A 53639-nucleotide genomic window follows, 5' to 3' on the forward strand; every position below is an offset into this window, starting at 1 on the left:
TGTTCCAAGAGGTAAATCTTGGGCTACGCTTTCTAACTTAGTAATTTCTTTTAACTGTTCTGACGTTAATCCACTCATATCCTTATCAGTTGTTTGAGCACGCGTGTAACTGATTGTGTTTCCTGCTAAAGTTGCGGCTGATAACTGGTATCCAGCATTAGTAATAACAATTTTATTCCATTTTGCCATTTCATACCTCCTCACTTTCAATTTCATAAATGGTCGAAATAGTCTGTGCTGACCGTAAATAATTAGTATTAGTCAATTCGTGTTCAATAACTTCGGTATCGACGTCACTTTCTAGTTCTATAATATTCATTGTCACTAGTGCCGTTCCTACATAAATATCGCTCGGCAAGCTAGTTCGAAAAGTTACTCTAGATAAGGTAACTCCAAGCGCTAAAGCATTTTGGATTTCATCGATAAAAAGTTGAACGATTTCTGGATGTTCAATATTATCTAGCGGTAAATCTTCTACCGAAACATGGAATGGATTACCTTTGGTAGAGCCATCTTCTTGAATTTGATAATCATTTCTAACTTGAACATCGGTTTTATCAATATCAAAGGTAGCGGCTACTAGTCGAATCAAGTCATTGAAGGTGGATTTAGAACTTCGATTAACTGATTTCATTTTTAACAGAAATCGATATAAATCATCTGGCTTTCCCAGCCTAGGCAAGTCAAAATCATCACCAATGTCATCTAATTGACCACCGACCGCATTATTTAAATCGCTTAATTTGGCGATGTTTTCAGCATCTTGCATATCGTCATAAATGAATTTATCAAAGACCCTCATAAGTCTTTCTGTAGGACTTCCTGGAGTTGTGTTAATTCGGTTAGTCGGTATCGATAAAACCTCATCTTCGTGATACAGTTCAAAATCAGATTTAGTCACTAGCTACCACCTCGATTGCATCATCATTAGTAATCGCAGTTGCAAAATCGGTTAGCTCAATATTTGTACGACCTAAGCTTGATTGATCAGTTCCCCAGGTTAAATCAACCACATCATTTACACCTTCAACATCATAAATAATGCCAAAAAGTTGGGTATACTTAAGAGTTTCACCCATAGAAAATGAATCAAGCCAAACCTGTATATTGTCACGAATATCAGCGATTATTTCGTCTTGAGTAGTATCGTCAACCTGTGAAAATTCAACAGCGATATGCATGTAGATGGTTTGACTTGAGCCCACAGAAAAAGCGACGTGATTAACGTCGCCATTGTCTAATGGAATATCAATTTTTTCTGTACCTGTTAAAGTAATTCCCAATGCCACATTATCTGAAATGGTTTGGGCAATCGTTTGCCGTTCTCCGCCTAAAACATAAATATGAGTAGTATAAGGCGGATCTCCAGCACTATTGGTTGTTGCTTCATCATTAACCACATATCGGACACTTTTAACGCCAGTAACGCCAAATAATGCTGATGCTACCCCATTAGGAGTTGAAGAGCTAACACTCTTTTGAGCTAACTTAATTCTGGCCCGCAAATCGTAATCAGTTTCCATGTCTGCGCCACCAGATGCTGCTTCAAGATTGGTTACTTCTTCAATTTCTTCAACATACATCACTTGGTTAATTATGGTATTAGCATCACAGTTGTATTCTTCACCGGTATCTTCTGCGTAAACTCTAACTTTTGCCGTTCCGTCCAAACCTATGGTAACTTCAGAGTCAGTTAAGTAGATCATATCCTGATTATTGCTGAACATAGACTCAGCATCAATAACATATCCTGGAGTACCTTTAATTGTTAAAGTTGTAGTTGCATAATTGGCCACATTACGTGAGATACCGTAGTTACTAGCGAGTCGATCCAAAGAAATGTTTTCAGCTAGGGAAACAAATCTTGAATCGTATACATCTAGTTTAGTTAAATCTGATTGTGCCAGTTGCCTAGCCAATGATTCGGCCATATTTTCATAAAAAGAACCCGTAGATAGGTCAATATCATTACCTATTTCCGGGTCAGCTCTTAAACTAGTTTGTAAAGAATCGAGCCACTGGTAGTAGTCCCATGGTTCAAATCCTGTTTCTAATAATGGCAAACATTCTCACCTCCTCAAATGGTAATCGCCGTATTAAAATCTAAATTTGGATCACCATTGTCAGCTATCAAATCAGCATCAGCTAATTGCATGGTTACCTTAATCATTGCTTTTCTGGTTTTATAGTCTGGATCTACGGTCACATCAGTAACAACAGCCACACGATCATCTTCTTCAAGCGCTTCAGCTATTTTATTAGCAGCTAAGTCAGCATCCTGAAACTCACCGAAGAAATCCAACCACTCAACACCGAAATCAACATCATCTATGGCCCATCCCACCTGAGAAAGTAACCGCATTTCTAGTGATTGCCGTAGCTCATCGACCCCAGTAACGTAATCTTTGCCATTACTCAAGTTAGGGTTACCATTTTCATCGAGCCTTACATCCGTACTCACTTGATCACCCCCACAATAATGCTAGAATCAACACTATTTTTTCTAAGTGGATCTTCGCGGAAATCTTTACCTTTAGAATAATTTTCCATGCTGTCAGTAAAGACTAGTACTAATACTTCATCACCCACCTTTAATTCTCGTGTGTGTCCGGTATCGTCTGAGCCTTTAATATAGAAGCTAAAATCAAGTTGTTCACACTCAACTATTGGCATTTTTTTACTACCATCGAAATCTAAATTAGAGGGCTGAACCGTTAACGGTGATGTAGAGATGATTCTACCCCGGTATATGTGAGGGCCAGAATCATGTTCTTCAATTAGTAAATTAATTAATGGTACTAATGAATTTTCTCCTGCTTTCACTTCTTACCGTCTCCTTTCTTCTTTGTTTTTCGTTTCTTACGTTTTTTTCTAGTAGCATCCTTTTTAACTTTGTCTTTCGCACGGTCGTTTTTTTCTTTAAGTTTAGCTTTGGCCTTATCTTTAGCAGCATTGGCTTTAGCCTTTTTAAGACTGGCCGCCTTAGCCTTTTTATAAGCATTGTACGGAACAAATTGAAAAGTAACGGTACTAGTTGAAGTCGTGTATTCTCGTTGACCGCTAAGGACCACGCATTTACCGTAATTTTTAACTCCATCATCAATATAAACTAACGCTCCAACCCTAACTTCTTTCCGCATAAGAGCTTGAGCTTCAAATTTTTGACCATCATACGCACCGTCGTCTGAAGGCGTTGGATGACTAATTAATCCCGTTTCCGGGTTCAATTTCAATGTGGCTTTCTGACCAGTAGTAATCTCACGAATGTACAGTTTGCTGCCTTCGATCACCACGTCAGTATTAGCACCATCAGCGACCTTTTTAATAGCACTCAAAGGCTTACCACTAACGGTAAAACCATTGGCGTATTTATGATCATAATTGAGTTTTACAGCGCCCAATGGGATATGAGCCCGCTTAGCAATATCTTTAATGATTGTTGAAGCTTTAGTGCCTTTTTTGTACGAAAGATTAGCGTAATGAACTTGCTTAGCATAATGAGCCTGTGCCTTTTTTGCTTTTGTTTTTTTAGAGTGCTTTTTTCTAATTGCTGAATTATATTTTTTACGTGCTTTAGTGAATTCTTTTTGCTTTCTTCCTCGTTCGTGTGGTGTAGCTTCAGGATGGGCAGCCAACCATTTTTTATACTCAACAGTTTTAGCCTTACTATATGCACTTATTAAATCCGAAACACTAACAGTGCCGGCTTTTTTTCTAGCGCTAGCTTTAACCGCTACTCTAACTTTAGTCACCTTTTTAACTTTAATAACATCTTCTGATATATCCGGGAAATGATTAAAGTTAATTTGAATTGATCGATCTACACCGTCTAAGGACATTGGTGTCATGGATTTAATTGTTCCAGTGGTGATAAGACCACCATTTTTGGCACTAGCATCAGCATTATAAAAACCGGCAGTTATCGCAACTTGCCGGCCTTTTTGAAAGTAATTAAATTCATCCTTAGTAAGGTTATATAAGGTCAAAGAATTCATGTCAGGATTAACGCCGGTAGTAAATGGTGATGTCATTTCGATAGATCGATTATTAGGCGCTTTGTCCCATGATAAAAAGTGTTTTTGGTGACCAGACCATTTAACATAAACACGCAAATAGCGGTGCACAAAGTTCATTAAGCATCACCTCGATCCTCAATGAAATCATCTAGTCCATCGAATTCATCATCATCCATAGAGTCGTCTGAATCATCATCCATCCCCATGCTGGTATCATCTCCGTCTGGGTTGTAAACACCATCATTAGTGTTATCCGGATCCATTTCGCCAGTAAAAGTATCATCGATAGTAATGAAAATATCCTCATTGACGTTGGAGAAATTAACACAGGTGGACTTTCCGGTTTCATCAATCATGACTAAGTCTTCGCTAGGCAAACTAGCATCATGAATATCAGCAAATAGTGGTTCTCCTGCTACTAGCCTCTCATTAGTTACCAACGGTTCACCGTTTTCGTCAGCCAAAGTCAAGTAAAGCCGGTCATTTACCTCGTTATAACTAACCGTAATTGCATAGTCATTACCACTGAGAGTTACTAGAAACGTTTCCGGCAGTTGAAATTTATTGAATTGGATTGTGTCCCTGTACATAGTAACCACCTACTTAACTCTTACTTTTTTACCAATCGGCAAGTATCTATCCGGGTAGCCATTCCAACTTCTTAGCTTGGCAATCGAAGTGCCGAATTTCATGTGGTATCCCCAATAGGTATCACCTTTTTTAATTGTGAGATATTTACCTGCTTTAGGTTTAGTTTTCTTTCTATCGCCTTTAGTTGGGCTTTTAGTACCAGTATTATTAGTCTTACTAGTATTGGTTTTCTTTGTAGATTTCTTCTTGTTGGTGCTGGTTGCCCATTTAACATCTTGAATGGCCACCGAAACCGCCAGCGCATTATCTCTAGGCTGATCAAAGTTAGCTGCTACTGATGTTAAAACCGCACTTGAACTGTATTTTTGACCATGAAATTCAATTTCTGTACCGTTAGTAGCCCATCGTCTCAACATGTTAAATTGTTTTTTCAAGTATGAAACTTTAGAAACTGACGAGCCACCCAACTTACCTTCTATTTGACGTTGGATCGGTTGAGTCTGCGTGTAATGATTAACGTATTGTCCCGGTGAAATAGTATTAGTAGTCATTTCGGTAGAAGTAGTTTCATTTTCAGAAGTATTATCAATGAAGACATAACTATTTTCAGAACCTGGGTACTTAGGAATAACGTATGGGCGTTTAGACTTCCAATACCCAGGCTTATCTTTCTTCATTTTGGCGATAACTTTTTTCTTAGTTTTTAAAGCTACCTTACGTTTGTTAGCAGCAGAGTTCTTTTTAAAGGTGGCCAGATTGTTTTTAGCGCTAGTATATTTTCTTTTTGCTGTAGCTACGGTAGTTTTAGCACGTTCCGTTGATGACTTAGCCTTAGCAATTTGCTCTTTAAGCTTAGCTTTTTCACTACTATTGGCTTTCTTGTATTTAGTTTCTAGTTCTTTAACCTTATTGCTATTAGTGGATTGAATTTGTTTGGCTTTGTTGTAATTAGATTTAGCTTTAGAGTATGCACTCTCGTATGTTTTTAACGTTTTCTTTTTAGCCATGGTTTTACCTCCTCAATTATTTTTATATGTATAGAAAAAGAGCTTCCCGTTAAGGAAACTCTTTTAATTTTGTGCAGCGAGAATTTTACCGAAGAAGTCATTAGCCATTGCTTCAAACTTTCTACGATCTTCCGTGAGTCGTTTAGCTACAACATCACCGGTCCGTTCTGGATCACTAGTACCTTCAATGTGAATTTCTGGGTGGTAATTCATATTTGGCTTAATTGATACTGCTTTTTGGCCAACAGAACTAGATTTCACTGATTCATTAAAATCATCACGAGATAGTTTCATCTTCCTGAATTCATTTTGAATCTTCGCAAATTCTTTGAGCTGACCAAAAACACCATTTGGTTGCTTAGAAGCACGATCGCTCATCGCTTCCATAATCAATTTATCCGCCGAAGGACGGCTAGTATTGATGGCAACCTCATTTTGACCAGGAACTTCGCCAAAGACATTAACCTTACCGTTTTCAGCCCAGCCACCATTAGCATGCAGTGCTTTAGCGATACTATTGGCACCTGCAACGTGTTGGGCTGTATATCCGCCACGCTCCCATTGATTTGAGAAAGCAGCAGCTAACGATGAAACGGACCCATGACTGCTCAATATTCTTTTTAGGACGCCACTATCTGTACTATCTCCCTTAAGAGCAAATTCTAACTGTGTAGCCGCACTCTTCCAATTTCCGCCAGTTTTTCTAGCGAATTTGATTAAGTTATCTTTACGTCCACCTAACCATTGCCCTAAACCAGACGCTCCTCCTCCTGGATTAATTGCGCCAGGATCTAAGTGAGATTCAAAGCTCCAGTTCCCAAGAACTGCAGCTATACCAGAGTTGGTTGCTGATGGATACATTTTCTTAATTGCAGCAGCGAGAATTCGTGCTCTAGAACCCATATCACCTACTAAGTTCATATTACCAACGTCACCAATTTCGTCTTCTCCCAAATTATCCTTAATCCAGTTAATTGCTTTTTTACCAAGCTGTTTCTTAGCTAGATTTTTAAGTCGTTTGCTTGAATTGTTTTTCTCTTTTTTGTCTACGGCATTATGCAAGCCCTTGATTCGATAATATCCATATCCCATAGACTTATCAGAAGCAATAGAAGTAACTCGCGCTCTTGGGGGAGTTTCATTAAACATAGAACCAGTCTTAGGATTCTTGATAATCCCAACGTGACCAGCGGCCCCAGTTCCATGACCAAACACAACTATATCTCCAGGGAGAGTGTTAGATAAGTTTTGGCCAAGATGCTGAACACCTGAACTTGTTTGCATTGCAACAGTGGTTCGACCGATATTGATACCAAAATGAGCTAACGCTGAAGCAACCATCCCTGAACAGTCATAAACATCAGGTCCCATGCCACCCATGACATATGGTTTTCCGGCATAGTGTTCTTCTGCGTACTTAAGAAAGGCTTCTCGTGTACCACCAGATCCTGAAGCTGAACCTATAGCATCCGCAACAACATTCCACATTGCTTTCATCCATGGGTTTCCCAGTGATTTACTTGCTCTTTTACCTAAACTAGTAGTTTTTTCCTGAATTGGAGTACCCAAAACATTTACTTTTTTAGAAAAACTGTTGTTAAAAGATTCATTAGGATTCTTTTCACCTGCGGCAGCTATTTTCTTCAGTTGACTCTTTGATACTCCGGATCCCTTTGCAAAATGAGTAATATTTTGACTTTTAGCCCATTCAACAGATTGCGAACCATTAAGAACTTGGTCTCCTTTTTTCAAGGGCAGTATTACGTCATTTCCTTTAGGAGCATACACATTATTATCTCGAACAATAAGCTCTTGCCTAGGACCGGTTTTAGCATCATTAACCATGGCGATCTGATCATTAGCTAATTTACCGTCTGATCCAGATGCATAATGAATAGGCTTCAAAACAGAATCATTACCACCGAATTGGCTTAAAACTGTATTGATTCCACTAATACCACGGTTTAATTGCTTGATAGTATTAGCCATTGCCTTATATGCATAGTTGTCTAGTTTTCCAAAAATACTGTTAAAGTCGGATACTATTGCAGTAGCAACTGCATTCATTCCTTTATGCATTTGGTTCATCTGAACAATAGAACTCTTCTGCATTTGGTCGAAATCTTTAACGGTATTCTTATGGAGTTTACCCACATTACGGTCGCTATCCTTGACCATATCAGCTGTAATGGAATTCATACCTTTGTTAAGTTGCTTAGCTTGGGTAATGGATCCTTTTTGCATATCGTTAAAATCACGAATAGTATTCCGTTGAATCTGTTGTGTTTGCTTCTTGGTACCAACTTTTAAGGATCCGAAAATCTTGGTGGACTTAGAATTCAACTGATTAAGTTCTTTCGATCCATTCTTGTTAGATTTTTTATATCCATTAGTAATGGTACTAGTAATTAAACGCATAGATTTTTTGGCCGAACGAGCACTGCCATCTAATCCTGACCCTTTCAAACTAACCGAGCTTTGTGCAGCAGCTACTTTTAGCTTACCAGTACCTTTAGCATATCCGGGTAAAGTCCTACCCTTACCAAGACCGCCAGACAGCACTTTAGCAGTATCCTTGGCATTTAAGATATGTTCTCCAGCGTGAACCTTAGCTAAAGTGGGGCCGTTGCCTAGCAAGCGGAAACGTCCTTTTCGAGGATCGTAAGCCATTTCGGTTCCAGCTTCATTAACCATCGCAACATGCGTACGATTAATTGGGCCACCATCAGCGTGACCAATACCAGTTGGAACATTGATCTTATTCTTAGCAGGAATTTTGTTAGATCCTTTTTTAGAATCTAATTTGCCCGGCTTAAGTACTCCATCGGTGAAATATCCATGAGAATTATTTTTAGAGCTGGAGTCGTTAGCATGAGTCAGGCTTTTCACCATGTCACTAATTCCATCAACAACAGTTCCAACGAGTTTAGCGATACCGCCTAAAACATCTTTAGCAATATCCCATATCCCTGACCATACTGATTGCCAAATATCGAAGAACCCATTAACAACTTTCCCAGCGCTATTAAATGCACCTTTAAAATCGCCTCGAAGTAAACTACCGACAACTCCAACAGTACCTTTAACTATCTTAGATAAACCTTTAAATACCCCACCTATACTTTTAATGATATGGGCGGCAACTTTAAATACCGTTCCAATAACTACACCCAACATCTTGATAGTTGTTCTTAATTTTGAACCGATATATGCCAGCGCAATTTTACCGACGTATTTAAATACATCACCAATCGCTTTTATATTTTTTTGATCAGTTTTCGACAATTTAAACGACTTAGTAACGCTCTTCCAAGACTTGCTTACTGTTTTTCCAAGCAGATTTACTGGTCCTTTGATACTTCTATTGGCTGTTTTAAAAGCACCACTTAATGAGGAGCCTATTTTCTTACCCAACTTAGTTTTGCTAAACTTGCGAGTTAAATCTCCTACCCAACCACCAGCTACATGACCGATAGTTGCGCCAAGAGCAGCACCAGCAGGGCCACCAAAGAAAAAGCCAATTCCGCCACCAATAGCAGTTCCTAAACCTTGACCCAACTTCTTAAACTTGGTTACCGGATTCTTGGACTTAATAGCTGAATAAATATCAAATCCGGCAGTAGCCACAATGCCAACGCCAACGGCTGCGGTACCAGCTTTAGATAACATGCCGGGAGCATTTTTAGCTACTCCGGTAGTTGGATTTTTACCTTTGATAAGCCCTGAAATACCACCCATTCCAGGAATTTTGATATTTTTAAGAGCCTTTAAAGGTGCAATCAACTTAAGGACAGTTCCAGCTAAAATAGCCATAGGACCAATAGCAGCCGTTACAACTGCAGCTAATCCTACAAACTTCTTAGCCGGTTCTGGTAATCTTTGAAATTTTTCCAAAACATCAGCAACGCCCTTAGCCAGCTTAGTTAACGTTGGCATCCACGCATTTGCGATTTCAACACCGGAGTTTAATAACCCTTGTTTGATCCGATCCCACTGCTTAGATAAAGTGTTCATATTCTTTTGTGAAAGTTGGGCCACGTATCCTTGACCCTTATTCATGTTTTGGGATTGCTGAACTTTCTTGTCCAGTTTTGCAACATCTTTGTAGCTTTCACCTAAAGCCTGAGCCGCACTAGATGCATTAACACCAAATAAAGCTGCGTAAATAGCACCTTTATCGGTCCGACTCATCTTCATCTTGTCCATTCGAGTTGCTAACTTCTCAAACACTTGTTGAATAGGGATTAAATTATGATGAGCATCACGGAAATCATCATAGTCCATTCCCAACTCTTTCATGGCACTAGGTGCCTTACCTTTAGTTGGTGGGCTAGTCAAACGTTGATAAATTTGACGCATCGAGGTACCGGCTTGCGAACCATCTCAAATTGTTATCGTAAGGGCTCTTTATCCCCTACTTCTATATGTTTCCATATAGTTCAGACTATCTTTTCACCTACAGCCAAACTGTTTAGGTGTTCCGCCTTCATGGATATTTCACCATACAAAAAAGGCACTCATTAGAGTGTCTTTGCTTAGGTTATTTTATCTAGTCGTTACGCCTTCCCAGAGTTTCCTTCTGGTCTTGGTTCGGGATCAACATGCAATTTATCATTTATAAATACTTCGACGGTGACCTATATTAATTGCTAACACAATCAACTGATCATCATCAATTTCACAAATAACACGATAATTACCAATACGATATCTCCACTGACCACTTTTATCGGCCGTCAGTCCTTTACCAATTCGATATGGGTCATCGATACCATCAACATTGACATACAACCAACGTGTGATTAGTTTTGCTTGATGTTTATCCATTTTACGCAGCTCTTTCTGCGCTTCTTTGGTAAATCTTAATTGATACCCATCATCACTCATCAATACCACCGAATTCTTTCATGATGTCATCCATGGATACCGACTGTTTTCCACTATCTATCCATTGCTTGTGAGCAACTTCAGCAGTTTGACGATCGTATTCATCTTCCAAATCTGACATTGAATAATCTTTAATGAGATCAGATAACGTAACTCCATAAAAGTCAGCCATATACTGTAGCCATTCTTTTTCGTCATTGCTGACACGTACGGTAATTGTTGCCATATTACTCATCTCCTTATCTGTATTACATTGTAACACAAACGAAGAATAAATGAATCTATATTGTTTAGTCTTCCCCGAGTTAACGGAATTTATTACGCAGCCATTTCTGATTGCGAGGACAGTTTCCAAATCCCAAAGTTCGACAAGCCACCAATCGCTGCCACAGTTTCATGCAACGTTTGGTTAGCCGCATGGGCGTCAGGCCCAGCATACTTAAGAGCTTCACCCAAGTCACCGAATGAAGTAGCAGTTAAATCGGCTGAATAAGCCATTTGGTTAATAGCTTTCTTACTAGCGTTAGCCATTCCAACAACTGTATCTTTTTTCATGCCAAATTGTTCAATAGCAGAAGCAGCGTTATTGACCACGTCAGTATAACTATCACCAGACGCAATCGCACCTTGTAAGTAAGATTTTTGAGATCCTAATGCTTGATCAGTTGTATAACCACGACGAACCAAGGTTTCGTAACCTTCACCAATCTTTTTAGTTGAAACACCATACTCGTTAGAGTACTTTGTCCCATCTTTTTGCATTTGGCTAACATTACGCTGAGCTTCAGTCTGTTTTTCACCGCCGGTTACCGCCAAGTTGGTGATAACTTTGTAGCGATTTTGTAACTCTGTAGCAGTCTTTAATGCTATAGCAGCGCCCGCTGTAATTCCCGCTGTAACTGCCGTAGCTTTAGTCCCGAAACTTTGCATCTGACTGCCCAACTTGCCCAAATCACGAGTGTGCCTATTAAAAAAGGACTTCCCAAAGGATTTATCCATTGAGTTACCCAGTTTTTCGGTTCTTGATTTAGTTTTGTCAGCTTCTTGCCCAGTCTTCTTTAGATTTTCATTAGTAATATTGATTATCTTGTTGTCTTTTTCCAGTCCCTTTGTACTGGATTTATTCAAAGTATTATTAAATTTATCTATATTTCGACTGGCTTCTTTAACTTGCTTATCTAGCTTAGGCATGAGCTTATCAAGCTGCTTGATAACTCTTTGCATGCCATCTAGTTTGGAAAGACCATCAATATCAATTTTGTAACTGATACGATCTCCAGCTATTTCAGCCATTAGGATCCCTCCTTACCGCCAAATGCGAGTGCGATTGCCATTGCTTGGTTGTAGCGACTAGTTTTCAACCTCTCTTGGGTTGCGTACTGTAAGATGCTTAGTTCGTTGCCGTTCATATTACGGATCTCTTCACGAGTAACGTTTACAGATCCGTTAATATAAGCGGACCATTCCATCGCTAGACCGGGATTTTTGTCGAAAAGTTTTTCAATTTGCCGTTTATTGAAAAAAATATTACTCCTCGAGGTAAAACGTGGCGATGATGCCCATATAATCATCTAGTTCGCCTTTGGTCATCCCAATTTCTGATAAACTCTTAAAAGTTACAGTGTGAAGTGGTGCTTCATTAACAAGAATTACTCGGATGAGTTTTTCCATAATTAATTTATAAACGCCAAAGTTGTTAACCATCATTTCTTGATTACCATCATTGGTTTGATTAAAGCGAATTGTAGTGTCAGATAGTTCGGTACTGACCGCCAAGTCAGGTTTAGCAACTGACGTTTTAAGTTTCTTACCGTTTTTCAAAACGTAAACAAAATTAAAATTATCATCAACGGCTAAAACTTCTTGCCGTTTGATCGATGGCATATAGTCCAATACTTCTGGATGAGTTTCTTCGGTCTTGGTTACTTCTTGTTTTCGATCTGAATAGTCTTCTAATGGGGTTGCTTTAGGTTCTACTGAACTTGTTGGAACTCCCTCATTAGCTGATTGATCTTGAATGAATGCGTCATCTAAATTTTCGTTTTCCATAGTACAATTACCTCACTTTTTATTTGTTTTTGTTACCTTCAAGAGAAATGTTGATACATGAGAATGCTGCATCAACCGTTTGTGCTTGACCACCGACATTAATATCTGGGTTCTTAGTAAGCAAAGCTTTGCCTGCGTAAACACTTTCGTATGGTGTAGAGATATTAATTTTGTGGTATCCAGTCGAAACCCCATAACCCATAATGTCTTGCCAAGTGTCGGAAGCACGGTTCAAATGCAAAGTAATAGTTCCTCGCCCATCATGGTTTCGAACAGCAGTACCAGATCCTTGAGCATCAATATCTAAAGTAACGTTATCGGTTGTCCATGAAATGGATACCATGTCATTACCGTTAAAGTATTTAACCAGCTTTTCATCTAAATAAATTGCCACATCAGCAGCATCAAACAATGGTTCGTCGTCTTCAAGAACTTGATTTGATAAATTATCAGCCATTTTTAATCCTCCTCTACATTACGATCGTGTTTTCAATATAGGCATCTTCCAGCATGCCCATTGGGTAGTATTTAGTTTCGATACCACGCATTTCACGCTTGGTTTCGTATGATTTTGGTAATAGTCCTGGTTTTACATGGTGAATTTCGTATTTAGGCTTACCGGTCTCAGAACCGTTAGCGTCCAGTTCAGGTGCAATAATGTCTAAATCTCCTGCATCTATGAAGACCCCACTAATGGTATTAATGACTGAATCAAAACCAACCTCTGAATATGGAATCCCTTGCTTAGCATTTTGGACAAATAGATTAGCCACTCGACTAGTGATTGTGTTTTGAATCCAATCCCATCCTAAAATGATATCGATATGCATATTTTCCGCAGCAGTTCTTGAACTAGTAATACGTGGTGAATCAAGCACGTATGCATAAGTCACAATGTTGTACTTATCTAGTTCAGCTTGATCATCTGGAGTAAATTCATATCGATCTTGTGGTTGGGTATATGGCAAATCACCCAAAGCGTATTTGGTAGCTGAGTGAGGTTTGCGGCCGTACATCGCACCTACATAAGCAGCATCGAATACATTGTTGTATTGGTCTTGCATTTCAACTGTTGAATCATCAACGACAGGCAAGGTCAATAGCTGTGTTTTTTTATTGTCAGCATAGGTTTGCAATTTAGTTGCGTCATTGGAGTAAGCAACGTAAACGCCAGTATTTTGGACTTCAACAAAATTTGAAATAGCATGAGAAACTTCATCGTCAAATTCTGCCAAAATCCAAAATTGTGGTCCGGCAAAGTAATATTTCTTAAGTGCCATTACCGCGCCAATCGCGTCAGCTGATAACTCTGAGCCATCACTATTAGCATCAGCAGCTTTAATAACTGCCCCGTCCTTAGTAGGAGTCGCGGTAACGCTGCTTGGAGTTGGCGCTGGTTCTAAAGTTCCCGGAGCAAAAGTCACAGCCAAGAGACTTGAAGCTTCATTGTTCGCTGCAAAATATGCCCGAGCTTTCTTCCAGAATGGTGAGTAAAGTTCAAAATCATCAGCAACAGCATCTAAATCGCTGTATACCTTAATACCTTGGGTAGTTCCCTTAACTAGCATGCCCATAAATGGGGCAACTGTTTCGGTAACGTATTTGTTTGAAATGTGTACCGGTGAAATTCGACTTACGGTACTGAATAATGCATTTGCCATTAAAATTCCTCCTTAAAATTCGTTGTAATATCCGCATTCGATATTTGATCAATGGGACTTTGAAAATGGCGAGTGTAACGAATGGTTACATCAAATCCGTGGTGATGCACCGAGTTGAACGGTAGGTCATTAACTGCTCTGCCTTTTGGAGATTCAGCACTAGCAATGACGATTCCGTTATTCCGCAATTCCTGTCTTACATATGGGTCACGTAAAAAGACGTGCAATGCGCCGGCCTTTTGCATTACTTCTGATAAGGTCTTGCAAAACACGTCTATGGAAATGATTGCTTCAAATTGCCCGCTGTTAATGTTCGGATCTGAATAAACCGGATCGTCATACATCAACGGGTAATAACTGATAAATGGGAATTCTTTAGCTTTAGCGATTTGTTCGTTTGGAATTACTGGGCAATCAGCGATTTTTTCAATTTCCGTAACTAAAGAGCCAATCACGGAATCATAATCGGTTGGTTGCTTATCAAACGGTCGGTTCAAGCGAATCATCCCCTTTCAATTTGTATACAAAAATACCGGCTACATGGTTGTAGTCGGTAACGGTATCGATTTGTAAAATACGATTGTCATATTCAACGATAGTGCCAATAGGAAATTCGTGTTGTGAGTACCAACTATACCGGCGAGGTAACGTATTACCTCCGCCGCTTAGGCTTTGAGCCATGGCTAGAGTAGTCACTGAATTAGATGATTCTGGTACCACTGGTTCAGATAAGCTCACTTTATCTGAATCATTTACAACATCATTTTTACTAATCGGTACCAACTCATTTAATGCATTAGTTTTACCGCCACTCAAAACATTGAGTTTCAGGTGAACGGTAACTGGTACATAAAACTCTTCTAACGCTTCAAAGAAATCATTAATGATCACGGTGTGTCACCTTCTCATCAATCGACCGATATAAACCGCCAGTATCTATTAACGGTTGATTTCGCCCTTTCATTTTGACAGTCGCTGGAGCATTAGGTGGACCGATAATATCGATTTGATGCCTAACATCATCAGCCATTTGGCCACCTAATAATTTATAAGCTTGATTACCCGTTAAACGTCCTTTTAAAACGCCTTTAACAGCTACTCCAGCTGTATATTTCCAACTGTGTTTACGATTACGAGCGCTTGCCCCACGTAAAAAGGAACGAGCTGGTATTTTATCCGTACCAAATTCGTTCCACCTCACAATTTTTTGCAATTCTTCAGGAGAATGTTCAGGAACGTTTTTAAACGCCCCTACATTAGCCTGATTGGTATTTAGTTGCTTTAACCGTCTCTTTTGCAGCTGCAGTTTTTGAATAACTTTGTCTGCTCCAGAACTCATTTTAAAGTACCAACGGAATCTTTAATGTTTTTACACCCGCTAAATCGTTGCCTTGTAAGCTATTAGCTGTTTTGATGGCCCCAACGGTGCTCTTGTCACGAAACTTAATCCAAATACTGTAAAGAGTTTCGCCTTCCGACACTTTATAGGTGGCAAAATCTGCAGTGCGTCCATTCACTTTAATTTGTCCCGCAATCTTTAGTTCTTCAGTTTTAACATTTTTCTTAGCCATTCATATCACCTTTCTAACAAAATCCGGTTACAGTGTTGGTGTAACCAAATTCGTTTAATAAATCTAAAAAATCGTCCCAGTAATGGTTTTTATCCGCATCGTCAGATCTGGAATAGCTTGCATCCTCAATTTTTACTGTTTTGAATTTATTCTTTGGTTGAATAAGATCCTTGAAGAGTAAATTACAAGCGTATAGGTACAACGCTCGATTGATTGAAGTCCCCGGCCATTCATATTTGCTGACGATATTCTTTGCATCCGCTACGGCATCGATGATGTCGGCTGGATCAACAAACTTAAATTGTGGGTTGCGGGTTATTCGGTCGATAACGTTTTGTTCGTCCACTATCTACGCCCCCGAATCAGCATCTAAAACTGTAAATCCTTCAACAGCAACACGTGAAGACTCAGATAGATTATCACCGGTGTGGGTTACTTCATAGTCACCAGTTACTACAACAGTTCCGGCAGCTAACCCTGTAATTGCAACACCAGTATCATCACCATTAAATGAGGGTGTAGACTCGCCCTTTTTATAAACATTGAGTTGCATTGGATTACCCCCCTAACTACTTCTTGGTAGATTTAGTAGCGGTCTTCTTTTCTACTGAAGCCTTTTGTCCTTCAGTTTCAGTAGGTGGAGTTTCTGGTTCTTCCGGTTTAGTGATCGTCAAACGGAATACACTTTGTGATCCTTCAAATGATGGTAAGCAGTTCATGGAAACTAAATCTTCAGTTTGAACTAATGAATCATTGAAGTATTCATGATAAGCAACACCGGTATCAAAGAATTGAACAGTGTTAGAAGCGATCTTACCATTACGTAAGCCTAATTCTTCTGGAGTTGGAGCAAATGCCATATGTCCAATTACTGAAGCTGATTGAACTAAACCAGTAGAAGATGATCCAGTTTTAGCAAATTGTTGTGGAATTGGTGCATTCATAAGAACAACTTTACCTGGAGTTAAGAATGGTGTGAACTTGTCAGTACCAGTTGCTTCTTCATCAACAAATCCTTGGTCATACACTACTGGGATAACGTGTAGATTGCGAACAATAAAGTCAACCGCTTGGTCTTCGGTCATCATCATTTTAGAAGTATCAAAATTAGCTGGCCAAAGTGTGGTCTTGATCCGTTCATTGTTTAACAGCATCCGGAAGGTGTCATCATTCATTAATACTTGATTAGGAGTAATACCTTTATGTTTCATAGCTGTAATTGCTTTTCGCATATCTTCGATCGGATTAGCGTTAGCAGTATCAGACCAGGCTACATCTACATCGGCATTTAAATCTTCATCAGTAGCATATTCAATTAGAGTATTAACACCGTTAGAACTTAGGTTGATTTTGCCAGTCATTAAGGCTTGCATTGCCATCCATTCACGACGAGTCCGCATGCCAAGTAGCATCTTAGTTTTATCATCAAATAAACCTAAGATTAATGATTTAACTAAGGTATCATCGCCATTGAATAGCGCACGGTTGATTTCTTCTAAGTCAGTTTCATTCAATGCTGAAGCTGACCGGAAAAAGTTAGTTTGGAAATATTCTTTATTGAATTTTTCACGATTCATAGGAATTGCTTGGGCATCATAAGTTGATGCTTTAGCCATAACTGGAGCACCTTGTTTTTGAGTAAGGTAAGAGAGCATATCAGTAGCAATCTTAGTTGCAGGGAAATAAGATTCACTTAAATATGGTGGTAAAGTTAGCAACTTTCGTTCGTAATAAACGGACATTGCTTTCAAGTTGGTTAGTTCGTCAATATTAGCCATTAAAAAAATCCTCCTAAACTAAAATAATGTGGGTAAGAGCTTTTTGAATTTCGTCAGTAAAAAGCGCTTGGACATCTTCAGCCATGTTGTCATAAGCAATGTCCCCACGTTTAATAACAGTTGCTGCCTTGGGGCCGTCAGTAATATCAACATTATGCATAGCGATCGCTTGAACCTTGGTAGCGTCGGTGACAGGGGTCAAAATAACTCCTGCGTTACGACGAAAGTCTTTATCTGCCCCTAGTGGAGTCCCCGCTTTGATAACTTTGCGTCCCTCTTCATTTGCTGTTGCCGCTTCATCATTCATTGTTGCTGGCAAGGTTAAGGCTTGAGCGAAATTCATTAAAATTTCTGGTTGAGTTTCGTAACTTCCGTGATACATAGATATTTCCTCCTCTATTTTTGTGATCCAAATTGTTCATCCAGCATGTTGCCTAAGAAATCTTGTGGATTACCAATCTTGTCGCTTCTCGTGGTATTAAAGCCCGTATCAGTGCTTTTAGTTAGCGACTTCTTCAACGCTTCATCATGTGCCTGCATATAGTCCACAAAGGACTTAACATTGGCTTTAGTCACATCGTCGTTGTCTCCCACAAAGAAGCTTTCAAGACCATCAATTTCCAGATCGGATTCCTTGGCAATAGCTCTAGCCAAGCCTAACGATTCTTTGCGTTGCTGCTTAGCTAGTTGCTGTTTAACAACTTCTAGTTCGCTAGGCTCATCAGGTTCAGTTCCATCCGGTTTGTTAAATTGTTCAAACAACTTGTCCATTTTTTCGCCTAAATCATCTAGTTGAGCTAACTTTTCACGTAATTCTTTTTGATCTACGTTCTTTGGTTCTGGGTTTCCACCCGCTAGTGGTTGTGGATCTGTTACTTCTGGTTCAGTAATAGTTGGATCTTCTGCCATTGTTTGGCCTCCTTTTAGTAATAAATAACAAAGCAGCGACACCCTATATGTGGCTTACTAGGAATATCACTAGCTGCATATGGGTTCGCTCCTTGAGGTGACTTGCATGCCTGGCAAACATGAGAATCCTCAACTGTGTACCAGTCAGCGCGTTTCAGTTTCCAATGGGTAGCTAAAAAGGCACCGATAGCCGCAACTATCAATGCCTTTTCGTTTAGTAACAAAGCATGTACATAATATTTAATTGTCGAATCGCTAACCGACTTGACTGAATCTTCATTTAACCGACTCGTTTCATAAAATAGCTGATCATCTATCGAATCAACATCGATACCAGCCACCAATGCCTTATGAATGGCTTGATTAATCTTAGCTGCTAACGCGTCAGCCTTTAGCCATATCCGGCTGGATAACGTTAAGTCTTGAGTTTCTCGATTGATAAAATTTTCAACAATATCATTAATCTGCTTGTCTAAGTCGCCATCGGGAATCCCATTGATTTTAATAACATTCCCCTGAAATGTGACCTCTTTACCAGCTTCAGCTTGAATTGCTTGTTTAATGAATGTCTCGGCGTCGATAGCCACTTTAGAGGTAATTACCTTGATGATTGAACTAAGCAACGTCTCGCGGTCAAATCCAGCCATTTTTTGGGCTGATTTAATTCGATACTGTGCTTCGCTATTACCAGACAATAACTGCTTGTATTTTTTAATGAATTTCTTCCAAGTAGTTAAGTCATCAGTATTTGGAGCAGTTCGCATGGCGTTAATCGCTAGCGTTCCGTCTTCGTTGTAATTATCAACAAAATAACTCACGTATTGCCTAATATCAGCACTGGCACTGGTCAATAAGTTTGCTAGTGTATCAGCGTCACTAGAGTCATCAGCTCTGATTTCTCTTTCACGCTTCTTAGCTAATGATTTACTCGGTTTCACTAAGCATCACCGCCTTTTGGTGGCTCATCTTGACCATTACTTGAAGGTTCTTCCTCGGAATCTGGTTCATCAAACATTGTCATACGTTTTTCAGCCTCTTCTTCCTCTGCCTTAAGCTCATCATCAATGTTTTGAACTCGGCTTAAGTAACTAATCAACGTTCGCTTAGAAACAATACCATTGAGATTTCTAACAATGGTGGATTCATCAACTTCCGAGTGTGGGACGTTAGGCGTAAATTCGACTTTTATATCACGAATAATATCGGCAATTTCTTTATCGTTACCAAGATTATTGTGCTTTAAGATAATCCGTAGTAATCGCTTAATAGTCTTGCGCATTTTTTCGCCCTTGGTAGACGCAGCCATTAGCATGGGTTGCATCTTCTGGGTTAAAGCAAAACCTGAAGCAGCAGTACTGATATTAGGATCGGCAAGGTTAACAACTTGAGCGCCATCATAAATCTTATCGGACAAATGCTTCAAAGTGTTTTCTTGTAGTCCATCACCATCTGGTTTCTGCAAATACTTAACTTCCGGGTTAATCTTTGGATCTGTATTTTGTACCTGCATAACTCGCCAGCGTTTAACCTCTTGCTTTTGCAATGGTGAAAAGTCAGCCACACCCATAGTTAGCAAGATAGCATTTGAGAAGTTGTCGTTATCATCAACCTTTTCGGACATTACTTTATCTTGGGCATCAATTAGCGATACTAAATCATCAAACATCCCTAAGCGTTCATCATTCTCAGGTAACTCTGTGATAAATTCCATGCCCACAGTGTTGTCGATAACATTCTCATTCCATTTGACACTAGCTTCAAATCCACCCGCAGCTGCTAAATCTTCATCACTAAATTTATAAATCTTAGTTGGCGTGTGAAGCATCCCAAATTGACGACCATCAACCTTTTCAAAGGTAAACCCAAATAGCGGTCTGCTATCTTCATTATTGCTATAAACCACAAAGGCATTTTCAGGGGCTTTATGCGTGAACTTGAGTGTCTTTCCATCGTCGTTAGCAATATAAGCTACTAGGTAACTACGCCCATAAATATCAGCCTTTTTAGCCAGTTCATAGAAAACATCGTCAGAATCACTATCAGATAATGATTGGGCAATCAGCTCGTTAATTTCACTGACTTTACTTTCGGCAACGTTTTTATCACTGTTTGGTGCATAGGTGATTTTAGGTGGAATGCCGATAAAGAAACCACTAAACGTATTAACTAAGTTACGGGCCACATTAACTACCACTCGGTTCTTATCTGGGTCAATGGTACTAAACTGAGTCCTATCCCTTATCGCTTCATGGTCACCCTTGTAGTAACGCATTTTTAAATGGTACTGGTTGCGTAACATAGTGTCATAAGTGCTTAGCATTACACTAACTTCATCAAGATTTTGCTCAATATCAAAATCCGGCGAACAACGTGGTACGTCATTATCATCTAGATAAACATGCTCAGATAACCAACGATTGCTTTCGCCAGTTATACCACCACTAATAAATCGACTAGGACCATCACGATCCTTTAAATATCGAGAAATAGAACTTAATTGTGTCATTTAGGCTACCTCCTTTCTAATAAAAAAGCCGGTCATGACTGACGGCTACTTGCGCTGGCTGTGCTGCAACTTCACGACTTAATGCTTGAGTCATCGAATCAACCTCATCGTCGTGTTCCATATTAGGAAAACCGGTCCATTCATCTAACATTTCGAGTACCCAAGGCTGCCATTTCGGATGTGGTAAATAGATATTTCCAGCCTCATAAAAAGGAACCACTACATTAGCCCGAGTGACTTTATCGCCCTCCGGAACTACTGGAATGATTCCTGATACTACATTTCGAATTGTGTTAATAATGGCTGATCCATTCGCCTTATCTTCAATGTAAATGGCTTTGGCTTGTGGTTGCCGTTGATGCATACTCATAATCGCTTTTAACTGATCATTAAATGCCATTCGGTCATGTACTCGATCAAGCAAGTAGAAGTTGGCCCCTTGCTTACCCCATGTTTGACCAGCCACATAATCACTAGTATCCGACATTGTAAAAGTAAGATCCCAACTACTCCAAGACTTATCTAACTTAGGCAAAATAGCTACTGATTCATCATGATCTAACCCCAATCTAGTAGCTGTTGCCCCGTCAGGTAGATAGTAATGCACTTGATTAGCTTTAAAGATATTCCCACCGTCTAGTACTGGTCTTTGCTGGTATAATGCTGCCCATGTTTTAGAGCCAGATACTCGCATAGTTTGTTCTGCCCACTCCTTGCCTTTATTCATAGGCGGGAACGGGCATAATGGTTCGCCAACTTCACGGCCTAGCATATCGTTTTCCTCAGCAATCGCCGGCAACTTGATTTCTTCCCACGGTAACGCCATTTCCTTTAATAGCCGACCAGCTAAATCATCAACGTTCCAGCGAGTCATAATTACTATAACTGATCCAGTGGCTGATAAACGACTATAGAAACTAGCCTGCCACTCATCCCAAATTTTATTGCGAATTGTGGTTGAGTTAGCGTCCTGCATACCTTTAATTGGATCATCAATAATCAATAAATCAGAATGCTTACCAGTAGCTGAACCTAAAATAGTGGTTGAATGCATAGCACCACGGTGGTTAGCGATTTGCCATTCATTGCTCGTATGCTTAGTAGGAGAACTGGTTAATCCGTACATATCTCTACCAAATTCATTAAACTTAGCTAGGTTACGACTACCAAAGCGTTGTGCTAAATCATCAGAATAACTAGCTACCATAACTTCTTTTTCGGGATGTTTCATCAAATAATAACTAGGAAAAGTTTCCGTGATAGTAGTCGACTTGCCATGTTGTGGCGGCATTTCAACAATTAAAAAACGACGCTCACCATCAGCAATAGGCTGCAGAGCGTCGCATAATAATTTTGTATGTGGAAATAACTTCATTTGATAATCTTGGGACATCTGGAAATAATCAGCATAACTGCGTCTAGCTAACTCTAACCGTGACTGCTTAGCAATCGCTGCACGTTCACTCTTCGTTAGGCTCATTAGCTAATCGCCTCAATTCTTCAGTACTCAACTCTTTTAAGTTAGGTATATTTAAGCCGCCTGATACATCAATATCTTGCTTATCACGCCACTTTTCAGGTTTCCTGTTCTTCAGCCAGAATATTTGGGCCGTGGTATCTGGTGGCACTTCTTTTTCTACTTCTTTAAATACCTCAAGTCTTCCTGACTCTTCCGATACAGCCTTAGTAACTTCGATAGTTGTATAGCCTAACGCTCGCCTTAGCAAGGCGTTTTCAACTTGATAGTCAACAACCTCTTTACCCTTTTTTAAGGCGTCGGAAATGTCGGGATACTTTCTTTCCCAGTCATACAAAGTCGTCCTATTAACGCCCATATTTTGCGATATTTGTTCATCAGTGAGGCCATCACGAGCCCAACCTTCAATTTTGATTAATCCTTCCGGTGTTAACCACTCTTGATATTTTCCTTTTGCCATGACGCCCCACCTCCTTAAATATTTTTTTCTGATATGTTTGTTATTCTCTCAAATGTATCTGGCTCGAATTCTAACCATCCTGGAATCCATCCAGGTTTAACTTCCTGATCACTAGATGGATTCCCTGTTCGAATTTCCCAAACATTCGTTGTTTGAAAATGATCGTATTGGTAATATAACCTTTCATACCTCGTTTTAACCCAAAAATTCATTGTTTGAATTTCCCAACCAGATTGATTAATGAAAAAACGAGGAATATAAAAAGCGAAATCATTGGCAGGTATTAACGGGATTTCTATTGTTTCATCTTTGTTTTTATAATCATTTGAAATAGATATAGTAACCTTAACATTCAAAATAGCTCTGTCAGATTGATTAGTAATCTTAATAGCTTTAACATATGTAGGCAATGATTCCTTAAAACCAGACACTGCATTGATGCTCAATAATGTGCCAATACTATGTTTTTTTATGAAATCTTCAGTTTGAATTTCATCATAATTATTAATATAAAGATAATTCCAGTCTTGAATAGCATTTACATTAAAAACATCATATTGAACAATAAAATCCGGCCTGGCACCATATCTCTCTATTCTATGATTTTCATTTAATTGAGTTTTAAACTCTTTTTGGTTTTCTTTTATTTGTTTTTGGAGATTTTTATTGTCATGCTCAAATTGAAGCCTTAATGACCAATAAACACCACCTATTGAAACAATAGCGCCAAGGTATCCACCCCAGAACCCAAGCCAATCACTACCTTTTCCAGTAGCTCCATCGAATAATCCGCTCAACATAAAAGCCTCTACTATCATTGGAATTACAAAAATAAATATAAAAACAAAGACAGCGATATTCCTAATAGTTTTATTTTTATACTTAAAATCCACTTTCAACACTCCTAAAATTTTATTAATTTAAGAGTATCAAAATATAGTAACCATAGCTATTCATCTTTATGTTTATTTTCGTAAGCCATAGCGGCTGCAACTACAACAATGAACGCCACAACGAAAATATTTAGCATTAGTCAAATGCCACTATAAATAATAATTGGTAACCAAGTAATAGTAGACCAACCTAATGCCTTACATAAAATCAATGCTAGTAATATGAACCATGCTAATTTATTAACGAGTCCCATTGAACTTCACCTTATCCCTTTTATTTTTATCCTTTTTCTTACTTGATTTAGCTAACTTCCTCTTCTCATCCAATTCACGTTGCAACTTACGGTCTTCTTGGACTTCTTCCCAGCTAGCAAAGTATCCATCCACTCTAGTCATGCTTGACATGATGAATCACCAACTTGTCCTCGTTGTAGAGAGCAATATCTCCACTTCTAACACGCTTACCTTGGATAAACAGCGGAGCATTCTTCTTACTGTAATCAATATCCAGTTCCACACTGTTCACGGCTTCCTCAGTGCAGACATCTAACAGCTGGTAAAGCAGTGCATGACCGTCATCGTGCAAACTATGTAACTTTAGTTTTCGCATGTTATCCTCCTCTTAATTTTGGGTACAAAAAAACAGCCTACGGGCTGTTTAATTTGCGAAGCATCTAACTGTTATAAATTCGTCAATTTATTATCCGAATCACGTATTTTAATTTCATAGTTTTTATTACTTAACTGTTTATTAAAATTCGACGATAGAACATGTACATCATAGCTTTCACCGACCTGTAAAGTAATCCAAGTTACGTAATTATTATCTTTATCAGCAACAGTATATCCATCGTTTAACTTAGAATTATCACTTTCCGTTTCAGAATTATCACTTTTTTCTTTTTGTATAACTTTCACAAACGGAAGAAATGTTATGGGTGCTGTTCCAGCATTTACTATTGTCATATGCTTCTCATCGCCTTTTGCCCACCTAAATACTTTTAATTTACCTTTTTTATTGGTAGCCAAATATAAGGAAACGATCACAGCCATTAGGGTACCGATGGCACTGGCCCATTCACCCAGATCACCAAATGCGTCTGGGTTGTCATTAATTAAAAACCATGTGGGAATAATTGCCCCAAGTACAAATCCTAAAACAGCGTAAAAGAATTTACTATCCAATAAAAAATCTTTAAACCTTTTCTTCACTACCATTCCTCCAAACTAATACTTCTAATAGAATATCAGAATAATAGTTTGAATAAAATGATAATTAAAAAAGACGCACCATTTAAGTACGTCTTGATAGTTATATATTATAATTATGCCTATTTTTTTAAAAAGAAAACAATTATTAAAAATAATGCTAACATGAAGAAAATCATAGCAGTACCAGTTATTAAAAAATCTGAATTAAAAAAAGTACCAACTATCATTGTCTTATTTCTCCTTACCTAGAAATTTTATTTACATCTTTTTTTATTTCTAAAATACAATTCTTGTATGAGTCCTTATTTTCGTCAAAATCCTTCATTTTAATGCGGATAATATTCAATGGATTAACAACGTATCCAGAAAAGTCTTCTTTAAGACTAACAATTATGCATGCCATGTATGAAGTATACATATTAGATTGAGTTTGACTGGGATTTTGATCTTCCTCTAATATATTTTTATACATATATTGGTCAAATGAACTTAAAATATCTACCGTGTTATCAGAACCATATAAAATAGTCTTATGAACTAAGTCAATAAAATCATCACTGTCTACTGCTTTATCCATATAAGTTATTCTTTTTGTCCAACGATCAAGTAAATCTTGTTGATCGTTATTACTTGTTTGCCTAAAAAAAGATTCTCGTTGCAATTGACTGCTATTCTTATTTTTTAAGTTTTCTAACATTTTATCTTGCCAAACATAAGGTAACCTATATAAAAATATAGCGATAACTGCTAAAAGAATTGTAATTGCCCAACCTAAGACATCATTCATCATAAATCCTCCTAATTTGTTAATTAATATAGTAACAAATTAAGAAGTATCAAAAAAGGACTGTCCCCAGTCCCTTACCTCGCCGTTGCTTATGAGTACGACACGTTATTTTATTTTTATTTTAGCGAGTTTGACCATAGGCTGTTAATTTTTACAATCGTTTTTTAGATACCTATGATCTATACCGTGTATGGGATTTGAACCCATAAGGCTGCTATCGGAGGCAGCCCCTCACCAGAACACGGTTACTTTATAAGTGGTCGTATGACCACCTTATGTTTGGTAATGGCAAAAGTTAACTTACGAGTGTCAGGTCGTTTTTTATAAAATTAATAACCAAATTCCATTACCCAAGGGATCATCGCACGCTACTAGCATTCTAACGCTAGTGTGGCTCCCCCAATGAGGTAGCAAGGATTTGCACCCTGCATAATCTTATTCAGTGGGCTGAAATGGACTCGAACCATCGACCTCACGCTTATCAGGCGTGCGCTCTAACCAGCTGAGCTACCAGTCCCAATCTCCCTAAATGCTGTTGACCAGCTACCAACTCGATCTCAATTTAGGAATGCGTCTACCTATTCCGCCATGCCTCATGTTGCCCCTAGAGTTGTTTCGATTATTTTTGCGGGGCTATAACTTAGAACGGGCTTGAACCGTTAAATTGTCCTATGCACTAAGTCACTTGCTGCTGGATTGTATTTATATATCTAATTTCGGAAAGGAGTGAAAAATTAACTTTAGTCTGGAGGACTCAGTAATGATGCAAAACCTGTAAGTAGTATCACAGCAGCAAAGCCATGTGACGGAGTCGAACCGTCAGACCGTCCGGTCATGGCTAAGTTTTTGCCAATGGCAAATGTTGTCAGTCGGAATCGAACCGGCTTAAAGCTCCTAGCGACAACTTGAGGCGTTCCTAATTATTTCACGGTATCATAATACCGCCCAAGTTCTATCATTGGTCTATCACGTTTCTATCAATTTACTATCATTTCAAAACCAACAGTTCAAAGGTTTCTTCCATGGCATTATCAATGTAAACTGGAGGGCAAACCTCAGCGAAACAAATTAGTGCCTCGTTTTTAATACGGTAGAATTGTGCTTCTTCAATCCGGTTACCACTACTTGCAATATGGTCCATTACACTTCGATTGCCTTGAAAACTTGAAACCAAATATGTATCTTGCAAAATAATCCGGTAAACTTCATTTTCAATGACTTCAATAGCATTTCTAACCGTGCTACAGTACGATTTCGCTTGAACAAATCTGATTGCTTTATCTTCACTCGGATTACTAACATTTTGAGCCTTAGGTTCATCACTTATAACGGGTGATTGAAGCGAAACTAATTCTCTTAATTCGATATTGTGCATATACTCGTATTTTTCTAAAACAGTTCTAGCATTTTCAATAGTTTTTTCTTTGTTAATTCTTCCGAAATACACTAATAGCGCCTCTTTCCTCTATTTCAATTAGTTATTGTGAATGATATAATTAGGTGTTGACTAATTGAAAAGAAGCACTACTAAGTCGCCTGCCGGGGCGGCTTTTTTTGTTTACTCAAGAACAGCTAGCCCTAATTTGGGTTGCTCTTTCCTATAAACATAAAGCTCGTCCACTAGAAAAATAGGATAAGCATTTTTTCCACCTATGACCTCTGCATAATCCAAGACTCTAGTAGATCTTTTTCCAGACGTAATGTTGATCAATTTACCGGCATATACATAACCTTCATTCCATTTTTCGTTAAGTACGTCATGAATCTTTGAAGAATCAGTTACAGTAGCAAGTAGATCCAACTTATTTTCGGCATAAAGTTTTTTGTTATATTCATCAATCGTTCTTCGCCTTAAATCATCTAATTCACTATTTTTTTCTATATAACAAATGCGAGGTTCCTCGTCAGATATTTGCCATTCCTTTTTATGTCCACCGGAGAATAAGTAGTAAACTACCCAAAATCCAACTACACCGATCACTCCACCAATCACGGCGCTAATGATTAAATCTTTCATTCTTCCACCTCGTTAATCATCTTACTGATTTCTGCTACAACATCTTCATTAGTGATGCGACTTATCCTCTGAGTAGCTATCGTGATGGTTTCTAGCGCAAAAGTTTTTTCTTCTAATTCTTTAATACGTTTGCTTTGAAGAGCTAAAGATATGTTGGTGATAATGATGGCCGCTAACATCATTAAAAAGGAAGCCGTCATTCTTCCACCTCCGAAATGGTCGTCTCCAACTTATAAACTTTGCCGCCTACCTTTTCAGCTATAGGAAGAGCTCCAAATTTAACTTTTTTCAGAAACCTAAATCCGTCCTTCAATGAATCATATTTACGAGCGTCATTAATATTCGGAGTAAACCTAAAATTATTGTCCGTTCCTGTTTCCAAATACAATTTATCGTTGAGCATCACTACATACTCGGTTTTAATAACTTCGTCACGACGTACATAAAATACTTTGTTATCCCGTTCTTCCACCTCTACATAGGTTTTCTTGAAGATGTTGTCAGTAATAGCCCAACGCTCACCATTAACGCCAGTAGCGATCCAGTCACCTTTGTAAACTGCCATATCTCCTTCTAAAGTTGGCAAAAGTGAATTAGCAACAAAATGGTCATTTATCGTTTCGTAAACCACATTTTGGTGCATGTCGTATTTATTAGCCATACCTAGTGAACCATCAAACTGTTCAGCCTGAATGGTTGTTATTTTGCGATAAGTTTTAAGCATCTTATACCTCACCCCTATATTCATTTTTTAACGCTGCATATATAAAAATTTGTTTTGCAATGTCATAGATTACTGATTCATCAAATGGCAAACGGTTAATGGCTGCATTGATAATAAAATTCATTGGTTCATCGTCAAAAACATATGCAATATCGGTTCCATCAAACATAATATTTTTGGCCCCCACGATTTGAGTTACATCAAATCCATCATCAAAACGTTTAAGGTATTTTTTTAAAAGTTCAGTTCCCATCGTTATCCTCCAATAAAATTGTTATTTTACCCAGTCCGTTACCTTTCCACATTTCTTACACTTTAGGAAAGGAATTCGCTCAATGCCCGGCGACAACACAATATAATAGTTATGACGACAAAAGAGCTGGCGTAAAATTCGCATTTCCAAACCTCCATAAAATAGATATTTTAATTGCCGTTCTTACGACAGTTGCATTTTTTGCAACTACTCCTCCAATAATTCCGGGTTTTGATGTACGTTGCCGATTACTTCCATTGATCCATCTAGATTACATAGCGGAGTGAACGGGTGGTTGTAATTGGCATCAAATCCGAAACATCCTATCCTAAATATCACTGTATCAATGTAGTTATGAAAAGCTTTTACAATGTCGCCTTCGTAAATATCAACGCCATTCACATCTTTCAAACCGGTGCACTGTTCTAAAATTGCCTCATTTAAATACCATTCCATATAATTGTCTTCTATATGGACAACAACATAATTTTCGCAAAAATCAATAGCATCAACAGGAAGCGTCATTCCCAAACTTTTTTCAAACGCTCTGAACTTAATCTCTCTCATTGCTTTCTCTCTTTCTTGCCTTCGGCCCATTGTTGCAATTTAGCGATTAACAAAGAGGCTGTAAAGGTACTGACTACGTGTTGCCAATCTAACGGGAAGCTAGAAATATTTAAAACCATTGCCATACAAGTAAGAATAAATGCTTCCCCTAATGTTTCCTTATTACTCATCGTCTTCCTCCACATACATAACTCCGCCAATCACCGTTCCATTAGCAACCCATTCTTGAGGCTTCTTAGCAGGAACGACATGGCCCGTAATTGTTTTAGTGCTGTTCCAATCCACCTCGTTTAAGGTGCCTAGGATTTTCCGGTCAGTTTTGGTATTGATTTGACCGTCTGAGTATTTAAATTTCATTAGCTGCTCAACTTTCTACCACATTTAGAACAAAAGCTAATTGGCTCTCCAAATGGTCCTGCATCGGTGAACTCAACAATTAAATTGCGGTCCACTTCAATTTGAATGCTCATCATGTCATCATTGCCTAGCGGTTTGCCTAGATTCAATTTATCTGGATAAAGAGTTTTACCGTCCACATTTATAAAAACATTGTCGCTGCCGAAAGATTCTTCAACTTCATAGCTATGGCAATAAGGACAATTCCTCTGTTCGATAGGCAATTCAATAAATGTGTACTTACTCTCGGTGGTCAAAAGATTTGGATCTACACGACTGAACTCACCGTAATTGGTCGTATACGGTATTTTTCCGGGAATCATTTTGGATCGTCCGCCTTCAAATAACATTGTGTAACCGCCGTCTTGTTCTTGAACTACGCTTCGATAAAGCATAGAAACGATTGGAGCGGTGTTACAGTACTCTACAAAATCACCTACATAAATTTTGCGTCCATTCATATCGGTAGATCCCGTATATGTCCGACCCTTATTTCGCTTATTTTTAGTCATCGTCTTCCTCCACTAGTTTGAAAAAATCCATTGATTAATTTCTTTTTCTGAATCCAGCCACCTTTTAATTCCGGGATCTGAAGCTCCTCTTTTAGTCGTTGATGGAATCTTTCCCGCAACTCTTAGCTTGTGAATGCGATGTTCTATAGCGTTCTTAGATCGTTCCGACCTTTTAACGATCTCTTGAGTGTTGGAAACTATATTATTAGCATCCAGTTCGATATGATCTAACAGCCATCTATCCTCATCGTCAGACCACGGTTGGCAAACGTAATTGATCTTGTTTTGATGAATTAATTTACTGCGTAAAAATGAAATACCTTTAATTGTTCGATTGAAACGCTGAGCAACTTCTTCATTACTACAGCCATATTCGAACATTTGAGAAATTGATTTTAGTTCACTATCAGAATATGGACGGTTATACTCATCGAATTGGTTACGCTTGTCGATCTTAGGAAGTTCTCCAACCTTTCGCAGTTCAATGATCCTCCTACGCATTGTAGTTTTAGCAATATCAAATTCAACTGAGCACTCCGAAAGATTTAGTACTTCGTTGGTATCCGGATCCAGAATTAGTTTTCTTTTAAGCTTTTTGATATGGTTCTGATCCCAAGCATTACGAGCCATTAGCTGCCTCCTCATCTATTTCATCCATTCGTTTTCTGGTCATGATATGTAGCCGGATCAGGTCATCGTCGGACAACCTAACGGGCCGAATATGGTACTTAATTACGAAACTCTTAACTCCCATCTGGTGCTGCTGAAAATGATGATCGTGGCACAAACTCATGAAGCTAAATTTACGGTGATCCGTATGATTTCGTTTCCTGTTTCCAACTGCTGTGTAGTGCGCAATTTCTGCTGGCTTGCCACAAATCACGCATTTTCGATACCTCAGGCATTGAACGGCTAAGTGGTAATCGGTCGGTATGCTATCCCATAGCTTCGTTCTAAAAGGAATATCCCATTCAAAGCAGAAGTCCAATATAAACGTTAGAAACTGATTAGCCGTAGTCATATCACAGTTAGACATTGAGAAGCTGTCAGCGCCCGTCTTAGCGTAGTAGCGATACTTTAATACCATCTCGGTATCTCTTTCGTAATATCCGGTAAACTGGCTCACATCGTGAATCAAAGCGAATATCTTTTTGCGTTGATCCGGGCTAATTAACCGTTCATCTTGAATTATCAGCTCAGCGGTTGGTTGCTTGCCATTAGCGAATCGCTGGAGCTGATCCATATTCAATTCGTCATCTAGCTGCAAGGTCACTTGGTTGCCCTGCAGACTAATTATTTTGGCAAACAACGCTTAACCTCCTATTACACAGGAACACTTAGAAATTTATTGATAAAGTATTGCTGACCTTTACCGGTAACTTTAGGCGTCTTACTAATCGATGTATGTCCATCAGAATGATTAACCACCGTCTCCTTGACTTTAAATAGCCCTAAATCCATAGCTCGCTGAGTTGGCATATTGCGATCGGTTCGATTACCACTGATCAGATAACCGTTCTTTCTCATCCATTCAAACAATCGATTAGCGCCGATATTTACTCCGTTACCACGCAAAATCTTTGCAAGATCACCAATCAAAATTGATGTATGACTAGTTGCTACTGAATCAGCAAATAATACTTTTGGTTTCTGTAACTCAATTTGCTCCGCTTGATCAGCCGCTAATTTCAATGCTTCGGCATAACTACCTGGAATTGAATAACCCGTTTGAATTTGTTTTTCCATTGAATTAAAGGCTTCAATGTATTTCAGTTTGAAAGTTAATGCTTTCTTACCGGTGAAGCCCATGGCTAACAATGTGAATCCATCTCGGTTCATGTAGATAACTCGATATTGTTGTTTGTTTTGGGGGTGAGTGTAAGTATCTTCATAAAATAGGTCTGCCCAATTTTCGGCAACCCCCTTTTTAATTGAGTCGATAGCTTCTAAAACATGCCGATGATCTTTTCTAAATGTTTCCGCTACTTGTAAGCTACTAGTAACTGCTTGCTGGTTTTTCATAATTACTAAGTCTTTCATTCCAAATCCCTCATTTCGTTTATTGTCAAATCTTTTGATAATCTTTTGATTTATTAACTTTTTATCTTCGAAGTAAATCCGTAATGCTTGATGAACGTTGATATATCAGTGTTTCTCTTTCTGCGATATTAACGATTTATGTTTGATTTACTTTTGGAACCATCTTTTTAACTATCACTTCGACACGTGGATCATCAGAATAATATTTCCAAGCATCAATATGACAAATTGCCCTGTCATCATCCCAGATAAGCCCATTTAGGCTGTCCAAAACAATTTTGACGTAATTATCCGTGTCCGGTTTAACTACAGGCATATGCTCTCCTAATAACCGTCTGGTCCGTTCAGCTTTGCTAACTGATTTTTGTATTGGTCGATAAATAGCGATGTATATTTCGATTGGTTGATCCACACTAAAAGGTTTCTGGTGCAACTCAGCAAATTGCTTGCCTGCTTCTAATCGAAACATGTGCTTGTAGCTTCTGCTCTTAGCAGGGTCATAAGCATGTCCTTGACGAGTAAAACGAGGACGTCCCGCTGATACTGGTTCACCGTGAATTGTCAGAAACACACTAGTCATCTTCATAGACCTTTTCGAAAGCATCTTTATTAATTCGAGGAGTTTTAGAAAATGCTGCGTCCCATTCTGCTTGTGTGTGTCTGCTAATGGCTAAGAATGTTCTCACAAAACCTTTATCATCAATAAAAGCTATATCAGAGCTTCCTCGTGTACATAGCGCATATCGTTCTTCTTCCAGCTCAACATTGACACCACGGAGAATTGCGTCAGTGACCTTTAAGATGTCATTTGCACTCATCTCTGTTCCATCGGCAAGATCATTAATTTCACCAGTAAAAGCTTCAAGCAAAACTTGCCATTTGCTGTCCCCGTACTCACACTTAGCACTGTCGTAACACTCGTAAACTGTTGAATCTTTAATTTTAATTGGCATGTGTTGGCCACCCGTCCTTTACTTGAATGATGTACATTGGTTCTGGATAAATTGGATTCATCACTTTGCCGTTTCCATAGCGATTAGGGTCCAGATTGTATCGCTTAGGGTATTTCACCGTCGGAAACATATCCTTAAGCAAGCGGTGAACTGCCTCGTAGGTATTTGCCACGAGATAAGTTTTATGCGTTTTACTACCCACTGCTTTAAACATTGACCTCTTCCTTAGGCGCATATGGCGCCCATTCCTTTCTGATAGCTTCAATTCGTTTGTGTGACTCTTCTTCACTGATTGGGCCACATACTAGGCAAGATTCAGCAGTCATTTCAAACTCTGGACCTGACCATAAAACGTGAGTTCCATTACACATTGGACACTTAGGTTCAACAGATACCAAGTGTCCGTCGTAAGCTCTAACTTTCATACGTTACGTACTCCTTTCATATTTTCGAAAGCTATTTGATGATCCGGATTTCTCGGAAATACTCGATCAACAAATTTGGCTTCGTACATCTTTTTTAATTCTGATTTAGTATTATTCGTTGTGATAATAGTGATTCCCTTAGATCTATTATTTTCAAAATCAACACGAGCATTAGAAACCTGATACATAAGATCTTGCATGTCTTTATGAACCGGCTTAATAGCTCCCGTCATGCCACCTTCAGTACCGAAATCATCAAGAATCAACACATCAACTTCAACCATCGAACGCTTAATGCGATTAATTTTAGTAACCAATGATGCATCATCGTACTTACGGCTGATTAGGTTTAGTAGCTCAGCTGTAGAAACAAACATGCCGCTTTTACCGTTATCCATAAGTTGCTGCATGATAGCTAATGCTAGAGATGTTTTTCCAACCCCACGATCTCCGCTCATTGCGATATTGAAATTGTCATTTTCCAGTTGCTTAGCAAGCCCAAAAGCCTTTTTGCCAATTTCTTTAGCTGCGTGGGGATCAGGTTGTAAATCAACCTTCCAATCACTAAACGAAAAAGTTAATGGTTTATCACCGCTCCATAGCGAGCATTTGTAATAATGCTTTTTCTTAGTGTCGTTCACTTCCGCTACAGCTTTGTTAATGGTTTGCTCCTCTAGTTCCTGCCTACGTCGTTCTCGGTAATCATCATCCATAAGGCGGGCAAATTCATCAGGATCAACGTGCTGTTTAGCTTTTAAAAACATCCTCGCCATTCCTTCTCCTATGGGCGCAAAATCATCTTTTTGTTGCTGTTTTTCGTATTGCTGCCGCATTTTTAAGTTATCGTTAGCAGCTAAAAGTTTTTCTCGGTCTGTAGGCATATACTCACCTCCTAATCACCAAACCAATTCTTATTCGTTTGCTCCTCTTCTTGCTGTTCCGAATCGTAAGTGTCATCAAAGCGTCCGTTAAACCATGTTGACCCGTTCATAGGTCTTAACCAGTCCTTTTTAGCTTCAAGATCAAGTTTGTAAAGCCTTAGACGTTCAAACAAATATTCGTTGGTATGTTTGACACTCTTTTTACGCCAAGCTCGGTAGTGATTAAATGCCGCTTTCTTACCCTTTTTGTTCGGGTACTCTTCCCAAATTTCATCGAAATCAGATTCAAAAGAGGTCGTGCCATCGTCAGATGCACTATTCTTTTTATTATTTGGTTTAGTTTCATTTACTTTACTTTCCTTGCCATCGTTTTTAGGTGGCGTTGCCATAGCATTGCTATCCTCATTAGATGGCATTGCCATAGCATTGCTATTTTCTTCATTTTTCCATCTATTAGTTGCGCCTTTTTTACCGGCTTCGGATCGGCGTCTTTTCTTTTCATCTTTGATCGACATTCTTTTATTAAATCCTTCGGAGTAAAAGTACTTACCGTCATCGGTAAAGACGAATAACCCAAAATCTTCAACAATAGATTTTACTAATGAAGCATCTACACGAAGATCAAAGGCTATTGCATTATAGTCTCTAATACTCATGTAATTATCTTCATCGCGTAGTCGTTCAAGAAGCATCCAAAAAACACCATAGCCCTCAGCTTTGTATTTAGCGCGAACCTTAATTAACTCCATGGAATTTCTAGCATTACTATCGTGGGGAAAGTAACTATTCATGCTTATCCTTCCAATCTGCATATTCTTCGGCTGTTTTATCATGTTTTTGTCTGTTGCAATGTTGACAAGCGGTAACTAAATTATCGAAATCATTTGTCCCACCTCTTGATATTGGTAAAACATGATCGATTTCTAACTTCCCACCAATTTGCCCGCAATATAAGCATGTGTACTTATCGCGTTCCATAATTTTTTTGCTTAATTTTTTCCACAAATTAATGTCCGTATTATATAAACGCTTATTTAAGTACTTTTCAGAATATTCTTGCCACTCTGCTTCTAAGTCATTCTCATAATTTACTCGTTGCTTAGCAGCAAAACGAACGAATGAATCATAATATGGTTTACATTTTTGACTAATAATCGAGTTTCGCTTTATATCATCAATAACATCCGCAGACAATACTTTTTCATACCAGTTATTCGGAGCCAAGCATTATCACCTCCTAATTAGAATGGCAAATTATCATCTGAGATGTCGATTGAATCGTCACCATTGTCAAATGGATTATCACTTGCCTGAGTTTTGTTATCTGGTAAACCAAAGTCAGTTACATTTACATTAAGTTGGGGGTTACCATCGTACTCACTAAGTTCAAATGTCCCTGTTACGGTTACGTGACTACCCTTATGGAAAAAACGTTCGATAGTAGCGGCTCTTTTGCCCCAAACAGAACATCTGAACCAATCGGTACCGTAATTGCCTCCATCGTCTGGGCGACTCTTACGAACTGCAACACTAAAGTTAGCTACTTCCATCCCGTTTTGAGTGGTATTAATTTGTGGATCTTTTCCTAGATTTCCTGAAATTGTTATTTGTCTCATTGAGCTGTCTCCGTTTCTTTAGCATCTTCTGCCATAGTCTTAGCAACTTCTTTATTAATTTGTTTCTTCATCGCTTCAGCTTTCTGTTGAGTTAAGCCATCCCATTTGCCAGCTTTAACTGCACTCATCAACCTGAGAAGATTAGTTTTTTCATCTTGACCATTAGCAAGTGACAACGATTTGATTTCGCTAATTAATTCAGCTTTAATCGATTCACTAGCTAGTTCGGGTTGAAAATCTTGGTCGCTGTTATCACCGTCGGGATCTTCATCTTGATCACTAATATTGAATAACTGCTTGTAAAAATATTTCTGAGCACTAGTAGCAGCTTTAGCCATGGCCTTTTCACCCGTATCCTGTCCACTACCGGGCATCTTACCCACGATAGTTTCTTTTCCATCAGTAATAGTGAACTTTCCTAATACATCGACAAAATGGTTATTTTTGCCTTTGTTGTTTTTAACGTCATATTGTCCAGTAACTTCAAAATCAGGAATGATCATGATGCCCACAGATTCGATAGCTGCTTTAACTGCACTTTTAATTGCAGCTTCACTTTGAAATCTGTAATTTTGAAAACTGTTGTTACCGTCTTTTTTGACGGCTTTAATCATGCTAGAAGCACTACTCAACTTTTGAATTAAGTTTTGGTCAGCCATTATTTAGCAGCCACCTTTCTACTTTCTTTGACTGGTTTAAAATCAGCTTCAATGGGCTTTAATTCACCGTAAACACCGGGGATTAACTCACCGTTATCATCAACGACTTTGCCATTGCTAGCGATGTGTAACGTCCCTTTAGCTAACTGTTGACGGATCGGTTTAGGATCAACCTTAAGTTCTTCTTTGAGAAGCTCAGGATGGTTAACCCGTACCCAGTCAAGCTGTTCTTCTTGTTCATCTTCTGATACTTTGGTAGATACCTTGTAGGCAGTCTGATTAGACGGCTTAGGCATCTTTTTACTAAAGATGAAGTCTGAAGTCTCAACCTTTTCTTCATCTCTCATAGCAACCAATAATGCGTGTTTGAGATCAGCTAATTGCATTTCCTTAGCTTGTTTTTGTTTCTTTAAGTCGCCAATTTCAGACTTAGTATTTTGAATTTCTAAAGCGATGTTGTCTAAGCTACCCATAGCTCATAAACTCCCTTCTGACGGTATTCGTTCATAATTTTTAGAATCACTTCACGATTACGCAGATTCATTAAGCCGGCGATAAAGCCTTCAGAGCTACGCTTCTTTACAGCCTTGCTAATTCGATCATCGAGTTTTTGAATACGTTCATCGTAATTAGTAATCATCGTCCACTTTGCTCCTCCCATTCGTGTTCGTCGTGGTCAACTTCTCGCTCTTCTTCATGACCATCTAGGTCTTGGTCAGCGAGATGCTTTTCTAGCAACTGGTTGTAGTAGTTATCGGAGTTGTACATGCAGAAGACCTCCTAGCCGTTGCCAAATCGTTAATTTTGGCTTAGAATTAACTGTAATAATATTTTTATAAAAGTTATTGACTACACCGATCGGTTGCACCCGGTTGGTGTATTTTTTGTGCTTTTATTTAAAGGTGTCATTGAATAATTCCCTCCAACTACTGTATTGAGATACATACTTATGAAGTCCCCAGCCGATTGCTACCGCAATGAATGCCTTGAACAAGAACAAACATAATTCTCCTAAAAATGTATACATACCTACGCCTCCCAATTAATTAAATTCCAGTTGCGGTCAATGAAGTTCTTCATTTCACTAGCTTTAAACAACCAGCGGCCGCCTTTACCTTTAGCCTCGATGATGAATTTATTTCGCTTCATTTCTTCATAGTCCTTTGATAGTCGAGGATTATATAGAACTCGCTCTTTAATCCAATCGAATGACCGTCCACCTAGCAAATCGCGTAAATCCTCTTTGGTCCATAACTTCCCTTGAACTTCATTAGCTTTTAAATCGTCATATTCTGATTTCTCAATGAGCTTGTAGTCATCTGGTATTTGAACCGGCATAGTTACGTTTAAAACTTGCGGCATTTTTTAACCTCCAATCTTTTCGTTAACTTTTTTAATAAGTTCCATTGGGTCTTCGTGATTGTAAACACACCAGCTAAACCACATTGTTAGCTCTGAGCTAATCTCCTCTGGAAACTCTTTGTTCATACGATTGATGTTTTCCCAATCCTTGGACGTCTTTTGCTTGTCAGGCTTAATCGCACTGGCAAACGCAGCTGCTTGAATTTCGATACGTTCTTTTTCTTGCTGCTGTTGATCGATTGTTGCGGCGAAGAGATCATCTTTTACCTTGCCATCGTCTTTGAAAGATAATGTTTCAAATTCCTGACGAGAAGCTGAGTAAATCAACTTTGGGTTGTGTAAGTATTGTGCAATCAATCTAATAGCATGAGGATCTACGCTACGTTTACCACTTGCCCACTGGCTAAGTGCTGCTTGCGTCGAATGCGCCTTATCCGCTACATCCTTCCTACGGATACCCTCAGGCAATTTTACTTAAAGCTAAAGCTAACTGATCAGCTAATCGTTTCCTTCCGTTTTCCAACGTTAATCACCTCCTTTAGTTCGTTGAAAACTTAATATTCGTTACCCCTTATGAGATAATTAGTCTCAAAGGAGGTGATAACAATGAATACAGATTTTGCAAAACAAGTCGTTGATGACTTCAATCATGATTACAATCTAGCTAAAATTTCTAATTCTGATAAAATACTGGGAATGTTTTTAGCCGACGGATCTCAAGTTATGAGTATTGCCCAAGTTCCAGACTCAAAAGTTCTAATCAGAATCTCTTATGTTAACTCAGAAAAACAAGACGTTAACAAATTCATTCATTACTCATCATTCGACGTATCAGTTATGGTTATCGGTACCAAATAGTCTTCGAAACTTTTCTTGCTTACCGGTGAACTTTCGAATGAAGAACTAACGGTTTCCAAAATTCTTTTAGCTTTCCAAATATCAACATCGTTGTCCGCTAAGATCTCCACAATCTGGCGGGCAATTTTTATGGTTTGTGTTTCTTCCATTTTTTCACCTCCCATCATTTAAAATTCCTTCGCTGCCAAAGAATATCAATCAGGACTAGAACATTTAGAATCAACACGATTACTTGTAATACGCTATCCATTTCCTCACCTCCTAGCCGTATTTCATGATTGTGTCGTAAAGTTCCGAGATGGCTGCAACCATTTCGGGACTCTTTACTTCTTTCGTCAAATCGTAGGTATAATCGATTAAAACTTGACGAAGCTCTAAAACATTTTTCGTAGTCATTAGATCACCTCCTAGCTGGGTTGCATATCCTCTGTATAACTTTTGTCAACAAAACGTTTAAAAAAAATATCGTCGATAGTAACCCCTAATTTCTTAGAAATTTTAAAAGCGGTTCTTCTTCCGACACTCTTTTTACCATTGATTATTGAAGAAATATAGCTAGCCGTAACGCCAGCTGATTTTGCAAGCTCAGTATTTCCTAGCCCTTGTGAAATCATAAGACTTTGAATTTGTTCATTGTCTTTTATGAATAGCTTGGCAGTTACTTTTTTATCCATTAAGCAACTCACCTCCCTTTACTTGATGAATTAAGTATAAATCCCTGTATAACTTTTGTCAACGTTTTTTGTAAAAAAGTTGTACAAAGCGTTTAAATAATTTTAACTTTTGTTATACTTTACATACGGGAAGGGTTGATATATATGGAAAACATAGATCCTAAAAAATTTGGAATAAAAATTAAAGAAATAAGAAATCAAAAAGGCTATTCACTACGTCAAGTATCCAATCAATCTAAGATAGATGATATGCCCGTAATTTCCCCTTCCTACTGGTCTCTAGTGGAGCGAGGAGAGCGAAATATACCTAAAATATCTACATTGAAAAGAATGGCTAAAGGTCTTCGCGTAGATGAATCTACCATTTTAAATTTAGCTGGTTTATCAGAAACTATAGATAACAACGTTCCATCTTGGGCTACCGAGAAAGACATTAACGATTTGCACGATTTCTTAGCAACCAATGGTCAGATGACCTACAAAGGAATGGATTTAAGTAAAGAGCAGCGTGAGCGCGTGGATCAAATTATCACTCAGGTTTTCTGGGAAGAACTTGAAAAGGAAAGAAAGAAGAATGAACGATAAGGATTTGGTCAATTTAGTTAAATTTTTAGGCAAACACTTTAATACATTTGATCCATTCCGAATTGCCGAAAAACTTAACATTGATATTCAATATCGCCCTTTTGATGAAAAGCCATTGGGCGACACTATCGACTTCTTTGGACGCCCTATTATTTTACTGGCTGATAGCTTAAAGTATTCTAACCAGCGCTACTTTGTGTGCGCACATGAATTAGGTCATGCAATCGAACATGCTGACATGCAGGCTTACTATGTGTCAAGCAAATTTGCATCCACTCACTATGAGGTTCAGGCTGATAAATTTGCTGTCAGCTTGTTAGGGCAGTTTTATATGGAAGAACATGGACACGTTCCGGATAACTGGATGGACCTTGTTCATACATATGGATACCCTAGTTTATAAACATGAATAGCCAACCGTTAATTCGGTTTTTTATTTAGTAAAGCATGTGAACAAATATACTATATCCCATTAATTATATTCATGAGCAAAATTATTGAATCTCATTAAAAGCTATAACATCAACCGGTTGAGGGGCCGGAACATTGGAGGTTCGCCATGGCAGGATTTTTAGATTTTGTTTTTGGAATATTTTCGATCGCTTTATTTATTTTTGGAATTTGGTGGCTTATTAAACGTAAAAATCCCGATAAGCCTCAATGGCTTGGGAAAGCAGCTCTTATTTCTTTAATCGGCGCTTTTGTATTTTATAATTTATATTCAATTACACCTGAAGGAAAAAATAAACAATCTGCTGAAGATAGACAAGAAACTCAGAAAAAAGATAAATCAACTTCTAAGAAAAAAGTTAAGCAGGAATCTCAGGCTAAAGCTGAATCTAAGAAGCAGGCTGATAAGAAAAAATTAGACAGTGAAGGAAAAACCGTCATTGAGCTATTTGATGATATGAACGATCAAGAAATTAGTAAATATAACGCTGGATTAGCTAAAGAACTATCGTCTGACCAACAAGATGCCGAAACAGTAGAAGCTTATGCATGGTCTGCATTTGTAGATACTACTGAATACGTTAAAAATAGAGGGTTCCAAGTTGATGTCACAAGCGAATTTTTAACCCTAAATGAAAAAGAACGGAAATCTGTAATTAATAGTGCTCAAAACTTCGGTACATCCGAATTCCTATTTATGGATAAAAACCTTTCTGAAGATCCAGGCTTTACTAATACCAATATTTACTATAATGGTAATAGAATTGGTCACAGCAAATTAACTGATGAATCAGATTTTAAGTGGACTGATTAATTTTGGAGGTATTAAAAATGAAAGTTGGTTATCGTAAACCTAGTTTTAAAAAGTCGTTAGCTGCTAGGACTACTGGTAAATACAAACGTAGACTAAAGCGGGCTATGAACCCCTACTATGGTAAAAAAGGGACTGGCATGATTACTAATCCTAAAAAAGCTATGTATAACAAGGTTTATAACAAAACCACTACTTCCGTTTTTGATACTTTTAAGCAACCCGCTAAGTCCCAACGAATAGAAAATACTGAAAATAATGTTTCTTTCTCTAATCGTCAAATACTTTGGGGATTCGGAGCCATCTTCGTGGTTATTTCTTTCTTCTGGGCTGGTATGGATAACTTTTGGGGATTCCTGATTGTTACCCTATTCTGCTTATACAAAATGTTTAGCTAAACTTCCCCGCTCTGGTGACTGGCAGCAGTTCGATTCTGCTGGCGGGAATTCCCCTATTTTGGGGTTTTATTTTTAACCGCAAAAGAACATATGTACCCCACAAATAGACGTTAATTTCAACAATAAAACTTAACGATTGGAGATGATAGTATGGCTAGTTACCGCAAACGTGGGAAAACATGGCAAGTGAGAGTTTCATATAAAGATATGTATGGAAATCTAAAAAGGATCGAAAAAGGTGGATTTAGAACTAAGAAAGAAGCCGAAGTGTTTTCTAGTGGATTAATTATAGATGACGCTAAAGGTAAAAATGTTGATATTAAGAAATATACTTTTGTAGAGTACTTTGAAAAATGGTACAAAACGTATAAAGCACCATCGCTTTCATATATAACTATCATGCGTTATGAGGTTATCGCTAGACAACTGAATAAATATTTCGGGAATGCACTCCTTAAAGATATTAACAGAGTAATCTACCAAAAATTCATTAATGATTATGGATCTACTCATGCTAAAGATACAGTCCATAAAATTAACTCAATAATAAGAAGTTGTATTAAGAATGCTATTCTGGACGACATAATTTACAAAGATTTTACGGAATCAGTTGTCCTAACGTATAACGAAGATAAAATAAGAAAAGTTGAATATTTAAACCTAAACGAAATTCAGCAATTAGCATCTTATTTAAACGAAAAATCATATCCAAAATATAGCACCAAACAAATAATATTAACTGGGCTTTTAACTGGGGCTAGAATTGGAGAGATACTTGCTCTAACTTGGGACGACATTAATTTTAACTTTAAAACTATATCCATCACTAAAAGTTGGGACTATAAGAAAAAGAAAGATTTTGGTAAGACCAAAACGCCCACATCAGTTAGGAAGATTAGAACTGATCCCCTGCTACTCAATGTTATTAAACAATTAAAACAAAATCATGATGTAAGTGGCAAAAATTTAGTATTTGTAGATGAAAATGGAATTTTACCCAGTCCTGATGGAGTTAATAAAACTCTGAGAGATACTCTTAAAAAACTAGGTATTATCAAGCGAGGATTTCATTTTCATTCATTACGTCATGCTCACGTTGCTTATTTACTTTCTAAACAAGTAGATATTTATGTTATTTCTAAAAGATTGGGTCATGCTTCAATTTCCGAAACTATGGATGATTATGGCTATCTTGTAGAAGAATATAAAAATCAACAAGATGATCTCGTGGAAAAAGCTCTTGATGGATTACTGCAGAAAGATAGTGATAAAAAGGAAGCAATTTAAGATACATTGTTTTTTCACAAACTTTCGAAAAAAATGTCCCAGTAATGTCCAAACTTTTTTTATGTTCTTATGTTTTCTTATGTATTTTAAATAATGGCAAAAATAAAAGAACCCTATCAAATCAACGTTTGATAAGGTTCTTTTGCTTTTCTAAAGTCTTTTAATTCATTCTATAATGCCCCGAGCAGGATTCGAACCTGTACTCGATTACTCAAACAGCGACCTGAACGCTGCGCGTCTGCCAATTCCGCCATCGGGGCAACAATAGAATAATTATACCCCAATTTTAAAGATTTGAAAAGATACTTATCTTTTTAGACTTAAAGACCAACGCACTAATTTTACTTGGATCAATTTTCATAATGATATACCCAATTAACGCCATCAATAAAGATCCGCTTACGTCGGCAATTAAGTCACCCATGGTATCCATCAGTGCCGCTCTTCCCACTAACATGTGTCCTGCTTCCATGTAACGCTGTAGGTTTAAGTTAGCTAAACCATCCATTGTGAATTCATAAAATTCCCAAAAGACTCCCAGTGTAGTGCCGAAAGTAAAGGCAAAAAAGCTCATCAATAGTGGTTCAGTTCGAGCTTTTTGGCGTCCAGCTCCTAAAACATTAAAAATTCCAAACCCTAGCCCAGCAAGCATCACTGCTGAGAATAGATGTTCATACTTGTCCCAGTAGGGCACACTGTAGAACTGCATTCCTGACCCTAAGAAAATGGATAAGTACAGGAAAATATAGAAAAAGACTAACTCGACTTCAGGAAAATAAAATCCGCCCAATTTTTCCATTACAAACGGTAAGGTGGCAATTAAAATACCAGCCCCTACCTCCATTAACAACAACTTTTGATCATGGAACTTCGGCTTTTCTTGACTATAAAACCAACCATAATAGCCAACATACCAGGCCATGGATAAAACCGTAACAATGTAAAACCAAATGCTTACTTTGTGTTCAATTTTTCTCATTCTAAGCTCCCCTTTGGAAGTAAATAATTATCTTATAATTAGTATACAACACTTGGTACTTAGAGAAACGAACGACGCCTTTAGTTAAACAGATTTTGGAAGAAGGAAACGATACTATTCCAAATGTTAGCTAAGAACCCTTCTGCTTTTTTTGCGTCTTCACTGTTGGCGAAATCACTTAAATCCGCCATCTTATCCCCAACCGAGTTAGAGATTTCATCGGCCACTTTAGAAGCATTTTTAACGTAGGACTTAGTGTTAGATACTGGTGCTTTTTGTACGTTAGCTAACGCTACCACAATATTATTAATTACAGTTACAGAAGTATCGCTCTTAATGCCCTGCTTATCTAATTCGTCTTCTAACATTTGCTTAATTTCTTCATTAGTTGCATAGTCACCATTTTTTTGGTGGTCTTCAGCTAATTCAGAAGAAACGTTTCCGACAGCTCCCATCAATTTACCAGGATACTTGTCATCACTACTATTTTGATCGATTGCTGATTGGGTAGCATCTAAAACCCCGTTGGCAGCTTGAGTATTTTGATTATCTAACGAAATGCCATCGGCAGCCAATGCCTCATAAACCCCGGTTAAGGCTGATTCACCAGAAACCGATTTGTTAGCGGTAACGGTAATAATAACATCGTTAACTCCTGCCATTGTTGCTACCATAGCATACTGCTGAGAAGTTACTTCCGTAATATTATCTTGGCCGTTAAATTTTTCAATATTAACCTTAACTCCCGTACCAGGATCAGCTGGTGCCAATGCTACTGAACTGATCATGCTAGCATCGGTAGTTCCAGCGCTGTTAATATACTTAGCATAATCAGAACCAGTCGCAGTTAAAGATTTATAGTTAGAACTTACTCCTAGTGTTTCTTTGATTTGGTCTTTGTCTTCTGATGCTAATCCTGCACCGTAAACTACGTATGGACTGGTCAGTGCTTTGGTTTGAACAGCTTCTGTACTATCCGAACTACTAGAATCAGAAGTGGCAGTAGTACTTTCAGAACTATTAGTGGTCAAAGCCGCATGAACTGGTTTAGCTACTGCAGTACCAATTCCTAGCACTGCCACCATAATTAAAAGTGCATTTGTTTTTTTCATAATTAACCCTCGCTATTACTGAAATTTGTCCTTAAGTTTAGCATTCTAATATAAATTTGTGCTATTCCTTAACGATTCTTAATCCCCGTTAAGAAAAAATGATGAATCTAATGCACGGTTAAAATCATGATTCCCATTGCAAATAAATTATTGAGAGCGTGCACTCCAATAGAAACTTGAATTTTCTGCGTTTTTACATAAGTATAGGATAATAACCACCCTAACGAAGCGTAGATTAAAAAGCTAATTACGTTAAATCCCTGTTGATGACCTAAAGAAAATAGTACCCCACTAGTAAAAATTCCCCACCATTTTGTTTTTTCACTGAAAAAAGCATTAATTAAATATCCTCTAAAAATTAGTTCTTCTAACACTGGGGAGAAAACAACTGCCGAGCATGCCATCAACCACAACGCCCAATGATTACTTTTTAAAATTTGGATAATTGCTTGGTTGTTACTAGTTTGTGTTTGTTGATAGAATAACTGGTTTATCATTCCCAATCCAATTTGAACTACCATAAATAGTAACCAAGTTAATAAAATCGTTTGAAAATCTTTAACAACCATTGGTGATTTAGGAATTTGACGAACCTGGCGAAAAGCCCAATAAGCAAACCAAACAGCTAACCCGAATCCCAAAAGATAGATAATTCCTAAAAATAAATTAGCCATATTATTCATCGATTTTAATGCAATGATTTGTACAGGTAATTGTACCATCGCAACGACGATTAATAATCCGATTAACACCATGAATCGGATACTAAAACTCCAAGACTTAACTTTCATAATTCTCCTTAAATAAAAAAGAGCTTGCGCCCTTATTTTTGTGACTTGAATTTTTGTAATAACTTAGTGAAATCAACAGTCCCTAGTCCCGTAGCCTGATTATATTTTTTACCGGGTTGACCCGTGTAATACAAATTAGAATTATTAGTTCTACTATCTAATACGGTAAAAGGTGATCCACTAGCTTCAGCGAACCGATAAATTTGTGGATTCCAAAAACCTAATCTGGTTTTGGTATTACTACTCATTACGGCACTAGCTGCCGCCACTTGAGGTGCCGCAATACTAGTTCCACCAGCGATATACCATTGACCGTTTTTCCCTGCTTTAGAAGCCGAGCTAATGTAAGTGCTATAACCAGTATTAGGATCAGCATTGACACTCAAATCAGGAACATTTCGTCCTTCTTTATTACCACTAACATTTTTAGCGGCTTTTAGTAGGTAAATGTTACCAGACTTAATTTGCCAAAGTTGCGTAGCAGCAAAAGTTCCGACACCGCTAACTCCACGCTGATATTTAGGAGTTTGATTATAGCGACTAAACCCACCACCGGTTCCGGTGAAATAGCTTGCTAACTTAGCAGACTTAGAGAAAAATTCCTGTTTTTTATAATTAGGGTACAAGAAATCAGATGACCATGCTCGTTCTTTAGTAATTTTGACCGTTTTACCGTCCACCTGATAATAGTTCGGTAACGTCGTTCCTCCGACTGCGGTTACATATGGAGAACTAGCTGGCATATCAACATTTAGAGCGGGAAATTGGCCTTCTTGAATACCATCATAGGCTCCGCTATCACCACTAGCTGTGAAGACACTGATGCCTTGTACTGCGGCTTGTGCGTATAGCATATTCATAATTTGATTATACTGTTTAGGAGTAGTACCTAATTTGATTTCAGAAGCTACCTGTTGTTCACTTTGTCCCCAGCTAATTGAAAGAGTATCAACTTTATTTTCACCAACGGCCGCAGCAACAGAGTTTACCATTCCTGTCACGTCCGAACGACCAACGTAGGCTCTAATATTAGCTTTAGGAGCAATAGCACCAGCTTGCTCTACATCCATAGTGGATTCATCATAACCATACCAGCTGCCTTTATAACCATTTGTCCGGTAAATACTAATTCGATTTTTTTTGGCTGGAATATTTTCACTACGCCAATATTTAGTAGCATCACTAGGATGGAAGTTAGCAAAAGTAATAATCCCCATAGTTCGATTATTGCCTGCATTACCATTGTTATATAGACCATCTAAATTGTATTGGGCAATAAATTTCTGTGGAGAATCTGAGCTAGTAATACTGGTGGCACGTTTATGAATCACTTGTGGTTGATATTGCCCCTTGGTTTTAGCTCTTACGCTATCAGACATTGATCCATAGTTAGATAAACCAAAAATAGCCATCGTACTTTTTTGTAATTTAGCAGGTAATTTAGGTGTCCCCTTAGCCTTTTGATAAGAATTGCCATGTGATTTAACATTATACAGTTTTACCTTAAATGCTCGTTCAATATTTTTAGTGGAACCCTTTACTGTCATTACCAGGTTACCTCTATAAACTCCGGCACTTAAATGATATTTTTTAAGGTATTTTTTTATCGCATTTACTTTAGTAGTAGATTGACCGTACTTATTAGCTACTTGTTGAGAAGTAAGGTATTTATGATAATTTTTACTACTTGGAGTAACCACTTGATAAGCATAACTCCCCATGGCAGACTGGCTCTTAGGTTTTAGTACAATATCTACTAACTGACTTTTAGAAGCACTTACCGCCTTATAGGTGGTTTTAGCGCTAGCAGTCATTTCTGCTCCGGTTAAGGTAATTAGCGTCAAAAAGGCTGTCGCTACTAGTTTAAAGCCTGTCTGTTTTTTCATCCCCGTCATCTCCCTGTTGTTTAGCAACTAATTCTTTTTTTCTATCAATTTTCATAAAAATGTGAATCAAAATTGGGGTGAAGATTACCCGAATAACCCCAATTATTAGTAACCATATCAAAATAAACATCAACATACCAATATCAAAATTGATAGTAACGTAAATCATTATTAATACTAACAATAGTGAAACCACTACTGCTACAGGCAAACCCCATTTTTTCATCTTTTCACTCTCACACATATTATTCATATGTATCTTACCATAGCTGTCTTAAAAAAGACTGTTGTTATAGAGTTATTTTCAGTGTTTAATATATATGACATCAAAAAAATATTTTGTAACATTGGAGGAGTTATTGTGTTAAAAGAATTTAAAGAATTCATTGCCCGCGGCAACGTTATTGATTTAGCAGTCGGGGTTATTATTGGGAGTGCTTTTACTGCCATAGTTACTTCGCTTACTAATAACTTAATTAACCCTTTGATCGGTTTGTTCTTGGGTAAAATTGACCTATCCAACTTAGTATTTAAAGTTGGTGATGCAACATTTAAATACGGATTATTTATTAATGCCATTATTAATTTCTTAATTATTGCCTTCGTTGTTTTTCTCTTAGTTAAAGCCATTAATTCCTTAATGCCTAAAAAAGAAGAACCGGTTTCACCAGAAACTACCGAAAGTATTCTCTCTGACATTAGAGAACTATTAAAAAATCAAGATCAATCCAATAAATAATTTTCAGCCACCTACATTTTAGGTGGCTTTTTTATTTCAAATACTAATTAATTGCGCTTATTTTCACATTGATTTAAGATTGGGACAGAAGACTTAACTTCTTAAATAACAAGGGGGTTAATTGCATGAAAACATTTGCAATCAGGACACGTGATGGAGCTTTAGAGTTAAATTATTCAGAAAATAATAATCAAGCTCCCTTTCGTAAATTTGTCATTGCTTATAACGATCAGCTTTCAATTGGTGATAATTTAGAAAATATCAAATCCGTTTTAACCGGATTACCAATTGACGCTGCCATCATCGAAAATTCACTGAACTATTCTTTTTCCGATACGGTTATAGGAATTAATCATCAAAGAATCGATATTGGTTTAGCGTTAGCTAACATGTTAAACGTCCCTACCGTTAGTTTAACAGCCATTGATAAATATGGTTTAGCCAAAGCCGTTCAGCAAAAAGCTGACTATTTAAAATGGCATTTAGATTACTACGGAGAATATTCTGGTAAGCGCAATTACGGTCAAGAAGCTATGTTAACAATTGGAAATGGTTTCTTTGGTTTACGCGGTGCTTACGTTGAGGCTAATGCAGATGCCGATAATTATCCCGGCATGTACATAGCAGGTATGTTCAACCAATTAACTACCAAGATCAATGGTCGTGACGTTATTAATGAAGACCTAGTTAATCTGCCCAATAGTCAATTTATTAGTTTTGGAGTTGATCATCAAAAGCCGTTTACAATTGCTCCTGCCGACATCTCAGATATTTATCGCAGCCTGGACTTAAAAACGGGAACGCTAACCACTACTATGAATCTTCAACTAAGTACTGGCCAATTATTAGAAATTAGAGCCACCAAGGCTGCTAATATGACCAATTGGCATCGATTTGCCATTAAATACGAAATAAAGCCTCTTAATTTTGCCGGTAGTCTCCAAATTTATTCAGCCATTGATGGTCAAGTAATTAACGGTAACGTGGAACGTTATCAAGATTTTGATCAACATCACCTAGACATTACTGGAATGGCTGCTCATGAAAATGCAATCTCACTAAGTGGCCAAACTAAAACGTCTAAAATTCAGTTTGCCATTAATTCTAAGGTTACGGGTGATGAAATGGTTACAACCGATGCTGTCACTGCCACTACTACCGAGCAAAAAATTACTCAAACCATTGATTTAAATGTGCAACCTGGTCAAACCTACACCGTTACCAAAGATGTCAGCATTTTTACCAGCCTGGAATCTAATGGTAACTTAGAACAATTAGCCACTGATGATCTAAGCCAGGCTTCCTTTGCTGATACCTTAGCTGATAGCACTAAATATTGGCAAAACTTGTGGAATACTTCTGATATCCAAATTGGTAACGATATTACTAGTCAAAAATTAACCCGGGTTAATATCTATCATCTCTTCGTAACGGCCTCGGCTTTACAGTCTGGCCAATTAGATGCCTCAGTTGGTGCTCGGGGGTTACATGGTGAGGCATACCGGGGACATATCTTCTGGGACGAAATGTTTGTCTTGCCCTATTATGATCTTCATTATCCAGAAATCACTAGACAAGCTCTCCTCTATCGATATCGTCGACTAACTGCTGCACGTAAATACGCTCAATCAGAAAATAAAAAGGGAGCGATGTACCCTTGGCAATCCGGAATGTATGGTGATGAACAATCTCAATTTGTTCATTTAAATCCAGTCAATAACGCTTGGGATCCTGATAACAGTCGCTTACAACGTCATGTATCTATCTCTGTTGCTTATAATATTTTGGCCTATTGTAATATTACTGGCGATAAGCAATTTATGAAAGATTATGGTTTAGAAATGTTACTTTCCATTTGTCAATTCTGGGTTAGCATGACTAGCTATGATAAAAAAGCTGACCGTTTTGATATCAAGGAAGTGATGGGACCAGATGAATTTCATGAAGAATATCCTAACAGTGATGAACGTGGTTTAACCAACAATGCCTACACCAACATTATGGTATCGTGGTTATTTACCAAAATGAAGCAGTTACTCCAACAAATTGATCCCGACATTATTCATACTGCAGCTCAAAAGGCAGATATTAGTCCAGAATTAAGGAATCAAATGAACCAAATTAGTCACAAATTACGTTTAGATGTCAATGAAGATGGTATTATTGGCCAATTTCAAGGTTACTTCAAACTGTCCAGGTTAAATTTTGAAGCTTACCGGCAAAAATATGGTGATATCTCCAGAATTGATCGACTTCTTAAAGGTGAAGGTAAAACACCAGATGCTTATCAAGTGGCTAAACAAGCTGATACATTAATGGCTTACTATGAAATTCCCAAATCAGATGTAGAAACCATTATTAGAGATCTGGGTTATGAACTTCCTGCTGACTACTATTCTAAAAACTTACGCTTCTATTTAGACAGAACCACACATGGTTCCACACTGTCTAGAATTGTTTATTCAGTCTTAGACGAAATTGACAATAATATGGATCAGTCTTGGCACCTATTCTCAACGGCCCTGTTCTCAGACTACTATGATATTCAAGGTGGAACTACTGCAGAAGGGATTCATTTAGGTGTTATGGGAGCTACGTTACAAATTGAGACTAGAAATTATGGTGGTGTGAACGTTACCGGCAAAACTATTACAATTACCCCTCACCTGCCACAAAATTGGACCAACATTAAGTTTAAAGAACAGGTACGTGGAATTTGGTATCAATATCAAATTGATCACCATAAAGTTATAGTTACAGCCAATCAAGATAGTCAGGTAATTGTGGGAGGTACCAACTACAACTTAACCAAAAATAAACCAGTGACTATTAAATACAAATAAATATTGGAGGAATAATTATGGCTAAATTCAATGATATTAAGGGATTTATTTTCGATCTAGATGGCGTTATTACGGACACGGCTCGGTTTCACACCCAAGCTTGGCATCAATTAGCCGATAAGGTAGGAGCTCCTTGGTCTCAAGATCTTGAAGACGGCTTAAAGGGTGTTAGCCGAATGGATTCACTAGAAATGATTCTTAATGCAGGTGGCCTAGCAAATAATTACTCCGCTGAAGAAAAAGAAGACTTAGCCACCGAAAAAAATACTAACTACCTAGCCCTTGTTGACCAAATGACTCCGGCTGATATTTTACCAGGAATCAAAGAATTTTTAGATAGTTTAAGAGCTAATCATTATGCAATTGCCTTAGCTTCCGCTTCTAAAAATGGCCCTCGGGTATTAGGTAAGTTGGACTTAACCGATTATTTTCCAACTATCGTGGACCCTGCTACCCTTTCTAAGGGTAAACCCGATCCAGAAATCTACGTTAAAGGGGCTGAAGCATTAAATCTTAATCCCGCACAATGTATTGGTGTGGAGGATGCCGCAGCAGGTGTCGAAGCCATTAATGGTGCTGGTGAAACTTCTGTTGGAATTGGTTCTGCCAAGTTACTCCACGAAGCGGATATCGTTTTTCCAGATACTAAAGAATTAACATTGGCTAACATTCAAAAAGCTATGGACTAAATAATAAGGCCTCCAGGAAAAATCCTGAGGGCCTTTTATTTAATAGTTATTTAATTAAGCCATAATGTCTAAGACCAGTGCTAATTCCATCTTCCATATTGGAATCAGTAATGTAGTCGGCCTTTGCTTTTGCCTCTGGATGGCCATTACCCATGGCAACCGCATAATCAACTTGATCAAACATTTGTAAATCATTTAGTTGATCCCCAAAGGCGTAAGTTGGAACGTTTTCTAGTCCTAAGGTGTTAAGCAGGACTTTAATGCCAGTTTGTTTAGAGACCCCCCACTTCATAGTATCCAAAGCTCTGGGATTGTTTCTAACTAATGACAAACGACCGGCAAATTTTTCTTGATATAACTGATCTTTATCATAATTAAAAACATTGACGAAATTTACTTCGTTAGTTTGGTAAAAACTGGGATCTACTTTAGCATTCAGTCGAAGTAAGCGATAATTTTCCCGAGTCATCTCATTGGCAGCAGTTAATGCAAACTTCCGATTGTTATAAAATGCTAATACATCGCCTTGTTCGGCCGCAAATTGAATTAGTTCTTCTAATAACGGCTTTTTAATTTCTTCAGCCTTTAACTTTTTGCCCTCATATTGGACGTAGCTGCCGTTGGCACTGATAATAGTGTCAATTCCAGCCTGATCCATAACATATTGAATTTCAAAAATATTTCTACCAGTCGAGATCACCGGCAAAATATTGTTGTGCTTTAATTGTTGAACCGCATCAATATTTTCTGCCGGGACGTTCTTATCATTATCTAAAAAAGTTCCATCTAAATCAAAAAAAACAACTGCTTGATACATTCCCTTACCTCCCATATGTTTAATAACTTCATTGTACTACAACTCTTTTTAAGAACGACTCCATATGAATTTGAAAAACTAAAAAAGCCCCTAACCAAGTAAGGTTAAGGACTCAAAATTATATATATTGCAAGTATAAGCGTTGTTCATGACACCTACCTAGCACAAGATGACTTCGCAACAAAAACACAGGTCGCAATCCCGTAGTTACAATAACCATCTTTTTACAGAATATAAATTTGCCTCCAATTTGTCAAATGAAAAATAGTAATTTCTTGATGATTAATTGCTGAAAATTTAATCCTAAATAATCTTAGAATTTAATTTCCAGCAGGAAGTCGGTCTGATAATTGAACTTCATAAACTATTACCAAATAATACATGTGGGGTCACTCAAATTATGCTACACTATATATTGTTAATTTTTACAAAAGAGGGGCTATCATGGTGATAATTACAGCAGGAATGATCGGTGTCGGCAAAACTACTCTAACGGGAAAAATTGCTGAAC

General features: G+C 38.0%; 76 protein-coding genes, 2 tRNA genes and 2 pseudogenes (2 of these 80 only partly in view). 10 read left to right on the top strand and 70 right to left on the bottom strand.

Annotated elements, in window-relative coordinates; genetic code table 11:
- The 61 genes and pseudogenes from OXT66_RS05560 to OXT66_RS05860 all read right to left on the bottom strand — a co-directional run.
- Window positions 1-189: the start of a hypothetical protein gene (locus OXT66_RS05560; protein WP_268596399.1), read on the bottom strand. The gene continues 939 nt to the left of window position 1, outside the view; the window shows 189 of its 1128 coding nt (coding positions 1-189); the start codon lies at window positions 187-189; its stop codon lies beyond the left edge, outside the window.
- Window position 190: 1 nt separating this feature from the next.
- Window positions 191-901: a hypothetical protein gene (locus OXT66_RS05565; RefSeq protein ID WP_268596400.1), complete on the bottom strand. Its 711-nt coding sequence runs from the start codon at window positions 899-901 to the stop codon at window positions 191-193.
- Window positions 894-2063 (bottom strand): baseplate J/gp47 family protein, encoded by a 1170-nt coding sequence (locus tag OXT66_RS05570; protein WP_268596401.1) that lies wholly within the window; start codon window positions 2061-2063, stop codon window positions 894-896. The genes OXT66_RS05565 and OXT66_RS05570 overlap by 8 nt, the downstream gene beginning before the upstream one ends.
- A 14-nt stretch (window positions 2064-2077) precedes the next feature.
- On the bottom strand, window positions 2078-2461 hold the full coding sequence (locus OXT66_RS05575; RefSeq protein ID WP_268596402.1) for a hypothetical protein: 384 nt from the start codon (window positions 2459-2461) through the stop codon (window positions 2078-2080).
- Window positions 2458-2823, bottom strand: coding sequence for a hypothetical protein (locus OXT66_RS05580; RefSeq protein WP_268596403.1), 366 nt, complete (start codon window positions 2821-2823; stop codon window positions 2458-2460). The genes OXT66_RS05575 and OXT66_RS05580 overlap by 4 nt, the downstream gene beginning before the upstream one ends.
- Window positions 2820-4133: a hypothetical protein gene (locus OXT66_RS05585; protein ID WP_268596404.1), complete on the bottom strand. Its 1314-nt coding sequence runs from the start codon at window positions 4131-4133 to the stop codon at window positions 2820-2822. Before OXT66_RS05585 ends, OXT66_RS05580 begins: the two co-directional genes overlap by 4 nt.
- The gene (locus OXT66_RS05590) at window positions 4133-4606 is read right to left on the bottom strand and encodes a phage baseplate plug family protein (RefSeq protein ID WP_268596405.1); all 474 of its coding nucleotides are present in this window, start codon (window positions 4604-4606) and stop codon (window positions 4133-4135) included. Before OXT66_RS05590 ends, OXT66_RS05585 begins: the two co-directional genes overlap by 1 nt.
- Before the next feature lie 9 nt (window positions 4607-4615).
- Window positions 4616-5614 carry a LysM peptidoglycan-binding domain-containing protein gene (locus tag OXT66_RS05595; RefSeq protein WP_268596406.1) on the bottom strand — a complete coding sequence of 333 codons (999 nt, stop codon included), beginning with the start codon at window positions 5612-5614 and terminating at the stop codon, window positions 4616-4618.
- A gap of 63 nt (window positions 5615-5677) precedes the next feature.
- Window positions 5678-9427, bottom strand: coding sequence for a phage tail tip lysozyme (locus OXT66_RS09630; RefSeq protein WP_327059001.1), 3750 nt, complete (start codon window positions 9425-9427; stop codon window positions 5678-5680).
- 9 nt (window positions 9428-9436) lie between these two features.
- Window positions 9437-9982: pseudogene (locus OXT66_RS05605) on the bottom strand (phage tail tape measure protein); the annotation flags it as partial.
- 243 nt (window positions 9983-10225) lie between these two features.
- Window positions 10226-10501, bottom strand: coding sequence for a type II toxin-antitoxin system RelE family toxin (locus OXT66_RS05610; RefSeq protein WP_268596407.1), 276 nt, complete (start codon window positions 10499-10501; stop codon window positions 10226-10228).
- Window positions 10494-10727, bottom strand: a complete 234-nt coding sequence (gene relB, locus OXT66_RS05615) for a type II toxin-antitoxin system RelB family antitoxin (RefSeq protein ID WP_268596408.1) — start codon at window positions 10725-10727, stop codon at window positions 10494-10496. The genes OXT66_RS05610 and relB overlap by 8 nt, the downstream gene beginning before the upstream one ends.
- Before the next feature lie 92 nt (window positions 10728-10819).
- Window positions 10820-11794 (bottom strand): phage tail tape measure protein, encoded by a 975-nt coding sequence (locus OXT66_RS05620; protein ID WP_268596409.1) that lies wholly within the window; start codon window positions 11792-11794, stop codon window positions 10820-10822.
- Window positions 11795-12028: 234 nt separating this feature from the next.
- Window positions 12029-12550, bottom strand: coding sequence for a hypothetical protein (locus tag OXT66_RS05625; protein ID WP_268596410.1), 522 nt, complete (start codon window positions 12548-12550; stop codon window positions 12029-12031).
- A 19-nt stretch (window positions 12551-12569) separates the two neighbouring features.
- On the bottom strand, window positions 12570-13007 hold the full coding sequence (locus tag OXT66_RS05630) for a hypothetical protein (protein WP_268596411.1): 438 nt from the start codon (window positions 13005-13007) through the stop codon (window positions 12570-12572).
- A 13-nt stretch (window positions 13008-13020) separates the two neighbouring features.
- Window positions 13021-14211, bottom strand: a complete 1191-nt coding sequence (locus OXT66_RS05635; protein WP_268596412.1) for a hypothetical protein — start codon at window positions 14209-14211, stop codon at window positions 13021-13023.
- Complete coding sequence (locus OXT66_RS05640) at window positions 14211-14708, bottom strand: LIC_12616 family protein (protein ID WP_268596413.1); 498 nt, start codon at window positions 14706-14708, stop codon at window positions 14211-14213. The genes OXT66_RS05635 and OXT66_RS05640 overlap by 1 nt, the downstream gene beginning before the upstream one ends.
- Complete coding sequence (locus OXT66_RS05645) at window positions 14692-15102, bottom strand: hypothetical protein (RefSeq protein ID WP_268596414.1); 411 nt, start codon at window positions 15100-15102, stop codon at window positions 14692-14694. Before OXT66_RS05645 ends, OXT66_RS05640 begins: the two co-directional genes overlap by 17 nt.
- Window positions 15092-15550: a hypothetical protein gene (locus OXT66_RS05650; RefSeq protein ID WP_268596415.1), complete on the bottom strand. Its 459-nt coding sequence runs from the start codon at window positions 15548-15550 to the stop codon at window positions 15092-15094. Before OXT66_RS05650 ends, OXT66_RS05645 begins: the two co-directional genes overlap by 11 nt.
- Window position 15551: 1 nt before the next feature.
- Window positions 15552-15782, bottom strand: coding sequence for a LysM peptidoglycan-binding domain-containing protein (locus OXT66_RS05655; protein ID WP_268596416.1), 231 nt, complete (start codon window positions 15780-15782; stop codon window positions 15552-15554).
- 13 nt (window positions 15783-15795) lie between these two features.
- Window positions 15796-16128 (bottom strand): hypothetical protein, encoded by a 333-nt coding sequence (locus OXT66_RS05660; protein WP_268596417.1) that lies wholly within the window; start codon window positions 16126-16128, stop codon window positions 15796-15798.
- A 3-nt stretch (window positions 16129-16131) separates the two neighbouring features.
- On the bottom strand, window positions 16132-16335 hold the full coding sequence (locus OXT66_RS05665) for a hypothetical protein (RefSeq protein WP_268596418.1): 204 nt from the start codon (window positions 16333-16335) through the stop codon (window positions 16132-16134).
- A gap of 16 nt (window positions 16336-16351) precedes the next feature.
- Window positions 16352-17560: a major capsid protein gene (locus tag OXT66_RS05670; protein ID WP_268596419.1), complete on the bottom strand. Its 1209-nt coding sequence runs from the start codon at window positions 17558-17560 to the stop codon at window positions 16352-16354.
- A gap of 13 nt (window positions 17561-17573) precedes the next feature.
- Entirely contained in the window at window positions 17574-17942 is a 369-nt protein-coding gene (locus OXT66_RS05675; RefSeq protein ID WP_268596420.1) for a hypothetical protein, read from the bottom strand.
- Between the two features lie 14 nt (window positions 17943-17956).
- A complete protein-coding gene (locus OXT66_RS05680; RefSeq protein ID WP_268596421.1) occupies window positions 17957-18469 on the bottom strand; it encodes a capsid assembly scaffolding protein Gp46 family protein in 513 nt (170 codons plus the stop codon).
- A 14-nt stretch (window positions 18470-18483) separates the two neighbouring features.
- Entirely contained in the window at window positions 18484-19407 is a 924-nt protein-coding gene (locus tag OXT66_RS05685) for a hypothetical protein (RefSeq protein ID WP_268596422.1), read from the bottom strand.
- A complete protein-coding gene (locus OXT66_RS05690; protein WP_268596423.1) occupies window positions 19407-20975 on the bottom strand; it encodes a phage portal protein in 1569 nt (522 codons plus the stop codon). Before OXT66_RS05690 ends, OXT66_RS05685 begins: the two co-directional genes overlap by 1 nt.
- Window positions 20976-20991: 16 nt before the next feature.
- On the bottom strand, window positions 20992-22455 hold the full coding sequence (terL, locus tag OXT66_RS05695) for a phage terminase large subunit (RefSeq protein WP_268596424.1): 1464 nt from the start codon (window positions 22453-22455) through the stop codon (window positions 20992-20994).
- Window positions 22436-22912, bottom strand: a complete 477-nt coding sequence (locus OXT66_RS05700) for a helix-turn-helix domain-containing protein (RefSeq protein WP_268596425.1) — start codon at window positions 22910-22912, stop codon at window positions 22436-22438. Before OXT66_RS05700 ends, terL begins: the two co-directional genes overlap by 20 nt.
- Before the next feature lie 14 nt (window positions 22913-22926).
- A complete protein-coding gene (locus tag OXT66_RS05705) occupies window positions 22927-23805 on the bottom strand; it encodes a hypothetical protein (protein ID WP_268596426.1) in 879 nt (292 codons plus the stop codon).
- Window positions 23806-24045: 240 nt separating this feature from the next.
- On the bottom strand, window positions 24046-24210 hold the full coding sequence (locus tag OXT66_RS05710) for a hypothetical protein (RefSeq protein WP_268596427.1): 165 nt from the start codon (window positions 24208-24210) through the stop codon (window positions 24046-24048).
- Complete coding sequence (locus tag OXT66_RS05715) at window positions 24194-24415, bottom strand: hypothetical protein (protein ID WP_268596428.1); 222 nt, start codon at window positions 24413-24415, stop codon at window positions 24194-24196. The genes OXT66_RS05710 and OXT66_RS05715 overlap by 17 nt, the downstream gene beginning before the upstream one ends.
- 71 nt (window positions 24416-24486) lie before the next feature.
- Window positions 24487-25017 (bottom strand): hypothetical protein, encoded by a 531-nt coding sequence (locus OXT66_RS05720; protein WP_268596429.1) that lies wholly within the window; start codon window positions 25015-25017, stop codon window positions 24487-24489.
- A gap of 241 nt (window positions 25018-25258) precedes the next feature.
- The gene (locus OXT66_RS05725; protein WP_268596430.1) at window positions 25259-25807 is read right to left on the bottom strand and encodes a hypothetical protein; all 549 of its coding nucleotides are present in this window, start codon (window positions 25805-25807) and stop codon (window positions 25259-25261) included.
- 440 nt (window positions 25808-26247) lie between these two features.
- Window positions 26248-26322: transfer RNA gene (locus OXT66_RS05730), tRNA-Ile, on the bottom strand.
- A 470-nt stretch (window positions 26323-26792) separates the two neighbouring features.
- Window positions 26793-27251, bottom strand: coding sequence for an ArpU family phage packaging/lysis transcriptional regulator (locus tag OXT66_RS05735; protein ID WP_268596431.1), 459 nt, complete (start codon window positions 27249-27251; stop codon window positions 26793-26795).
- A 111-nt stretch (window positions 27252-27362) separates the two neighbouring features.
- Entirely contained in the window at window positions 27363-27821 is a 459-nt protein-coding gene (locus tag OXT66_RS05740; protein ID WP_268596432.1) for a hypothetical protein, read from the bottom strand.
- Complete coding sequence (locus OXT66_RS05745; RefSeq protein ID WP_268596433.1) at window positions 27818-28021, bottom strand: hypothetical protein; 204 nt, start codon at window positions 28019-28021, stop codon at window positions 27818-27820. The genes OXT66_RS05740 and OXT66_RS05745 overlap by 4 nt, the downstream gene beginning before the upstream one ends.
- A complete protein-coding gene (locus OXT66_RS05750; RefSeq protein ID WP_268596434.1) occupies window positions 28018-28545 on the bottom strand; it encodes a hypothetical protein in 528 nt (175 codons plus the stop codon). Before OXT66_RS05750 ends, OXT66_RS05745 begins: the two co-directional genes overlap by 4 nt.
- A 1-nt stretch (window position 28546) precedes the next feature.
- Window positions 28547-28798: a hypothetical protein gene (locus tag OXT66_RS05755; protein WP_268596435.1), complete on the bottom strand. Its 252-nt coding sequence runs from the start codon at window positions 28796-28798 to the stop codon at window positions 28547-28549.
- Window positions 28799-29005: 207 nt separating this feature from the next.
- Window positions 29006-29365 carry a YopX family protein gene (locus OXT66_RS05760; protein ID WP_268596436.1) on the bottom strand — a complete coding sequence of 120 codons (360 nt, stop codon included), beginning with the start codon at window positions 29363-29365 and terminating at the stop codon, window positions 29006-29008.
- Window positions 29362-29535, bottom strand: coding sequence for a hypothetical protein (locus OXT66_RS05765; protein ID WP_268596437.1), 174 nt, complete (start codon window positions 29533-29535; stop codon window positions 29362-29364). Before OXT66_RS05765 ends, OXT66_RS05760 begins: the two co-directional genes overlap by 4 nt.
- Window positions 29528-29722, bottom strand: a complete 195-nt coding sequence (locus OXT66_RS05770; protein WP_268596438.1) for a hypothetical protein — start codon at window positions 29720-29722, stop codon at window positions 29528-29530. The genes OXT66_RS05765 and OXT66_RS05770 overlap by 8 nt, the downstream gene beginning before the upstream one ends.
- Window positions 29722-30273, bottom strand: a complete 552-nt coding sequence (locus tag OXT66_RS05775) for a hypothetical protein (RefSeq protein ID WP_268596439.1) — start codon at window positions 30271-30273, stop codon at window positions 29722-29724. Before OXT66_RS05775 ends, OXT66_RS05770 begins: the two co-directional genes overlap by 1 nt.
- Window positions 30274-30285: 12 nt before the next feature.
- Window positions 30286-30903: a hypothetical protein gene (locus OXT66_RS05780; protein ID WP_268596440.1), complete on the bottom strand. Its 618-nt coding sequence runs from the start codon at window positions 30901-30903 to the stop codon at window positions 30286-30288.
- Entirely contained in the window at window positions 30893-31582 is a 690-nt protein-coding gene (locus OXT66_RS05785) for a putative HNHc nuclease (RefSeq protein ID WP_268596441.1), read from the bottom strand. The genes OXT66_RS05780 and OXT66_RS05785 overlap by 11 nt, the downstream gene beginning before the upstream one ends.
- 14 nt (window positions 31583-31596) lie before the next feature.
- On the bottom strand, window positions 31597-32313 hold the full coding sequence (locus OXT66_RS05790) for a phage antirepressor KilAC domain-containing protein (RefSeq protein WP_268596442.1): 717 nt from the start codon (window positions 32311-32313) through the stop codon (window positions 31597-31599).
- A 136-nt stretch (window positions 32314-32449) separates the two neighbouring features.
- A complete protein-coding gene (locus tag OXT66_RS05795) occupies window positions 32450-32893 on the bottom strand; it encodes a RusA family crossover junction endodeoxyribonuclease (protein ID WP_268596443.1) in 444 nt (147 codons plus the stop codon).
- A complete protein-coding gene (locus OXT66_RS05800) occupies window positions 32886-33266 on the bottom strand; it encodes a hypothetical protein (protein ID WP_268596444.1) in 381 nt (126 codons plus the stop codon). The genes OXT66_RS05795 and OXT66_RS05800 overlap by 8 nt, the downstream gene beginning before the upstream one ends.
- Window positions 33256-33480 carry a hypothetical protein gene (locus OXT66_RS05805; RefSeq protein WP_268596445.1) on the bottom strand — a complete coding sequence of 75 codons (225 nt, stop codon included), beginning with the start codon at window positions 33478-33480 and terminating at the stop codon, window positions 33256-33258. Before OXT66_RS05805 ends, OXT66_RS05800 begins: the two co-directional genes overlap by 11 nt.
- Window positions 33473-33691, bottom strand: a complete 219-nt coding sequence (locus tag OXT66_RS05810) for a hypothetical protein (protein WP_268596446.1) — start codon at window positions 33689-33691, stop codon at window positions 33473-33475. The genes OXT66_RS05805 and OXT66_RS05810 overlap by 8 nt, the downstream gene beginning before the upstream one ends.
- Complete coding sequence (locus tag OXT66_RS05815) at window positions 33688-34572, bottom strand: ATP-binding protein (protein ID WP_268596447.1); 885 nt, start codon at window positions 34570-34572, stop codon at window positions 33688-33690. Before OXT66_RS05815 ends, OXT66_RS05810 begins: the two co-directional genes overlap by 4 nt.
- Before the next feature lie 11 nt (window positions 34573-34583).
- Window positions 34584-35363, bottom strand: coding sequence for a Lin1244/Lin1753 domain-containing protein (locus OXT66_RS05820; RefSeq protein ID WP_268596448.1), 780 nt, complete (start codon window positions 35361-35363; stop codon window positions 34584-34586).
- Window positions 35356-35796 carry an HNH endonuclease gene (locus tag OXT66_RS05825; RefSeq protein ID WP_268596449.1) on the bottom strand — a complete coding sequence of 147 codons (441 nt, stop codon included), beginning with the start codon at window positions 35794-35796 and terminating at the stop codon, window positions 35356-35358. Before OXT66_RS05825 ends, OXT66_RS05820 begins: the two co-directional genes overlap by 8 nt.
- Before the next feature lie 17 nt (window positions 35797-35813).
- On the bottom strand, window positions 35814-36188 hold the full coding sequence (locus OXT66_RS05830) for a single-stranded DNA-binding protein (RefSeq protein ID WP_268596450.1): 375 nt from the start codon (window positions 36186-36188) through the stop codon (window positions 35814-35816).
- Window positions 36185-36847 (bottom strand): ERF family protein, encoded by a 663-nt coding sequence (locus OXT66_RS05835; protein WP_268596451.1) that lies wholly within the window; start codon window positions 36845-36847, stop codon window positions 36185-36187. The genes OXT66_RS05830 and OXT66_RS05835 overlap by 4 nt, the downstream gene beginning before the upstream one ends.
- Window positions 36847-37320 (bottom strand): hypothetical protein, encoded by a 474-nt coding sequence (locus OXT66_RS05840; protein ID WP_268596452.1) that lies wholly within the window; start codon window positions 37318-37320, stop codon window positions 36847-36849. The genes OXT66_RS05835 and OXT66_RS05840 overlap by 1 nt, the downstream gene beginning before the upstream one ends.
- A complete protein-coding gene (locus OXT66_RS05845) occupies window positions 37308-37487 on the bottom strand; it encodes a hypothetical protein (protein ID WP_268596453.1) in 180 nt (59 codons plus the stop codon). The genes OXT66_RS05840 and OXT66_RS05845 overlap by 13 nt, the downstream gene beginning before the upstream one ends.
- On the bottom strand, window positions 37484-37615 hold the full coding sequence (locus OXT66_RS05850) for a hypothetical protein (RefSeq protein ID WP_268596454.1): 132 nt from the start codon (window positions 37613-37615) through the stop codon (window positions 37484-37486). Before OXT66_RS05850 ends, OXT66_RS05845 begins: the two co-directional genes overlap by 4 nt.
- Before the next feature lie 261 nt (window positions 37616-37876).
- Window positions 37877-38209: a DUF771 domain-containing protein gene (locus tag OXT66_RS05855; protein WP_268596455.1), complete on the bottom strand. Its 333-nt coding sequence runs from the start codon at window positions 38207-38209 to the stop codon at window positions 37877-37879.
- A gap of 3 nt (window positions 38210-38212) precedes the next feature.
- Window positions 38213-38677: a helix-turn-helix domain-containing protein gene (locus OXT66_RS05860; protein WP_268596456.1), complete on the bottom strand. Its 465-nt coding sequence runs from the start codon at window positions 38675-38677 to the stop codon at window positions 38213-38215.
- A gap of 138 nt (window positions 38678-38815) precedes the next feature.
- Here OXT66_RS05860 and OXT66_RS05865 point away from each other — a divergent pair, with 138 nt between their 5' ends.
- Window positions 38816-39067 carry a hypothetical protein gene (locus tag OXT66_RS05865; RefSeq protein ID WP_268596457.1) on the top strand — a complete coding sequence of 84 codons (252 nt, stop codon included), beginning with the start codon at window positions 38816-38818 and terminating at the stop codon, window positions 39065-39067.
- Window positions 39068-39328: 261 nt separating this feature from the next.
- On the opposite strand, the gene OXT66_RS05870 is transcribed toward OXT66_RS05865, so the two are convergent.
- Both OXT66_RS05870 and OXT66_RS05875 read right to left on the bottom strand, forming a co-directional pair.
- Window positions 39329-39463: a hypothetical protein gene (locus OXT66_RS05870; protein WP_268596458.1), complete on the bottom strand. Its 135-nt coding sequence runs from the start codon at window positions 39461-39463 to the stop codon at window positions 39329-39331.
- 11 nt (window positions 39464-39474) lie between these two features.
- The gene (locus tag OXT66_RS05875; RefSeq protein ID WP_268596459.1) at window positions 39475-39741 is read right to left on the bottom strand and encodes a helix-turn-helix transcriptional regulator; all 267 of its coding nucleotides are present in this window, start codon (window positions 39739-39741) and stop codon (window positions 39475-39477) included.
- Window positions 39742-39885: 144 nt separating this feature from the next.
- On the opposite strand from OXT66_RS05875, the gene OXT66_RS05880 reads away from it, so the two are divergent.
- From OXT66_RS05880 to OXT66_RS05900, 5 genes and pseudogenes are all read left to right on the top strand, one after another.
- Window positions 39886-40326, top strand: a complete 441-nt coding sequence (locus OXT66_RS05880; protein WP_268596460.1) for a helix-turn-helix domain-containing protein — start codon at window positions 39886-39888, stop codon at window positions 40324-40326.
- On the top strand, window positions 40316-40729 hold the full coding sequence (locus OXT66_RS05885) for an ImmA/IrrE family metallo-endopeptidase (RefSeq protein ID WP_268596461.1): 414 nt from the start codon (window positions 40316-40318) through the stop codon (window positions 40727-40729). The genes OXT66_RS05880 and OXT66_RS05885 overlap by 11 nt, the downstream gene beginning before the upstream one ends.
- Before the next feature lie 156 nt (window positions 40730-40885).
- Entirely contained in the window at window positions 40886-41590 is a 705-nt protein-coding gene (locus OXT66_RS05890) for a hypothetical protein (RefSeq protein ID WP_268596462.1), read from the top strand.
- Window positions 41591-41607: 17 nt separating this feature from the next.
- Window positions 41608-41805, top strand: a pseudogene (locus OXT66_RS05895) (hypothetical protein); the annotation flags it as partial.
- A gap of 330 nt (window positions 41806-42135) precedes the next feature.
- A complete protein-coding gene (locus OXT66_RS05900) occupies window positions 42136-43272 on the top strand; it encodes a tyrosine-type recombinase/integrase (protein WP_268596463.1) in 1137 nt (378 codons plus the stop codon).
- Window positions 43273-43448: 176 nt separating this feature from the next.
- Here the strand turns inward: OXT66_RS05900 and OXT66_RS05905 are convergent.
- From OXT66_RS05905 to OXT66_RS05930, 6 genes are all read right to left on the bottom strand, one after another.
- Window positions 43449-43532 (bottom strand) — tRNA-Leu (locus tag OXT66_RS05905).
- Window positions 43533-43558: 26 nt separating this feature from the next.
- On the bottom strand, window positions 43559-44251 hold the full coding sequence (locus OXT66_RS05910) for a hypothetical protein (protein ID WP_268596464.1): 693 nt from the start codon (window positions 44249-44251) through the stop codon (window positions 43559-43561).
- Between the two features lie 80 nt (window positions 44252-44331).
- Window positions 44332-45363, bottom strand: a complete 1032-nt coding sequence (locus tag OXT66_RS05915; RefSeq protein WP_268596465.1) for a DUF1002 domain-containing protein — start codon at window positions 45361-45363, stop codon at window positions 44332-44334.
- Window positions 45364-45470: 107 nt separating this feature from the next.
- The gene (locus OXT66_RS05920; RefSeq protein WP_268596466.1) at window positions 45471-46154 is read right to left on the bottom strand and encodes a CPBP family intramembrane glutamic endopeptidase; all 684 of its coding nucleotides are present in this window, start codon (window positions 46152-46154) and stop codon (window positions 45471-45473) included.
- A gap of 32 nt (window positions 46155-46186) precedes the next feature.
- Window positions 46187-48040, bottom strand: coding sequence for a S53 family peptidase (locus OXT66_RS05925; RefSeq protein ID WP_268596467.1), 1854 nt, complete (start codon window positions 48038-48040; stop codon window positions 46187-46189).
- Window positions 48018-48266 carry a hypothetical protein gene (locus OXT66_RS05930; RefSeq protein ID WP_268596468.1) on the bottom strand — a complete coding sequence of 83 codons (249 nt, stop codon included), beginning with the start codon at window positions 48264-48266 and terminating at the stop codon, window positions 48018-48020. The genes OXT66_RS05925 and OXT66_RS05930 overlap by 23 nt, the downstream gene beginning before the upstream one ends.
- Before the next feature lie 135 nt (window positions 48267-48401).
- On the opposite strand from OXT66_RS05930, the gene mscL reads away from it, so the two are divergent.
- The 3 genes from mscL to pgmB all read left to right on the top strand — a co-directional run bounded on the left by mscL (window position 48402) and on the right by pgmB (window position 52311).
- Window positions 48402-48779 (top strand): large-conductance mechanosensitive channel protein MscL, encoded by a 378-nt coding sequence (gene mscL, locus OXT66_RS05935; RefSeq protein ID WP_268596469.1) that lies wholly within the window; start codon window positions 48402-48404, stop codon window positions 48777-48779.
- A 125-nt stretch (window positions 48780-48904) separates the two neighbouring features.
- The gene (locus OXT66_RS05940; protein ID WP_268596470.1) at window positions 48905-51622 is read left to right on the top strand and encodes a glycoside hydrolase family 65 protein; all 2718 of its coding nucleotides are present in this window, start codon (window positions 48905-48907) and stop codon (window positions 51620-51622) included.
- 17 nt (window positions 51623-51639) lie between these two features.
- Window positions 51640-52311, top strand: coding sequence for a beta-phosphoglucomutase (gene pgmB, locus OXT66_RS05945; RefSeq protein WP_268596471.1), 672 nt, complete (start codon window positions 51640-51642; stop codon window positions 52309-52311).
- Between the two features lie 46 nt (window positions 52312-52357).
- Here the strand turns inward: pgmB and OXT66_RS05950 are convergent, their stop codons facing one another.
- Window positions 52358-53128 carry a Cof-type HAD-IIB family hydrolase gene (locus tag OXT66_RS05950; protein ID WP_268596472.1) on the bottom strand — a complete coding sequence of 257 codons (771 nt, stop codon included), beginning with the start codon at window positions 53126-53128 and terminating at the stop codon, window positions 52358-52360.
- Window positions 53129-53572: 444 nt separating this feature from the next.
- Here OXT66_RS05950 and OXT66_RS05955 point away from each other — a divergent pair, with 444 nt between their 5' ends.
- A protein-coding gene (locus OXT66_RS05955; protein WP_268596473.1) for a deoxynucleoside kinase crosses the window boundary here: on the top strand, window positions 53573-53639 show its 5' end (the start). 566 nt of this gene lie beyond the right edge of the window; 67 of the gene's 633 nt are visible here — the first part of the coding sequence; it begins with the start codon at window positions 53573-53575; its stop codon lies off the right edge, out of view.

This window comes from Lentilactobacillus senioris, assembly GCF_026798195.1.
Taxonomy (GTDB): domain Bacteria; phylum Bacillota; class Bacilli; order Lactobacillales; family Lactobacillaceae; genus Lentilactobacillus; species Lentilactobacillus senioris_A.

What these genes read in the sequence shown, in the direction of transcription:
- OXT66_RS05585 (WP_268596404.1), bottom strand. Translation starts at nt 4,133, where the DNA reads ATGAACTTTGTGCACCGCTATTTGCGTGTTTATGTTAAATGGTCTGGT.
- OXT66_RS05590 (WP_268596405.1), bottom strand. Translation starts at nt 4,606, where the DNA reads ATGTACAGGGACACAATCCAATTCAATAAATTTCAACTGCCGGAAACG.
- OXT66_RS05595 (WP_268596406.1), bottom strand. Translation starts at nt 5,614, where the DNA reads ATGGCTAAAAAGAAAACGTTAAAAACATACGAGAGTGCATACTCTAAA.
- OXT66_RS09630 (WP_327059001.1), bottom strand. Translation starts at nt 9,427, where the DNA reads ATGGCTATTTTAGCTGGAACTGTCCTTAAGTTGATTGCACCTTTAAAG.
- OXT66_RS05610 (WP_268596407.1), bottom strand. Translation starts at nt 10,501, where the DNA reads ATGAGTGATGATGGGTATCAATTAAGATTTACCAAAGAAGCGCAGAAA.
- relB (WP_268596408.1), bottom strand. Translation starts at nt 10,727, where the DNA reads ATGGCAACAATTACCGTACGTGTCAGCAATGACGAAAAAGAATGGCTA.
- OXT66_RS05620 (WP_268596409.1), bottom strand. Translation starts at nt 11,794, where the DNA reads ATGGCTGAAATAGCTGGAGATCGTATCAGTTACAAAATTGATATTGAT.
- OXT66_RS05625 (WP_268596410.1), bottom strand. Translation starts at nt 12,550, where the DNA reads ATGGAAAACGAAAATTTAGATGACGCATTCATTCAAGATCAATCAGCT.
- OXT66_RS05630 (WP_268596411.1), bottom strand. Translation starts at nt 13,007, where the DNA reads ATGGCTGATAATTTATCAAATCAAGTTCTTGAAGACGACGAACCATTG.
- OXT66_RS05635 (WP_268596412.1), bottom strand. Translation starts at nt 14,211, where the DNA reads ATGGCAAATGCATTATTCAGTACCGTAAGTCGAATTTCACCGGTACAC.
- OXT66_RS05650 (WP_268596415.1), bottom strand. Translation starts at nt 15,550, where the DNA reads ATGAGTTCTGGAGCAGACAAAGTTATTCAAAAACTGCAGCTGCAAAAG.
- OXT66_RS05655 (WP_268596416.1), bottom strand. Translation starts at nt 15,782, where the DNA reads ATGGCTAAGAAAAATGTTAAAACTGAAGAACTAAAGATTGCGGGACAA.
- OXT66_RS05665 (WP_268596418.1), bottom strand. Translation starts at nt 16,335, where the DNA reads ATGCAACTCAATGTTTATAAAAAGGGCGAGTCTACACCCTCATTTAAT.
- OXT66_RS05670 (WP_268596419.1), bottom strand. Translation starts at nt 17,560, where the DNA reads ATGGCTAATATTGACGAACTAACCAACTTGAAAGCAATGTCCGTTTAT.
- OXT66_RS05675 (WP_268596420.1), bottom strand. Translation starts at nt 17,942, where the DNA reads ATGTATCACGGAAGTTACGAAACTCAACCAGAAATTTTAATGAATTTC.
- OXT66_RS05680 (WP_268596421.1), bottom strand. Translation starts at nt 18,469, where the DNA reads ATGGCAGAAGATCCAACTATTACTGAACCAGAAGTAACAGATCCACAA.
- OXT66_RS05690 (WP_268596423.1), bottom strand. Translation starts at nt 20,975, where the DNA reads ATGACACAATTAAGTTCTATTTCTCGATATTTAAAGGATCGTGATGGT.
- terL (WP_268596424.1), bottom strand. Translation starts at nt 22,455, where the DNA reads ATGAGCCTAACGAAGAGTGAACGTGCAGCGATTGCTAAGCAGTCACGG.
- OXT66_RS05700 (WP_268596425.1), bottom strand. Translation starts at nt 22,912, where the DNA reads ATGGCAAAAGGAAAATATCAAGAGTGGTTAACACCGGAAGGATTAATC.
- OXT66_RS05710 (WP_268596427.1), bottom strand. Translation starts at nt 24,210, where the DNA reads ATGTCAAGCATGACTAGAGTGGATGGATACTTTGCTAGCTGGGAAGAA.
- OXT66_RS05715 (WP_268596428.1), bottom strand. Translation starts at nt 24,415, where the DNA reads ATGCGAAAACTAAAGTTACATAGTTTGCACGATGACGGTCATGCACTG.
- OXT66_RS05725 (WP_268596430.1), bottom strand. Translation starts at nt 25,807, where the DNA reads ATGATGAATGATGTCTTAGGTTGGGCAATTACAATTCTTTTAGCAGTT.
- OXT66_RS05740 (WP_268596432.1), bottom strand. Translation starts at nt 27,821, where the DNA reads ATGAAAGATTTAATCATTAGCGCCGTGATTGGTGGAGTGATCGGTGTA.
- OXT66_RS05745 (WP_268596433.1), bottom strand. Translation starts at nt 28,021, where the DNA reads ATGACGGCTTCCTTTTTAATGATGTTAGCGGCCATCATTATCACCAAC.
- OXT66_RS05750 (WP_268596434.1), bottom strand. Translation starts at nt 28,545, where the DNA reads ATGCTTAAAACTTATCGCAAAATAACAACCATTCAGGCTGAACAGTTT.
- OXT66_RS05755 (WP_268596435.1), bottom strand. Translation starts at nt 28,798, where the DNA reads ATGGGAACTGAACTTTTAAAAAAATACCTTAAACGTTTTGATGATGGA.
- OXT66_RS05760 (WP_268596436.1), bottom strand. Translation starts at nt 29,365, where the DNA reads ATGAGAGAGATTAAGTTCAGAGCGTTTGAAAAAAGTTTGGGAATGACG.
- OXT66_RS05765 (WP_268596437.1), bottom strand. Translation starts at nt 29,535, where the DNA reads ATGAGTAATAAGGAAACATTAGGGGAAGCATTTATTCTTACTTGTATG.
- OXT66_RS05770 (WP_268596438.1), bottom strand. Translation starts at nt 29,722, where the DNA reads ATGAAATTTAAATACTCAGACGGTCAAATCAATACCAAAACTGACCGG.
- OXT66_RS05775 (WP_268596439.1), bottom strand. Translation starts at nt 30,273, where the DNA reads ATGACTAAAAATAAGCGAAATAAGGGTCGGACATATACGGGATCTACC.
- OXT66_RS05780 (WP_268596440.1), bottom strand. Translation starts at nt 30,903, where the DNA reads ATGGCTCGTAATGCTTGGGATCAGAACCATATCAAAAAGCTTAAAAGA.
- OXT66_RS05790 (WP_268596442.1), bottom strand. Translation starts at nt 32,313, where the DNA reads ATGAAAGACTTAGTAATTATGAAAAACCAGCAAGCAGTTACTAGTAGC.
- OXT66_RS05795 (WP_268596443.1), bottom strand. Translation starts at nt 32,893, where the DNA reads ATGACTAGTGTGTTTCTGACAATTCACGGTGAACCAGTATCAGCGGGA.
- OXT66_RS05800 (WP_268596444.1), bottom strand. Translation starts at nt 33,266, where the DNA reads ATGCCAATTAAAATTAAAGATTCAACAGTTTACGAGTGTTACGACAGT.
- OXT66_RS05805 (WP_268596445.1), bottom strand. Translation starts at nt 33,480, where the DNA reads ATGTTTAAAGCAGTGGGTAGTAAAACGCATAAAACTTATCTCGTGGCA.
- OXT66_RS05810 (WP_268596446.1), bottom strand. Translation starts at nt 33,691, where the DNA reads ATGAAAGTTAGAGCTTACGACGGACACTTGGTATCTGTTGAACCTAAG.
- OXT66_RS05815 (WP_268596447.1), bottom strand. Translation starts at nt 34,572, where the DNA reads ATGCCTACAGACCGAGAAAAACTTTTAGCTGCTAACGATAACTTAAAA.
- OXT66_RS05820 (WP_268596448.1), bottom strand. Translation starts at nt 35,363, where the DNA reads ATGAATAGTTACTTTCCCCACGATAGTAATGCTAGAAATTCCATGGAG.
- OXT66_RS05830 (WP_268596450.1), bottom strand. Translation starts at nt 36,188, where the DNA reads ATGAGACAAATAACAATTTCAGGAAATCTAGGAAAAGATCCACAAATT.
- OXT66_RS05835 (WP_268596451.1), bottom strand. Translation starts at nt 36,847, where the DNA reads ATGGCTGACCAAAACTTAATTCAAAAGTTGAGTAGTGCTTCTAGCATG.
- OXT66_RS05840 (WP_268596452.1), bottom strand. Translation starts at nt 37,320, where the DNA reads ATGGGTAGCTTAGACAACATCGCTTTAGAAATTCAAAATACTAAGTCT.
- OXT66_RS05845 (WP_268596453.1), bottom strand. Translation starts at nt 37,487, where the DNA reads ATGATTACTAATTACGATGAACGTATTCAAAAACTCGATGATCGAATT.
- OXT66_RS05850 (WP_268596454.1), bottom strand. Translation starts at nt 37,615, where the DNA reads ATGTACAACTCCGATAACTACTACAACCAGTTGCTAGAAAAGCATCTC.
- OXT66_RS05855 (WP_268596455.1), bottom strand. Translation starts at nt 38,209, where the DNA reads ATGCCGCAAGTTTTAAACGTAACTATGCCGGTTCAAATACCAGATGAC.
- OXT66_RS05865 (WP_268596457.1), top strand. Translation starts at nt 38,816, where the DNA reads ATGAATACAGATTTTGCAAAACAAGTCGTTGATGACTTCAATCATGAT.
- OXT66_RS05870 (WP_268596458.1), bottom strand. Translation starts at nt 39,463, where the DNA reads ATGACTACGAAAAATGTTTTAGAGCTTCGTCAAGTTTTAATCGATTAT.
- OXT66_RS05875 (WP_268596459.1), bottom strand. Translation starts at nt 39,741, where the DNA reads ATGGATAAAAAAGTAACTGCCAAGCTATTCATAAAAGACAATGAACAA.
- OXT66_RS05880 (WP_268596460.1), top strand. Translation starts at nt 39,886, where the DNA reads ATGGAAAACATAGATCCTAAAAAATTTGGAATAAAAATTAAAGAAATA.
- OXT66_RS05885 (WP_268596461.1), top strand. Translation starts at nt 40,316, where the DNA reads ATGAACGATAAGGATTTGGTCAATTTAGTTAAATTTTTAGGCAAACAC.
- OXT66_RS05890 (WP_268596462.1), top strand. Translation starts at nt 40,886, where the DNA reads ATGGCAGGATTTTTAGATTTTGTTTTTGGAATATTTTCGATCGCTTTA.
- OXT66_RS05900 (WP_268596463.1), top strand. Translation starts at nt 42,136, where the DNA reads ATGGCTAGTTACCGCAAACGTGGGAAAACATGGCAAGTGAGAGTTTCA.
- OXT66_RS05910 (WP_268596464.1), bottom strand. Translation starts at nt 44,251, where the DNA reads ATGAGAAAAATTGAACACAAAGTAAGCATTTGGTTTTACATTGTTACG.
- OXT66_RS05915 (WP_268596465.1), bottom strand. Translation starts at nt 45,363, where the DNA reads ATGAAAAAAACAAATGCACTTTTAATTATGGTGGCAGTGCTAGGAATT.
- OXT66_RS05920 (WP_268596466.1), bottom strand. Translation starts at nt 46,154, where the DNA reads ATGAAAGTTAAGTCTTGGAGTTTTAGTATCCGATTCATGGTGTTAATC.
- OXT66_RS05925 (WP_268596467.1), bottom strand. Translation starts at nt 48,040, where the DNA reads ATGAAAAAACAGACAGGCTTTAAACTAGTAGCGACAGCCTTTTTGACG.
- OXT66_RS05930 (WP_268596468.1), bottom strand. Translation starts at nt 48,266, where the DNA reads ATGAAAAAATGGGGTTTGCCTGTAGCAGTAGTGGTTTCACTATTGTTA.
- OXT66_RS05940 (WP_268596470.1), top strand. Translation starts at nt 48,905, where the DNA reads ATGAAAACATTTGCAATCAGGACACGTGATGGAGCTTTAGAGTTAAAT.
- pgmB (WP_268596471.1), top strand. Translation starts at nt 51,640, where the DNA reads ATGGCTAAATTCAATGATATTAAGGGATTTATTTTCGATCTAGATGGC.
- OXT66_RS05950 (WP_268596472.1), bottom strand. Translation starts at nt 53,128, where the DNA reads ATGTATCAAGCAGTTGTTTTTTTTGATTTAGATGGAACTTTTTTAGAT.